The sequence below is a fragment of the Micromonospora radicis genome (genome assembly GCF_003583405.1).
Taxonomy (GTDB): domain Bacteria; phylum Actinomycetota; class Actinomycetes; order Mycobacteriales; family Micromonosporaceae; genus Micromonospora; species Micromonospora radicis.
Genome location: NZ_QXEC01000018.1, coordinates 57,253 through 113,710 on the forward strand (window position 1 = coordinate 57,253; position 56,458 = coordinate 113,710).

Annotated in this window: 54 protein-coding genes (2 of these 54 running past the window's edge); 21 read left to right on the top strand and 33 right to left on the bottom strand. The window is 73.1% G+C overall.

Translation table 11 applies throughout. The annotated features are described in order from the left end of the window. The 7 genes in view from D2L64_RS18655 to D2L64_RS18685 are tightly spaced (at most 56 nt apart) and all read right to left on the bottom strand, a layout consistent with a single transcriptional unit that may run on beyond the window. On the bottom strand, positions 1-250 hold the beginning of the coding sequence (locus tag D2L64_RS18655; protein ID WP_119578271.1) for a flippase. It extends 1,256 nt beyond the left edge of the window; only the first 250 of its 1,506 coding nucleotides appear in the window; it begins with the start codon at positions 248-250; its stop codon lies off the left edge, out of view. After that, complete coding sequence (locus tag D2L64_RS18660) at positions 247-1,332, bottom strand: glycosyltransferase family 4 protein (RefSeq protein WP_119578273.1); 1,086 nt, start codon at positions 1,330-1,332, stop codon at positions 247-249. The genes D2L64_RS18655 and D2L64_RS18660 overlap by 4 nt, the downstream gene beginning before the upstream one ends. After that, positions 1,329-2,402, bottom strand: a complete 1,074-nt coding sequence (locus D2L64_RS18665) for a glycosyltransferase (RefSeq protein ID WP_147376262.1) — start codon at positions 2,400-2,402, stop codon at positions 1,329-1,331. Before D2L64_RS18665 ends, D2L64_RS18660 begins: the two co-directional genes overlap by 4 nt. After that, positions 2,399-3,553 carry a glycosyltransferase gene (locus D2L64_RS18670; RefSeq protein ID WP_119578278.1) on the bottom strand — a complete coding sequence of 385 codons (1,155 nt, stop codon included), beginning with the start codon at positions 3,551-3,553 and terminating at the stop codon, positions 2,399-2,401. Before D2L64_RS18670 ends, D2L64_RS18665 begins: the two co-directional genes overlap by 4 nt. 56 nt (positions 3,554-3,609) lie before the next feature. Next, positions 3,610-4,809, bottom strand: coding sequence for a glycosyltransferase family protein (locus D2L64_RS18675; RefSeq protein ID WP_233559029.1), 1,200 nt, complete (start codon positions 4,807-4,809; stop codon positions 3,610-3,612). A gap of 3 nt (positions 4,810-4,812) precedes the next feature. After that, on the bottom strand, positions 4,813-5,934 hold the full coding sequence (locus D2L64_RS18680) for a glycosyltransferase (RefSeq protein ID WP_119578280.1): 1,122 nt from the start codon (positions 5,932-5,934) through the stop codon (positions 4,813-4,815). After that, complete coding sequence (locus tag D2L64_RS18685) at positions 5,934-7,217, bottom strand: hypothetical protein (RefSeq protein ID WP_119578282.1); 1,284 nt, start codon at positions 7,215-7,217, stop codon at positions 5,934-5,936. Before D2L64_RS18685 ends, D2L64_RS18680 begins: the two co-directional genes overlap by 1 nt. A 162-nt stretch (positions 7,218-7,379) precedes the next feature. Between D2L64_RS18685 and D2L64_RS18690 the strand changes: the two genes are divergently transcribed. The 6 genes from D2L64_RS18690 (at position 7,380) to hutH (ending at position 15,326) form a co-directional block, all read left to right on the top strand. Next, positions 7,380-8,228: a MurR/RpiR family transcriptional regulator gene (locus D2L64_RS18690; RefSeq protein ID WP_119578284.1), complete on the top strand. Its 849-nt coding sequence runs from the start codon at positions 7,380-7,382 to the stop codon at positions 8,226-8,228. A gap of 12 nt (positions 8,229-8,240) precedes the next feature. Beyond that, positions 8,241-9,923: a urocanate hydratase gene (hutU, locus tag D2L64_RS18695; protein WP_119578286.1), complete on the top strand. Its 1,683-nt coding sequence runs from the start codon at positions 8,241-8,243 to the stop codon at positions 9,921-9,923. Then, positions 9,917-11,137 carry an allantoate amidohydrolase gene (locus D2L64_RS18700; RefSeq protein ID WP_119578288.1) on the top strand — a complete coding sequence of 407 codons (1,221 nt, stop codon included), beginning with the start codon at positions 9,917-9,919 and terminating at the stop codon, positions 11,135-11,137. Before hutU ends, D2L64_RS18700 begins: the two co-directional genes overlap by 7 nt. A 97-nt stretch (positions 11,138-11,234) precedes the next feature. Further along, a complete protein-coding gene (locus D2L64_RS18705) occupies positions 11,235-12,602 on the top strand; it encodes a formimidoylglutamate deiminase (RefSeq protein ID WP_119578290.1) in 1,368 nt (455 codons plus the stop codon). Further along, entirely contained in the window at positions 12,595-13,794 is a 1,200-nt protein-coding gene (gene hutI, locus D2L64_RS18710; protein ID WP_119578292.1) for an imidazolonepropionase, read from the top strand. The genes D2L64_RS18705 and hutI overlap by 8 nt, the downstream gene beginning before the upstream one ends. Further along, complete coding sequence (gene hutH / locus D2L64_RS18715) at positions 13,791-15,326, top strand: histidine ammonia-lyase (RefSeq protein ID WP_119578294.1); 1,536 nt, start codon at positions 13,791-13,793, stop codon at positions 15,324-15,326. Before hutI ends, hutH begins: the two co-directional genes overlap by 4 nt. Positions 15,327-15,375: 49 nt before the next feature. Here hutH and rdgB read toward each other — a convergent pair whose 3' ends face one another. The 9 genes from rdgB to D2L64_RS18760 all read right to left on the bottom strand — a co-directional run bounded on the left by rdgB (position 15,376) and on the right by D2L64_RS18760 (position 22,363). Then, entirely contained in the window at positions 15,376-15,981 is a 606-nt protein-coding gene (rdgB, locus tag D2L64_RS18720) for an RdgB/HAM1 family non-canonical purine NTP pyrophosphatase (protein WP_119578296.1), read from the bottom strand. A gap of 51 nt (positions 15,982-16,032) precedes the next feature. Then, the gene (gene rph, locus D2L64_RS18725; RefSeq protein WP_119578298.1) at positions 16,033-16,761 is read right to left on the bottom strand and encodes a ribonuclease PH; all 729 of its coding nucleotides are present in this window, start codon (positions 16,759-16,761) and stop codon (positions 16,033-16,035) included. A gap of 185 nt (positions 16,762-16,946) precedes the next feature. After that, a complete protein-coding gene (locus D2L64_RS18730; RefSeq protein WP_119578300.1) occupies positions 16,947-17,693 on the bottom strand; it encodes an MBL fold metallo-hydrolase in 747 nt (248 codons plus the stop codon). 267 nt (positions 17,694-17,960) lie between these two features. Continuing rightward, positions 17,961-18,926 carry a PLP-dependent cysteine synthase family protein gene (locus D2L64_RS18735; RefSeq protein WP_119578302.1) on the bottom strand — a complete coding sequence of 322 codons (966 nt, stop codon included), beginning with the start codon at positions 18,924-18,926 and terminating at the stop codon, positions 17,961-17,963. A gap of 10 nt (positions 18,927-18,936) precedes the next feature. Then, on the bottom strand, positions 18,937-19,287 hold the full coding sequence (locus D2L64_RS18740; RefSeq protein WP_119578406.1) for a MoaD family protein: 351 nt from the start codon (positions 19,285-19,287) through the stop codon (positions 18,937-18,939). A 62-nt stretch (positions 19,288-19,349) separates the two neighbouring features. Beyond that, positions 19,350-19,838, bottom strand: coding sequence for a Mov34/MPN/PAD-1 family protein (locus D2L64_RS18745; protein ID WP_119578304.1), 489 nt, complete (start codon positions 19,836-19,838; stop codon positions 19,350-19,352). A 54-nt stretch (positions 19,839-19,892) separates the two neighbouring features. Further along, a complete protein-coding gene (locus D2L64_RS18750; protein WP_199714614.1) occupies positions 19,893-20,387 on the bottom strand; it encodes a DUF2017 domain-containing protein in 495 nt (164 codons plus the stop codon). Positions 20,388-20,448: 61 nt separating this feature from the next. Next, positions 20,449-20,739, bottom strand: coding sequence for an ATP-dependent Clp protease adapter ClpS (gene clpS, locus D2L64_RS18755; protein WP_119578308.1), 291 nt, complete (start codon positions 20,737-20,739; stop codon positions 20,449-20,451). Between the two features lie 103 nt (positions 20,740-20,842). After that, positions 20,843-22,363, bottom strand: a complete 1,521-nt coding sequence (locus tag D2L64_RS18760; RefSeq protein ID WP_119578310.1) for a P-loop NTPase family protein — start codon at positions 22,361-22,363, stop codon at positions 20,843-20,845. A gap of 201 nt (positions 22,364-22,564) precedes the next feature. On the opposite strand from D2L64_RS18760, the gene D2L64_RS18765 reads away from it, so the two are divergent. From D2L64_RS18765 to D2L64_RS18780, 4 genes are all read left to right on the top strand, one after another. Beyond that, on the top strand, positions 22,565-25,243 hold the full coding sequence (locus D2L64_RS18765; protein ID WP_119578312.1) for a LuxR C-terminal-related transcriptional regulator: 2,679 nt from the start codon (positions 22,565-22,567) through the stop codon (positions 25,241-25,243). A 16-nt stretch (positions 25,244-25,259) separates the two neighbouring features. Then, on the top strand, positions 25,260-26,546 hold the full coding sequence (locus tag D2L64_RS18770; protein WP_119578314.1) for a nicotinate phosphoribosyltransferase: 1,287 nt from the start codon (positions 25,260-25,262) through the stop codon (positions 26,544-26,546). Positions 26,547-26,559: 13 nt separating this feature from the next. Then, positions 26,560-27,141, top strand: a complete 582-nt coding sequence (locus D2L64_RS18775) for an isochorismatase family protein (protein ID WP_119578316.1) — start codon at positions 26,560-26,562, stop codon at positions 27,139-27,141. A 71-nt stretch (positions 27,142-27,212) separates the two neighbouring features. Further along, a complete protein-coding gene (locus D2L64_RS18780) occupies positions 27,213-28,430 on the top strand; it encodes an MFS transporter (RefSeq protein WP_119578318.1) in 1,218 nt (405 codons plus the stop codon). 269 nt (positions 28,431-28,699) lie between these two features. Here the strand turns inward: D2L64_RS18780 and ctaD are convergent, their stop codons facing one another. The 3 genes from ctaD to D2L64_RS18795 all read right to left on the bottom strand — a co-directional run bounded on the left by ctaD (position 28,700) and on the right by D2L64_RS18795 (position 33,086). Beyond that, positions 28,700-30,457: an aa3-type cytochrome oxidase subunit I gene (gene ctaD / locus D2L64_RS18785; RefSeq protein ID WP_119578321.1), complete on the bottom strand. Its 1,758-nt coding sequence runs from the start codon at positions 30,455-30,457 to the stop codon at positions 28,700-28,702. Between the two features lie 116 nt (positions 30,458-30,573). Next, a complete protein-coding gene (locus D2L64_RS18790; protein ID WP_119578323.1) occupies positions 30,574-31,680 on the bottom strand; it encodes an FAD-dependent monooxygenase in 1,107 nt (368 codons plus the stop codon). Between the two features lie 617 nt (positions 31,681-32,297). After that, entirely contained in the window at positions 32,298-33,086 is a 789-nt protein-coding gene (locus D2L64_RS18795; RefSeq protein ID WP_119578325.1) for an aldo/keto reductase, read from the bottom strand. 164 nt (positions 33,087-33,250) lie between these two features. Here D2L64_RS18795 and D2L64_RS18800 point away from each other — a divergent pair, with 164 nt between their 5' ends. Beyond that, positions 33,251-34,444: a threonine synthase gene (locus D2L64_RS18800; RefSeq protein ID WP_119578408.1), complete on the top strand. Its 1,194-nt coding sequence runs from the start codon at positions 33,251-33,253 to the stop codon at positions 34,442-34,444. Positions 34,445-34,468: 24 nt separating this feature from the next. On the opposite strand, the gene D2L64_RS18805 is transcribed toward D2L64_RS18800, so the two are convergent. From D2L64_RS18805 to D2L64_RS18820, 4 genes are all read right to left on the bottom strand, one after another. Beyond that, positions 34,469-36,265, bottom strand: coding sequence for a glycoside hydrolase family 15 protein (locus D2L64_RS18805; protein WP_119578327.1), 1,797 nt, complete (start codon positions 36,263-36,265; stop codon positions 34,469-34,471). An 81-nt stretch (positions 36,266-36,346) separates the two neighbouring features. Continuing rightward, the gene (locus tag D2L64_RS18810) at positions 36,347-36,739 is read right to left on the bottom strand and encodes a cupin domain-containing protein (RefSeq protein ID WP_119578329.1); all 393 of its coding nucleotides are present in this window, start codon (positions 36,737-36,739) and stop codon (positions 36,347-36,349) included. Between the two features lie 324 nt (positions 36,740-37,063). Next, positions 37,064-37,429, bottom strand: coding sequence for a hypothetical protein (locus D2L64_RS18815; protein ID WP_233559030.1), 366 nt, complete (start codon positions 37,427-37,429; stop codon positions 37,064-37,066). A 315-nt stretch (positions 37,430-37,744) separates the two neighbouring features. Further along, positions 37,745-38,206: a septum formation initiator gene (locus D2L64_RS18820; RefSeq protein ID WP_119578333.1), complete on the bottom strand. Its 462-nt coding sequence runs from the start codon at positions 38,204-38,206 to the stop codon at positions 37,745-37,747. A 103-nt stretch (positions 38,207-38,309) separates the two neighbouring features. Between D2L64_RS18820 and D2L64_RS18825 the strand changes: the two genes are divergently transcribed. The 3 genes from D2L64_RS18825 (at position 38,310) to D2L64_RS18835 (ending at position 40,907) form a co-directional block, all read left to right on the top strand. Further along, positions 38,310-39,005: a response regulator transcription factor gene (locus D2L64_RS18825; RefSeq protein ID WP_119578335.1), complete on the top strand. Its 696-nt coding sequence runs from the start codon at positions 38,310-38,312 to the stop codon at positions 39,003-39,005. Continuing rightward, complete coding sequence (locus D2L64_RS18830) at positions 39,002-40,276, top strand: sensor histidine kinase (protein WP_119578337.1); 1,275 nt, start codon at positions 39,002-39,004, stop codon at positions 40,274-40,276. Before D2L64_RS18825 ends, D2L64_RS18830 begins: the two co-directional genes overlap by 4 nt. A gap of 103 nt (positions 40,277-40,379) precedes the next feature. Further along, positions 40,380-40,907 (top strand): PepSY domain-containing protein, encoded by a 528-nt coding sequence (locus D2L64_RS18835; protein ID WP_119578410.1) that lies wholly within the window; start codon positions 40,380-40,382, stop codon positions 40,905-40,907. A gap of 572 nt (positions 40,908-41,479) precedes the next feature. On the opposite strand, the gene D2L64_RS18840 is transcribed toward D2L64_RS18835, so the two are convergent. Next, positions 41,480-42,364 (bottom strand): sulfotransferase domain-containing protein, encoded by an 885-nt coding sequence (locus D2L64_RS18840; protein ID WP_119578339.1) that lies wholly within the window; start codon positions 42,362-42,364, stop codon positions 41,480-41,482. A 59-nt stretch (positions 42,365-42,423) separates the two neighbouring features. Between D2L64_RS18840 and D2L64_RS18845 the strand changes: the two genes are divergently transcribed. Next, positions 42,424-43,563, top strand: a complete 1,140-nt coding sequence (locus D2L64_RS18845; protein ID WP_407663135.1) for a beta family protein — start codon at positions 42,424-42,426, stop codon at positions 43,561-43,563. A gap of 7 nt (positions 43,564-43,570) precedes the next feature. Here D2L64_RS18845 and D2L64_RS18850 read toward each other — a convergent pair whose 3' ends face one another. From D2L64_RS18850 to D2L64_RS18865, 4 genes are all read right to left on the bottom strand, one after another. Continuing rightward, positions 43,571-43,852, bottom strand: a complete 282-nt coding sequence (locus D2L64_RS18850) for an adhesin (protein WP_119578341.1) — start codon at positions 43,850-43,852, stop codon at positions 43,571-43,573. Positions 43,853-44,122: 270 nt separating this feature from the next. Beyond that, complete coding sequence (locus D2L64_RS18855) at positions 44,123-44,437, bottom strand: hypothetical protein (protein WP_119578343.1); 315 nt, start codon at positions 44,435-44,437, stop codon at positions 44,123-44,125. Between the two features lie 103 nt (positions 44,438-44,540). Further along, the gene (locus tag D2L64_RS18860; protein ID WP_119578345.1) at positions 44,541-44,978 is read right to left on the bottom strand and encodes a nitroreductase family deazaflavin-dependent oxidoreductase; all 438 of its coding nucleotides are present in this window, start codon (positions 44,976-44,978) and stop codon (positions 44,541-44,543) included. Positions 44,979-45,053: 75 nt separating this feature from the next. Then, positions 45,054-46,025 (bottom strand): hypothetical protein, encoded by a 972-nt coding sequence (locus tag D2L64_RS18865; protein ID WP_233559031.1) that lies wholly within the window; start codon positions 46,023-46,025, stop codon positions 45,054-45,056. 109 nt (positions 46,026-46,134) lie between these two features. Here D2L64_RS18865 and D2L64_RS18870 point away from each other — a divergent pair, with 109 nt between their 5' ends. The 3 genes from D2L64_RS18870 to D2L64_RS18880 all read left to right on the top strand — a co-directional run bounded on the left by D2L64_RS18870 (position 46,135) and on the right by D2L64_RS18880 (position 49,630). Beyond that, on the top strand, positions 46,135-47,361 hold the full coding sequence (locus tag D2L64_RS18870) for a serine hydrolase domain-containing protein (protein ID WP_407663138.1): 1,227 nt from the start codon (positions 46,135-46,137) through the stop codon (positions 47,359-47,361). A gap of 73 nt (positions 47,362-47,434) precedes the next feature. After that, a complete protein-coding gene (locus D2L64_RS18875) occupies positions 47,435-48,076 on the top strand; it encodes an NAD(P)-dependent oxidoreductase (protein WP_119578350.1) in 642 nt (213 codons plus the stop codon). A 189-nt stretch (positions 48,077-48,265) separates the two neighbouring features. Further along, positions 48,266-49,630 carry a M28 family peptidase gene (locus tag D2L64_RS18880; RefSeq protein WP_119578352.1) on the top strand — a complete coding sequence of 455 codons (1,365 nt, stop codon included), beginning with the start codon at positions 48,266-48,268 and terminating at the stop codon, positions 49,628-49,630. A gap of 46 nt (positions 49,631-49,676) precedes the next feature. Here the strand turns inward: D2L64_RS18880 and D2L64_RS18885 are convergent, their stop codons facing one another. Then, entirely contained in the window at positions 49,677-50,141 is a 465-nt protein-coding gene (locus tag D2L64_RS18885; RefSeq protein ID WP_119578354.1) for a PPOX class F420-dependent oxidoreductase, read from the bottom strand. 25 nt (positions 50,142-50,166) lie between these two features. Further along, positions 50,167-50,796, bottom strand: a complete 630-nt coding sequence (locus D2L64_RS18890; RefSeq protein ID WP_119578416.1) for a DUF6642 family protein — start codon at positions 50,794-50,796, stop codon at positions 50,167-50,169. A 302-nt stretch (positions 50,797-51,098) separates the two neighbouring features. Between D2L64_RS18890 and D2L64_RS18895 the strand changes: the two genes are divergently transcribed. Further along, entirely contained in the window at positions 51,099-51,887 is a 789-nt protein-coding gene (locus D2L64_RS18895; RefSeq protein ID WP_119578356.1) for a D-Ala-D-Ala carboxypeptidase family metallohydrolase, read from the top strand. Positions 51,888-51,975: 88 nt separating this feature from the next. On the opposite strand, the gene D2L64_RS18900 is transcribed toward D2L64_RS18895, so the two are convergent. The 3 genes from D2L64_RS18900 to D2L64_RS18910 form a co-directional block, all read right to left on the bottom strand. Then, positions 51,976-52,539 carry a hypothetical protein gene (locus tag D2L64_RS18900; RefSeq protein ID WP_119578358.1) on the bottom strand — a complete coding sequence of 188 codons (564 nt, stop codon included), beginning with the start codon at positions 52,537-52,539 and terminating at the stop codon, positions 51,976-51,978. 118 nt (positions 52,540-52,657) lie between these two features. After that, positions 52,658-53,470, bottom strand: a complete 813-nt coding sequence (locus tag D2L64_RS18905) for a response regulator (RefSeq protein WP_407663136.1) — start codon at positions 53,468-53,470, stop codon at positions 52,658-52,660. Next, on the bottom strand, positions 53,467-54,708 hold the full coding sequence (locus D2L64_RS18910) for a sensor histidine kinase (protein ID WP_119578362.1): 1,242 nt from the start codon (positions 54,706-54,708) through the stop codon (positions 53,467-53,469). Before D2L64_RS18910 ends, D2L64_RS18905 begins: the two co-directional genes overlap by 4 nt. 134 nt (positions 54,709-54,842) lie before the next feature. Between D2L64_RS18910 and D2L64_RS18915 the strand changes: the two genes are divergently transcribed. Together D2L64_RS18915 and D2L64_RS18920 are read left to right on the top strand one after the other, a co-directional pair. Next, positions 54,843-55,790 (top strand): ABC transporter ATP-binding protein, encoded by a 948-nt coding sequence (locus D2L64_RS18915; protein WP_119578364.1) that lies wholly within the window; start codon positions 54,843-54,845, stop codon positions 55,788-55,790. Continuing rightward, positions 55,787-56,458: the 5' portion of an ABC transporter permease gene (locus D2L64_RS18920; protein ID WP_119578366.1), read on the top strand. Its footprint extends 105 nt past the window's final position; the window shows 672 of its 777 coding nt (coding positions 1-672); it begins with the start codon at positions 55,787-55,789; the stop codon falls past the right edge of the window. The genes D2L64_RS18915 and D2L64_RS18920 overlap by 4 nt, the downstream gene beginning before the upstream one ends.

Below are 56,458 nucleotides of genomic sequence, written 5' to 3' on the forward strand. Positions count from 1 at the left end.
TACCGAGGGTGAGCGCGAGGGCGAAGAGACCGTACCCGTCCGGGTTCAGGTAGCGGGCCAGCATGGACGTGGTCGCCATGCCCACCACCAGGCCCACCAGCCGCAGCCCGAAGGAGACCAGGGTGGCCAGGCTCAGGCCGCGCGCGGACCGCGAACCGCCCGAGGCGGCCCGGTCGGCCGCCGGGGCGCTGCCGACCGACGCGGTGTCCCGCTCGTCGGGCTCGGTCGTGGCCGAGCCCGGGGAGGTCATCGGGAGCCCTTCCGGAAGATCTGTTCGTACGCGTCCAGCCAGCTCTTCCGGCCGTGCCGCCGCTCGACGTACGCCACCCCGCTGCCCCGCTGGTCGCCGAGCGCCGCCGCCCGCCCACGGGTCAGCTCCGCCGGTTCGGTGATCAGCAGACCGCCGCAGTGCGGCACCAGCTCGGTGCCGGGGTCACCGTGGAACGCCACGATCGGCAGCCCGGCTGCGGCGGCCTCGAGCACGCTGGTCGGTGTGCCGTCGGTCTCGGCTCCGCAGTAGAGGTAGAGGTCGGCGGCGGCGAGCAGGTCCGGGACGTCGTCACGCCGGCCGGTGAAGTGCACGTCGGCGTTGCCCGCGCAGAGCCGTTCCAGCCGCGTACGGTCCGGTCCGTCACCGACCACGACCAGGACGCTCCCGCTGGCCAGCGCGGCGGCGATCGCCCGATCGTGGCGTTTGGCCGGGTGCAACCGGGCGGCGAGGATCGCGACCCGACGCTCGTGGAACCGGCTCGGGAGCAGCCGCTCGCGCAACGCGGCCCGGGCCGCCGCCGGTGGGGCGGCGTACCGCGCGATGTCGATCGCGTTCGGCACCACGACCAGCTTGTCCCGGCCGATCACCGGTGCCAGGTCGTCGGCTACCGCGGCGCTGACGCAGACCACCCGGGAGACGTTCCCGGCGGCGCGCGCGTAGCCGGCGAGCAACAGCCGGCCGGCCGGGCCCCCCAGCCACCGCCCGTGCTCGGTCCACACCACCGGTGCCCGCCGGGACAGCGGCCCGGTCAGGGCGACCTGCTCCCGCTTGAACTGGAGGTGGTACACGGACGCGTCTGCGATCCGCCGGGTCCGGTGCCGTTCCACCGGCACCCGCAGGACCCCGGCGGCCATCGTGCGACGCGACCACTTCGGCCCGAGCGCGATCTCCCGCTGGTCGAGGCCGTGTTCCGTCCAGCCGGGGCACCGGCCGTACAGCAGCACGTGATGGCCCCGCTGTCGCAGCCCCTGCCCCAGCGCCACGGTGTGCGCCTCGGCGCCGCCGGCGGTGTCGGACACCGAAACCATCGCCACGGTCAGCGTGGACACCTCGCCGCTCACCTCCGATCCTCGGCTCGACGTTGCCGGGCGACGGTGTACTCGTGCCGGAATCGACCGGCGGCGCCCGCGCTGTCCAGCGGCCGCGCGCCGGCCTCGTACGCCGCCGTGACGGCGTCACGTAGCGCCGGCACGCTGGTGTCCCGGGCGACGACGGTGGCCAGCTCGGCGAGCCCACCGCACGGCACCACCGCCGTCGGCACACCCAACCGGGCCGCCACCGCCAGGACGCCGGACTGGCTGGCGATCTCGTACGGCGCCACGACGACGTCGGCCGCCGCGACCAACGCGGTGAACTCCTCGACGGACAGGTAGCGGTACGTGGTGGTGACCGCCGCTCCGGTCCGGGTGACCAGCGCGTCCACCTGCCGGCCCGGCCCGAGGTCCTCGCCGACCACCGCGCCCCGCCAGCCGGGCAGTTCCGCCAGCGCGCGCACGAACAGCTCCGGGTTCTTGTCGGCCCGCACCTGGCCCGGCAGCAGCGCGAGCCGGGCGCCGTCCGCGGCCAGTTCGGCGCGCCAGCGGGTGACGAGTTCCGGGTCCACGGGTGGGGTCCACTGCATGAGCGGCACCTGCGCCACCTCCGTCACCCCACGCTCGATCAGGCTCCGCCGGTCGGCCGCCGAGTGGACGAGAACCCGATCGGCGTCCGCCAGGGCGCTGCGCAGCGCCCGGCCACCACCCGGGGCGTTCGACCGGACGAAGGTGTTGTGCGGGCTGGTGACCACGGTGGCGCGGCGACGTCGGGCCACCGAGATCAGCTCCGGGGTCAGCGCGAACAGGCCCTGCAGGTGCACCACGTCCCTCGGATCGATCGCCCGGTAGAGGTGGGGCAGCGTCCGGGCGAGGTATCGGGCCGACGTCCGCGCCTGCCGGACCAGCCGGTGGGGTGAGGCGCGCTGCCATGCGACGCACCGGCACAGCCGCACCGGCTCGGGCGCCGGGTCGCAGTCGTCGGCGGTGTGTACGACCACGTCCATGCCGAGTTCCGTCAGGCCGGCGGCGACCTCGACGGTGTGGTTGAAGACGCCGCCCCGGCCGCCGGACTCGACGAGGTGGACCCGCCGGATCACGACGCCACTCCGCGGCCGGCGAGGTCGGCCACCGCGTCGACCGCCGGGCCGACCGTCCGGGACCAGTCGAGCGCCGCGCAGCACTGCCAGCCGGTGCGCTCCCGCGCGTGCCGCACCGGCAGGTTCCGCACGGCGTCGACGACCGCCATGGCGAACGAGCGCGGGTCGCCGGCCACCCAGTAGGCGTCGGCACCCCGTACGGCGTCCGGTAGGCCCCGCGCGGCGAACGGGCTCATCACGACCGAGCGCCCCCGCGACATCGACTCGGTCAGCTTGAGCTGGGCACCACCGCCCGTGGTGGCCGGCGCGACGGTCACCACGGCGTCCGCGTACACCTGCGCCACGTCGTCCAGCGTGCCGATGACGGTGACCCCGGCGACGGCGGCGAACTCCTCGGTCAGCGCCTCGCTACGCCGCCCGGCGATCACCAGCCGAGCCGTCGGCGACTCGGCGCGCACCAGGGGCCAGGCGTCCCGCACCAGCGTCCGCAGTGCCGCCACGTTCGGTTCGTAGTCGTACGAGGCCAGCGCGAGGACGTAACCGTCCGGGGGTGAGGGGTGGTACGGCCCGATCTCCACCCCGTTGGGAGCGAACACGACGTCGCTGGTCCACTCGTGCAGCAGTGCCAGGTCGGGTCGGGAGAGAGCGACGCAGCAGGCGGCCCGGGCCGCCACCCGAGGCTCCCAGTGGTCGGCCTTCGCCGCCTCCACCCGGCGGGCCAGCCGTTGCCAGCCCCGGCCGGACGTGACCAGGCTCCGCAGCCGTCGGCTCTCGATGTTGGCGAACTCCACGACGTTCGGCAGCCGGTGGAACCCGGCCGGTGCCCACGCCGCCAGGTACGAGTGGGACCAGTAGATCGCGTCGGGCCGGAACTCGTCGCACAGCGCGTCGAGCCGGTCGGCGACCGGCGCCAGGTAGTGCCCGCCGAGGTGGGGTCGGCCGGACCCCCGAGTCCGCCGGGCCGACGGCGCCGACCAGGGCAACGGGCGGGTCGCGACCGGCGGAGCCGATTGCCGGACACCATGGTCGGGGAAGGTCACCAGCACGTCGAGTTGCCGGCTCATCGCCTCGGCCACCCGGGCGGTACGGATCCGCCCACCGTGCTCCGCCGGCCAGGGCGGCTCCACCGTGACCAGCAGTACCCGGCTCATTGCCAGCCCTCCCGCGGACGACCGCGACGCGGTCGGCGACCGTCGCTCATGGTCCGCTACCGTCTCCCGGCCAACTCGTTCGCCAGCAGGGTGCGCAGCACCGCCCCGCGTGTCTGCCAGCCGTGCTCAGCCGCGGTCGTCATCCGGTCGGTCAGGACGGTGTCGTCGGCCGGGCCGATCAGCTCCAGCAGGCGGGCCGCGAAGTCGTCGGCACCGCTGACCGTCACGTGCGGGTTGCCGCGGGCCAACTCGGCCATCGCCGGCAGCCCGGTGCTCAGCACGGCCAGTCCGGAGGAGAGGTACTCGAAGCACTTCAGCGGACTCACCCCCCGCGTGTAGTCGTTGATCGCGTACGGGACGAGGCCCACCGCGCAGGTGCCGGCGACCTCGGCGAGTTCGGCGGGCGTGAGCACGCCGAGGTGCCGGGCGCCCAACTCCTCAAGCCGCCGTAGTGGCCCGTCGAAGCTGCCCCCACCGGCCGCGAGCGGACCGGCCAACAGCAGCTCACCCCGACCCCGCAGGGCGGTCGCGACGGACTCGAGCAGGCGAAGGTCGAGCTTGTGGACGGTGAGGTTACCGGAGAAGAGGACTGCGGGCCGGCGATCGGACGCCGGCCGACTGGCCGCCGTGAAGACCGAGACGTCCGCGACGTTCGGCAGCAGCTCGATCCGGGGGAAGCCGCCGACGGCGAGATGCTCCTGGACAGCCGTGCTGGTGGCGATGGCCACGGTGGTACGCGACGCCAGGGCGCGTTCGCCGCGGCGCACCGCGACGCCGTCCACACCGGGGAAGGTCGCCAGCAGGTCCACGCAGTGGTAGACGACGACGTCGGCGGATTCTTCCAGGCCATAGGTGACCGGAGTGAACGTCCAGAGCACGCGCGGACGCGGACCGGCGAGCCATTCGCCGGTGGCGCGCCGGAGCAGGGCCCGGTTGATCCGTCGCGTCGGTGTCCGGTGCACCGGCAGCACGAGCGGCGACACGATCCGGGTGCCGGCCGGCCGGGGCCGGTACGCGGGGCTCTCCTGCCGGCCGCCGAACGCCCGGCGCGCCCGCGCGGCCATCCGTCGGACGTCGTCGCGCCGCAGCTTGGGTCGGCGCAGGCCCAGCGACTCGACGAAGGTCACCTTCGCGCCATGGGACAACTCCCGGGTGACGTAGTGCTGGTTGGTCGCGATCGGGGAATCCCACTCGGCCGTACCCAGCATCAGGACGTTCGCCACCGCGACGTCGTCGGCTCGGGACTGCTGCGGCACCGGCTACGCCTCATCGGTCAGCCAGGCGGCGAGGTTCGCCTGGAAGGTCTGCGGGGTGAACCGCCGGGCGTTGGCCAGCGCCGCCGCGCCGGGCAGCCGCGCCGCCCGCCGGAGGGGGTCCACATAGGCGGCGGGATCGGTGGTGTCGAGCAGGAAGCCCGTCTCGCCCGGCACCACCGTCTCCAACAGTCCACCACGGGCCAGGCCGACCACCGGCGTGCCACAGGCCTGCGCCTCGACCGGGATCATGCCGAAGTCCTCGACCGCCGGATAGAGCAGCGCGATGGCGCCCCAGTACAGCTCGCGCAGCCGCTCCCGGGCGGGCCGGACCTCGAACTCCACCGGCACGTCGACGCGGGCGGCCAGGCCGCGCAGGCGTTCCTCTTCCGGCCCGCCACCGGCGAGCACCAACGGCAGTCGGGCCGCCGCGGCGATCTCGATCATCAGATCGAAGTTCTTGTACGGGATCCAGCGTCCGACACCCAGCAGATAGCGACGGCCCTGGTCGCGTACCTGCTCGGGGGCGGCTCGGAAGTAGTCCACCTCGACCGGCGGGTTGATCACCCGGGCGTCGCGCCCCCAGCAGCGGCGGATCCGGGCCTGCACCTCCCGGGAGTTCGCCGCGTAGCTGTGCACGTGCCGGCTCAACCGCCTGTCCCCGGCCCGGAGCACGGCGCGCATCGGCGCGAGCATCGGATTGCCGCCCCGCTGGTCCAGCTCGGGGCTCCACACGTAACGGGCCGGTGAGTGCACGTAGCTCAGGTGGCGGGTCCGGCCGGGGTCACCGATCTTGACCGTGTGCGCGAAGGCGTGACTCGACGAGATGACGACGTCGTAGGTCGCGCGGGTGAGCGTCCGCCAGGCCAACGGCATCAGCGGCAGCGCGAGTGCCTTGCTCCGCCGCAGCGGGGTGCCGGCCAGCCAGGACTGCCGGAGCTGGCCGTCCACCGTCGCGTCGTCGTCCTTCCAGAGCACGAAGCGGTCCGCGTGCGGCACGGCGTCGGCCATGCTCAGGAAGACCTGCTCGGAGCCACCGGTGGCGCCGAACCACTCGTGGACCAGCGCGACGGAGCGGCCGGCGAGCGGCCGGAGCGCCTGACCGGGCGTGGACGACGTGAGGCTCATCAGAAGACGACCACGTCCCGGATGTAGCCGGCGAAGCGCCGCAACTGGTACGCCTCGGGCACGGGCGCGGTCATCCGGATCACGACCTGACGGTTGACCACGGATGCCTCGCCGCTGCGGAAGTAGGCGACCACGACCAGCCCGTGCCGCTGCTCGCCGTCGACCTCAATGATCTGCTCGGCGTAGCTGGCGTACTCACCGCTGCGGATCCACTGCGCGCCCCATGCCTCCTCGACCGCCCGCATCGCGTTCTGCCACTGGGCGTTGCACGGCTCGGGACAGTCCCTCACGATCAACTCGCCGCCGGTCAGCTGCTGGCCGGTGGCCGAGTTGCCGCAGGTGTACCTGACGTACCCGTCGGCGCGGGCGGCGGGGGTGCACTGCCAGCCGACCGGCACCTTGACCGGGAAGCCGAGCCCCTCCAGGTCGGAGAGGGTCCGCACCTCGTCCAACTCGGTGAACTTGGGCCACTGGGTCGGCCATGCGCCGGGCGTGGGCGGCTCGACGCCGGGTGACTGCGGCGGCGCCGTCGGCAGCGCCGGCGGCGCGACGGTGGCCACTCCGTTCGGTGCGGCCGACGGCTCGTCGTCGCCGCCCGACAACGCCCAGACCGCGACCCCGCCGACGATCGCGACCGCCACGACCGCCGCCCCGGCACCGATCCACAGTGGTGGGCGACGACGACGCGGCGTGGACGGGACGATCCGCGGGGTCTGGGAGGAGAAGGGATCCTCCGGTGCGGCGTACGGGCGCGGCGACTGCGGTGCGGCGGAGACCGGCGACGGCTGCCAGCCCGTGCCGGGCGAGGCGGGCGCACCCGAGATCGGGCTCGGCGCGGCCGACGTCGGCGTCGCGGGGACGGCGTCAGGCGAGCCGGTGGACGGTGGCCCCGAGGCGGTGCCGGGCGGGCCGGAGACCGGCAGGCCGGAAGCCGGCGAAACGGGCATCCCGGAGGCAGGTGGGCTGGAGGTGGGTGCCGGGGCGTACTCCACCCCGAGCGCCTGGAAGAGCTTCTCCGCGGCCGGTCCGGCCTCCGCCGAGTACGCGACCCAGGGTGCGGCGGCCGCGAAGTCCGCGTACGTGAAGGGGGTGCCGCCGGGTGCCTGGGCGAGATTGTTGGCGGTGCCGGCGAAGGCCTCCCGCCAGCCGGGGGCGGCGGCCACAGTGGCGTCCAGAACGGCCACTGTCACCAGTCGGCCCTGCTGGTCGAGGGCCGCCCACGCCTTGCCCACCGGCGAGCCGCCCAGCAGGTGCGTGTACCGGTAGGGGCCATCCGGCTGCATGGGCACTCCTCTGCTCGACCGCCGTGCGGATCCTACCGAGCCGCCGCTCGCCGCCCTGCCCACCGGTGGCCTCACTCCGCGTCGTCACGGCGTAACCGCAGCTCACGTCGGAGGACGGCGACGCGCTTGCCTGGTGAAAGTTTTCATGCATACAGTCTCAGAATGAATGAAGGGGCTGCGATGGTGCCGACCGAGCGGGTCGTCGGCCTGTTCGACGGGGTCCGGCTCACCCCGACCCAGCGGCGCATCGCGCACTGCCTGGTGCAGCATGCGCCGGCCGTCGGCTACCTCTCCGCCGCCGAGGTCGCCGAGCTGGCCGGGGTCAGCCAGCCGTCGGTCACCCGGTTCGCGGTCGCGCTGGGCCACGACGGCTATCCCGCGCTGCGCCGCCGGCTGCGCGAACTGACCGCCGCCGCGCCCGGCCCGGCCACCGCCGGCAACGAGCTACAGCAGGCGGTACGCGCCGAGATCGGCAACCTGGACCGGCTGGCCGACCAGCTCGCCGACCGGGAGCGGCTGGCCGACACCGGTCGTACGCTGGCCGCCAGCCGTCCGTTGCCGGTGCTCGGGCTGCGGGCCGCCGCGCCGTTGGCCGCGTACTTCGCGTACTTCGCCGCGAAGGTGCACCCGGACGTGCGGGTGCTCGACGTCGGCGGCAGCCTGCTCACCGACCGGCTCGAACAGGCCGCCGCCGCCGGGGCGAGCGCGCTGCTGGCCTTCGTGCTGCCCCGCTACCCCCGGGAGACCCTGGACGCGTTGCGCGAGGCCCGCGCGGCCGGGCTGACCGTCGTGGCGATCACCGACTCGCCGGTGAGCCCGGCGACCGAGTACGCCGACGTGGTGTTGCCCGCCGCGGTCGGCGCCCAACTGGTGTTCGACCTGCACACCGCCCCGATGACCCTGGCCATGGTGCTGCTGCAGGCGATCTGCGACGCCGCCCCGGCCGAGACCCAGCGGCGGCTGGAGGCGTTCGAAGCCTCCGCCGCCCGTCGACAGTTGTTCCTCGGTTAGGAGGCCCACACCATGACCCACGCCGACCAGAGCGCCCCCGGCCCCGTCCGGGCCGCCCGCGGCCCGGAACGCACCGCCCGCGGTTGGCCGCAGGAGGCCGCCCTGCGGATGCTGATGAACAACCTCGACCCGGAGGTCGCCGAACGCCCCGACGACCTGGTCGTCTACGGCGGCACCGGCAAGGCGGCCCGGGACTGGCCGTCGTACCACGCGCTGGTGCGGACGCTGACCGACCTGCGTGCCGACGAGACCATGCTGGTGCAGTCCGGCCGACCGGTCGGGGTGCTGCGGACCCACGAGTGGGCGCCCCGGGTGCTGCTGGCCAACTCGAACCTGGTGGGCGACTGGGCCACCTGGCCGGAGTTCCGCCGCCTGGAACAGCTCGGCCTGACCATGTACGGGCAGATGACCGCCGGTTCGTGGATCTACATCGGCACCCAGGGCATCCTGCAGGGCACCTACGAGACGTTCGCCGCGGTGGCCGCGAAGCGGTTCGGTGGCACCCTGGCCGGCACGCTGACGCTGACCGGGGGCTGCGGCGGGATGGGTGGCGCGCAGCCGCTCGCGGTCACCATGAACGGCGGCGTCTGCCTGATCGTGGACGTCGACCGCAGCCGGCTGGCCCGCCGGGCGCACGACCGCTACCTCGACGAGATCGCCGACGACCTGGACGACGCGGTCGAACGGGTCCTCGCGGCGAAGCGGGACCACCGGGCGCTCAGCGTCGGGGTGGTCGGCAACGCCGCCGTCGTCTTCCCCGAGCTGCTGCGCCGGGGCGTACCGGTCGACGTCGTCACCGACCAGACCAGCGCCCACGACCCGCTGTCGTACCTGCCCGACGGGGTGGAGTTGGCCGACGCCCGGGACTACGCGGCGGCCAAGCCGGCCGAGTTCACCGACCGGGCCCGGGAGTCGATGGCCCGGCACGTCGAGGCGATGGTGGGTTTCCTCGACGCCGGTGCCGAGGTCTTCGACTACGGCAACTCGATCCGGGGCGAGGCGCAGCTCGGCGGGTACCAGCGGGCGTTCGACTTCCCCGGCTTCGTGCCGGCGTACATCCGGCCGTTGTTCTGCGAGGGCAAGGGCCCGTTCCGGTGGGCGGCGCTCTCCGGCGACCCGGCCGACATCGCCGCCACCGACCGGGCGATCCTCGACCTGTTCCCGGAGAACGAGTCCCTCGCGCGGTGGATGCGGATGGCCGGCGAGCGGGTCGCCTTCCAGGGCCTGCCGGCGCGGATCTGCTGGCTCGGCTACGGCGAGCGGGACCGGGCCGGGGTGCGGTTCAACGAGATGGTCGCCTCGGGTGAGCTGAGCGCACCGCTGGTGATCGGCCGGGACCACCTGGACTGCGGCAGCGTCGCCAGCCCGTACCGGGAGACCGAGGCGATGGCCGACGGCTCCGACGCGATCGCCGACTGGCCGCTGCTCAACGCGCTGGTCAACACCGCCAGCGGCGCCTCCTGGGTGTCCCTGCACCACGGCGGCGGGGTCGGCATCGGCCGTTCCATCCACGCCGGTCAGGTCTGCGTCGCCGACGGCACCGCGCTGGCCGGGCAGAAGATCGAGCGGGTACTCACCAACGACCCGGCGATGGGTGTGATCCGGCACGTCGACGCCGGCTACGACGCCGCCCGCGAGGTCGCCGCGCAGACCGGCGTCCGTGTTCCGATGACCGAGGGAACGGCCCCGTGCTGACGCGTCCGGTGGCGGAGGGCCCCCTTCCGGAGAGGTTCCGCGAGCTGTGGGACGAGATCGCGCCGATCGGGCGCGACCCGGACAGCGGCGGCTACCTGCGCTACGCGCTCACCGAGCCGGAACTGCGCCTGCGGGAGTGGTTCCGGGGGCAGGCCGACGACCGCGGCATGCCGGTCACCGAGGACGGCAACGGCAACCTGTTCGCCTGGTGGGGTGACCCGGACGCCGGCGACGCGGTGCTGACCGGCAGCCACTTCGACTCGGTGCCGCACGGCGGGGCATACGACGGGCCGCTGGGCATCGTCAGCGCCTGGCTGGCCGTGGACGAGCTGCGGGCGGCCGGTGTCACGCCGTCCCGGCCGCTTGTCGTCGGCGCGTTCGTGGAGGAGGAGGGGGCCCGGTTCGGCGTACCGTGCCTGGGTTCTCGGCTGCTCACCGGGCAGATCGCGGTGGACCGGGCGGCCGGGCTGCGCGACGCGGCCGGGGTGAGCTTCGCCGAGGCGCTGGGCGGGCGGCCGGCGGGCGCCGATCCGGGGTTGCTCGGCCGGTTCGGCGCCTTCGTGGAGCTGCACGTCGAGCAGGGCCGCGCGCTGGTCGACCAGGCCGCGCCGGTCGCGGTGGCCAGCGCCATCTGGCCGCACGGCCGTTGGCGCTTCGACTTCACCGGCGAGGGGAACCACGCCGGTACGACCCGGATGGCCGACCGCCGCGACCCGATGCTCACGTACGCGTTCGCGGTGCTCGCCGCGAACAAGGAGGCGCGGCTGCGCGACGCCCACGCCACCGTGGGTCGGGTGTCCGTGGAACCGAACGCCACCAACGCGATCCCGTCCCGGGTGACCGGTTGGCTGGACGCCCGCGCCGCCGCGCCGGAGACGTTGGGTGGACTGGTCGAGGCGGTCCGCGCCAAGGTCGTGGAGCGGGCCCGGCGAGACGGCACCGAGGTGACGTTGACCGAGGAGTCGACGACTGCGCTGGTGGCCTTCGACGGTGGGTTGGCCGACCGGCTGGCCCGGTTGCTGGCGGCCCCGGTGCTGCCCACCGGTGCGGGGCACGACGCGGGGGTGCTGGCGGCGCACGTACCGACGGCGATGCTCTTCGTCCGCAACCCGACCGGGGTGTCGCACTCCCCCGCCGAGTCGGCCGACGACGTCGACTGCGCCGCCGGGGTGGCCGCCCTGGCCCGGGTGTTGGAGGAGTTGGCATGTCGCTGAGTACGGGGCCGGTGGGCGAACCGGCGCGGGCAGCCGCCCGGCCGGGTCATGATCGGCTGATGGCGCGGATGGTTCAGCTCGACAGGGTCCGGGTGCGATGACGTCGACCCGCTGGCTCGCCGAGTACGCGTGGCTGCCCGAGCAGGCCGAACCGACGCCCGACGTGCTGATCGAGACGGTCAACGGCCGGATCACCGGCGTCACGCCACTGGCCCCCGGTGGGCGGCCGGACGCCGGGGTCGACGTACTCGCCGACGCGGTACGGCTGCCCGGGCTGACCCTGCCCGGCCTGGCCAACGCCCACTCGCACGCCTTCCACCGGGCACTGCGCGGCCGTACCCACGGCGGGCGGGGTGACTTCTGGAGCTGGCGCGACCAGATGTACGCCGTCACCGGCCGGCTGGACCCGGACTCCTACCTGGCGCTGGCGCGGGCGGTCTACGCCGAGATGGCGTTGGCCGGGATCACCTGCGTCGGTGAGTTCCACTACCTGCACCACGGGCCGGGCGGCACGCCGTACGACGACCCGAACGCGATGAGCGCGGCGCTCGTCGAGGCGGCGGCGCACGCCGGGATCCGGCTCACCCTGCTGGACGCCTGCTACCTGACCGCCGCGGTGGACGGCCAGCCCCTGGCCGGCACGCAGCAGCGCTTCGGCGACGGTGACGCGCTGCGCTGGGCCGAGCGGGTCGAGGCGTTCACCCCCGACGGCGTGCACGCCCGGGTCGGCGCGGCGATCCACTCGGTGCGCGCGGTCCCCGCCGAGCAGCTCGCCACCGTGGCCGGCTGGGCGGACCGGCGGGACGCACCGCTGCACGTGCACCTGTCGGAGCAACCGGCCGAGAACGACGCCTGCCGGGCGGTGCACGGCCGCACCCCGACCCGGCTGCTGGCCGACCACGGCGCCCTCGGCCGGGCCACCACGGCGGTCCACGCCACCCACCCGACCAGCGGCGACGTGGCCCTGCTCGGGGAGAGCCGGACCGGGGTGTGTCTCTGCCCGACCACCGAACGGGATCTCGCCGACGGCATCGGGCCGGCCCGCCGGATGGCCGACGCCGGCATCCCGCTCAGCCTGGGCAGCGACAGCCACGCCGTGATCGACCCGTTCGAGGAGGCCCGAGCGGTCGAGCTGGACGAGCGGCTGCGCACCCGCGAGCGGGGCCACTTCGCCCCGGTGGCGCTGCTCACCGCGGCGAGCAGCGCCGGACACGCCGCGCTGGGCTGGACCGACGCCGGTCGGATCGCGGTCGGTGACCGCGCCGACCTGGTCACGGTGCGGTTGGACAGCGTACGCACGGCCGGGGTGACCCCGGCGGGTGTCTGGTTCGCGGCCAGCGCCGCCGACGTCGCGCAGGTGGTGGTGGACGGTCGGGTGCTGGTCCGCGACGGCCACCACCTGACCGTGGACGTACCGCAGGAACTGGCCACGGCGATCGCGGAGGTGACCACCCGCCATGAGTAGCCTGCTGCTCGACAACATCGGTGAGCTGGTCACGAACGTGGCCGACTCGGGTGCGGACGGGCCGCTGGGCATCCGGCGGCGGGCCGCGGTGCTCGTCGAGGACGGCGAGGTGGCCTGGGTCGGCCCGGCGACCGACGCGCCGGCCGCGGACCGGCGGGTCGACGCCGACGGGGCGGCGGTGCTGCCCGGGTTCGTGGACAGCCACGCTCATCTGGTCTTCGCCGGGGACCGGGCAGCCGAGTTCGCCGCCCGGATGGCCGGGCAGCCGTACACCGGTGGCGGCATCCGCACCACGGTCCGCGCCACCCGCGCCGCCTCCGACGAGGAGCTGCGCACCACCGTGCGCCGGCTGCGCGCCGAGGCGTTGCGGCAGGGCACCACCACGATCGAGATCAAGAGTGGGTACGGCCTCACCGTCGCCGACGAGGCCCGCTCGCTGCGGATCGCCGCCGAGGTGACCGGGGAGACCACCTTCCTCGGCGCGCACGTGGTGCCGGCCGAGTACGCCGACCGCCCCGACGACTACGTCTCGCTGGTCTGCGGACCGATGCTGACCGCCGCCGTGCCCCATGCCCGCTGGATCGACGTGTTCTGCGAACGGGGCGCCTTCGGCGCCGACCACGCCCGGGCGATCCTCGCCTGTGGACAGGCCCTGGGGCTCGGGGTACGGCTACACGCCAACCAGCTCGGCCCCGGCCCGGGCGTGCAGCTCGGGGTGGAGCTGGGGGCGGCCAGTGTGGACCACTGCACCCACCTGACCGACGTCGACGTCGACGCGCTGGCCTCGACCGCCGTCGACACGCCGTCGGGGCCGGAGACGACCACCGTGGCCACCCTGCTGCCCGGTGCCGAGTTCTCCACCCGGTCGCCCTATCCGGACGCGCGCCGGCTGCTCGACGCCGGTGTCACCGTGGCGCTGGCCACCGACTGCAATCCCGGCTCGTCGTACACCTCCTCGATGCCGTTCTGCATCGCGCTCGCCGTACGCGAGATGCGGATGACCCCGGCGGAGGCGGTGTGGGCGGCGACCGCCGGTGGCGCGCGGGCGCTGCGCCGCGACGACATCGGGGTGCTGCGCCCCGGCGCCCGCGCCGACCTGATCGTCCTCGACGCCCCGTCCCACCTGCACCTGGCCTACCGGCCCGGGGTACCCCTGATCCGCCGGGTCCTGCACAACGGAGTACCGCAATGACCGTGACCATCCAGCCCACCGGGATCTCCCCCGCCGACGTGCTCGCCGTGGCCCGTGGCGACGCCAAGGTGGTCCTCGCCCCGGCCACCCTCGCCGCCATGGCGACCAGCCGGTCCATCGTGGACGACATCGAGGCCGACGGCCGCCCGGTGTACGGCGTCTCCACCGGGTTCGGGGCGCTGGCCAACACCTTCGTCGCCCCCGAACGCCGGGCCGAGTTGCAGCATGCGCTGATCCGCTCACACGCCGCCGGCATCGGTGCGCCGATGCCCCGGGAAGTGGTGCGGGCGATGATGCTGCTGCGGGTCCGCTCGCTCGCGCTCGGCCACTCCGGGGTACGCCCGCTGGTCGCCGAGGCGCTGGTGGACCTGCTCAACCACGAGGTCACCCCGTGGGTGCCGGAACACGGCTCACTGGGTGCCTCCGGTGACCTGGCCCCGCTGGCGCACTGCGCGCTGGTGCTACTCGGCGACGGCTGGGTGCTCGGCCCGGACGGTCAGCGACAACCCGCCGCCGACGCGCTGCGCCGGGCCGGGTTGGCCCCGGTCGAGCTGGCCGCCAAGGAGGGGCTGGCGCTGATCAACGGCACCGACGGCATGCTCGGCATGCTGCTGCTGGCCATCCACGACGCGGCACACCTGTTCACCATGGCCGACGTGACCGCCGCGCTGGCCATCGAGGCGATGCTCGGCTCGGACCGGCCGTTCCTGCCGGAGTTGCACGCCATCCGGCCGCACCCGGGGCAGGGCGTCTCGGCCACCAACATCCACCGCCTGTTGCAGCACTCGGCGGTGATGGACTCGCACCGCGACGACGTGGCGCACGCGGTGCAGGACGCGTACTCGATGCGGTGCGCCCCGCAGGTGGCCGGCGCGGCCCGGGACACCCTGGACTTCGTGCGTACGGTCGCCGGACGGGAACTGCTGTCGGTGGTGGACAACCCGGTGGTGCTGCCGGACGGCCGGGTCGAGTCGACCGGTAACTTCCACGGCGCCCCGCTGGGCTTCGCCGCGGACTTCCTGGCCATCGCCGCCGCCGAGGTGGGCGCGATCGCCGAGCGCCGGGTCGACCGGCTGCTCGACGTGACCCGCTCCCGGGACCTGCCGGCGTTCCTCTCCCCCGACGCCGGGGTCAACTCCGGGCTGATGATCGCCCAGTACACGGCGGCCGGGATCGTCGCGGAGAACCGTCGGCTGGCCGCGCCCGCCTCGGTGGACTCGCTGCCCACCAGCGGCATGCAGGAGGACCACGTCTCGATGGGCTGGGCGGCCACCAAGAAGCTGCGTACGGTGCTGGACAACCTGACCAGCCTGCTCGCGGTGGAGCTGCTGTCGGCCGTACGCGGACTTCAGCTGCGGGCCCCGCTCACCCCGTCGCCGGCCGGACGGGCAGCCATCGCCGCCCTCGGCGGGGCCATCGGCGAGCCCGGCCCCGACGTCTTTCTCGCCCCCCTGATCGAGACCGCCCGCGAGGTGGTCGCCACTGCCACCCTCCGCGCCACCGTCGAACAGGAGATCGGTGAACTGAACTAGCCGGCTGCCGGCGCGCTGCACGCGTCGGTGGAACAGCTCAGCTGGCCGGTCAGAGGACCTTGGCGACCAGGGCGGCCAACTCGCGTAGGGCCTTGCCGCGGTGGCTGATGACGTCCTTCTCCTGCGGGGTCAGCTCGGCGTTGGTGCGGTCCTGGCCATCGCCCAGGAAGATCGGGTCGTAGCCGAAGCCACCCTCGCCGCGCGGCGCCCGTAGCACCCGGCCCGCCTGCCGGCCATCCACCAGGTGCTCCTTGCCACCGGGCAGCACCAGCGCCACCGTGCACACGAACGAGGCGCCCCGGTGCTCATCCGGCACGTCGGCCACCTGGTCCAGCACCAGCTGGAGGTTGGCCTGGTCGTCGCCGTGCCGGCCGGCCCAGCGGGCGCTGAACACCCCCGGCATCCCGTTGAGCGCGTCCACCGCCAGCCCCGAGTCGTCGGCGATCGTCGGCAGACCGGTACGCCGGCACCCCTCCCGCGCCTTGATCAGCGCGTTCTCGCCGAAGGTCAGCCCGGTCTCCGGCAACTCCGGGTACGCCTCGACGTCGTCCAGCCCGAGCAGGGCGATCCGGTGCGCGCCGAGGGCGCCGTCCAGGATGCGCTGCAACTCGGTGAGCTTCTTACGGTTACGCGTGGCGAGCAGCACCTTGTTCACTGAATCACCTTCCGTTCGCGGCTGCGGGGCTCGCAAGCTCGCTCCTCGCGCTCACCGGGCCAGCGCCTTGCGCTGGGCGTCGGCCAGGTCCAGACAACCGACGACGGCCAGGTCGAGCAAGGCGTCCAACTGCGCGCGGTCGAAGACGCCGGCCTCACCGGTGCCCTGCACCTCGACGAAGTCGCCGGTGCCGGTGCAGATCACGTTCATGTCGACCTCGGCGGCCACGTCCTCCTCGTAGCAGAGGTCCAGGCGCGGCTCGCCGGCGATCACGCCGACGCTGACCGCGGCCACCGACCGGTGCATCACCTTCTCCGGCGTGCCGGACAGGGCCCGGCGCGCGGCGAGCCAGCTGACCGCGTCGTGCAGCGCCACGTACGCCCCGGTGATCGCCGCGGTCCGGGTGCCGCCGTCGGCCTGCAACACGTCGCAGTCGAGGACGATCGAGTTCTCGCCGAGCGCCTTGAGGTCGATCGCCGCCCGCAGGCTCCGGCCGACCAGCCGGGAGATCTCGTGGGTACGCCCGCCGACCCGCCCCTTGACGCTCTCCCGGTCCGAGCGGGTGTTGGTGGCCCGGGGCAGCATGGCGTACTCGGCGGTGACCCAGCCCAGCCCGGAGCCACGGCGCCAGCGAGGCACCCCCTCGGTGACGCTCGCGGTGCAGAGCACCCGGGTCGCACCGAACTCCACCAGCACCGAGCCTTCGGGATGGGTGCTCCAGCCACGGGTCAGGGTCACCGGTCGGAGTTGGTCGGGCTGCCGCCCGTCAGGTCGCGCCATCCCTGCACCCTATGCGGTGCCCTGATCCGACCGCCTCCGGGTGCCGGTCGTCCCCGCCGGACGGCCGTCCGGTCGATGTCGGGTACGCGGAGGAAGCCGGCGACCGCCGCCGGCCAGCCGAACTCCTCGGCCCGGCGGCGGGCCGCCGCTCGCCGGGGCGTGCGCCGGCACGCCGCCCGGGTGGGTCAGATGTCGTAGCTGGCGCCGGGCCGGACGACCTCCAGCGGGCCGGTGTACGCGCCCGCAGCGGAGGCCACCGTGTGCGCCTCACTGCCCCAGGCGGCCACCAGGTGCGTCAACAGCAACCGACCCACGTTGGCCTTGGCCGCCGCCTCGCCCGCCTCCCGGCCGGTCAGGTGCAGGTCCGGCGGGTTGTCGACGCCGTCGAGGTAGCTGGCCTCGCAGAGGAAGGCGTCGGCGTTCTGGGCCAGCCGCACCAGCGCCTCGCAGGGGGCGGTGTCGGAGGAGTAGCAGAGCACCCGTCCGGCGTGCTCCAGCCGGACGCCGTAGGTCTCCACCGGGTGCAGCACCCGGTCGACGGTGACGGTGAACGGACCGATCGGGAAGGTGCCGGGTTGCAGCGCGTAGAACTGGTAGACGTCCTCGACCGTGCTCTCCTCCTGCCCGTAGGCGGTGGCGAGCCGTTCCGGGGCACCGGCGGGGGCGTAGACCGGCAACGGCGGGTACGGCCCGTCCGGGGCGTACCGCCGCACCACGACGTACGACGTGGCGTCGAGGATGTGGTCGCAGTGCAGGTGGGTCAGCAGGATGGCGTCGGGGGCGTGCAGCCCGGCGTAGCGCTGGAGGGTGGACAGCGAGCCCGGGCCGAAGTCGACCAGGAGCCGGAAGTCCTCGGCCTCGACCAGATAGGCCGAGCAGGGGGATTCGGGTCCGGGGAAGCTGCCCGCACAGCCCAGGACGGTCAGTCGCATCGAGTCGTCTCGCTGTCACGGTAGGTAGTGATCTCGCAGGCCACCGCTCCGGCGATGATCATTACCGACGCGTACGCCACGCTGCGCAGCCTACGCCCGCCGATGCAGGGGCAAGAATGATCTGCTGGAACTTGTCACCAACGTGACACCCGCCCCGGCCGTCCGATCGAGCCCGCGTTGGCTGAGTGGCCAGTCAGCGTAGGCCGACGCGACGAGGGCCACCGGCAATACGCCGGTGGCCCTCGGATTCGTCGAACAGAACGCCGGTCACGCCCAGAGCTGCCCCTCCAGGGCCTCCTCGGCGTCGGCCAGCGTGCCGCCGTACGCCCCGGTGCTGAGGTACTTCCAGCCGCCGTCGCTGACCACGAACGCCACGTCGGCGCGACGGCCGTCGCGCACCGCCTGATGGGCCACGGCCAGGGCGGCGTGCAGCACCGCCCCGGTGGAGAAGCCGACGAACAACCCCTCCACCTCCACCAGCTGCCGGGTCCGCAACACCGCGTCCCGGGTGCCGACGGAGAAGCGGCGGGTCAGCACGGTGGCGTCGTAGAGCTCCGGGACGTACCCCTCGTCGATGTTGCGCAGGCCGTAGACCAGCTCGCCGTACCGCGGCTCGGCCGCGATGATCTGGATGCCCTCGACCTTCTCCCGCAGGTAACGCCCGGTGCCCATCAGGGTGCCGGTGGTGCCCAGCCCCGCCACGAAGTGCGTGATCGACGGCAGGTCGTGCAGCAACTCCGGGCCGGTCGTCTCGTAGTGCGCCCGCGCGTTGGCCTCGTTGCCGTACTGGAAGAGCATCACCCAGTCCGGATGCTCGGCCGCGATCTGCTTCGCGGTGGCGACCGCCTGGTTGGAGCCGCCGGCCGCCGGCGAGAAGATGATCTCCGCGCCGTACATCCGGAGCAGCTGCACCCGCTCGGCGGAGACGTTCTCCGGCATCACACAGACCAGCCGGTAGCCGCGCAGCTTCGCCACCATGGCCAGAGAGATGCCGGTGTTGCCGCTCGTCGGCTCCAGGATCGTGTCACCCGGGCGGAGCCGGCCGGCCTCCTCGGCGGCCCGGACCATGAACATCGCGGCCCGGTCCTTGACGCTGCCGGTCGGGTTGCGGTCCTCGAGCTTCGCCCACAGCCGCACCGGCGGTGCCCCCTCGGGCACCGTCGGCGACAGTCGGGGCAACCCCACCAGGGGCGTGCCGCCACAGGCGTCCAGCAGGCTGTCGTACCGCGTCATCGCGGCCGCCTCAGCCGACGGTGACGGGCGCACGGCGCCCGGTCGCGGCGTGCTGGGCGATCGCCGCGGCGGCGGCGAAACCGAACGCGCCCCCGGCCACCGCCGGCAGGATGGTGACGCTGTCGCCGTCGGAGAGCTTGGCGTCCAACGCGCCCAGGAACCGGACGTCCTCGTCGTTGACGTAGACGTTGACGAAGCGGTGCAGCGCACCGGCCTCGGTGACCAGCCGCCCGCGCAGCCCGGAGTGCCGGGAGTCAAGGTCGGTGAGCAGGTCGTCCAGGGTGTCGCCGCTGCCCTCGACGACCTTCGCGCCGCCGGTGTAGCTGCGCAGGATGGTGGGGATGCGAACCTCGATGGCCATGATGTCGTACTCCTCGATCGGGTGTGCTCGGTGACGGGAAAGGGTGCGCGAGAGCTGAGAAGTCAGCGGCCCGAACACTCGTAGTCGACCGTCGCCGGGCTCTGCCCGAACATGTAGGACTGCACGGCGTGCGGATCCACCCCGGCGTCGAGGATCCGCACCGGCTCCTCGGTGACCACCCCGTCCACGATCCGGAAGGAGCGGATCTCCTCCGTGTCGGGTTCCCGGGTGGAGACGAGCAGGTAGTGTGCGCCCGGTTCACCGGCGAAGGAGATGTCCGTCCGCGACGGGTACGCCTCCGTGGCGGTGTGCGAGTGGTAGATGACGACGGGCTCCTCGTCCCGATCGTCCATCTCCCGCCACACCCGCAACTGCTCCATCGAGTCGAACTCGTAGAACGTCATCGAGCGGGCGGCGTTCTCCATCGGGATGTGGCGGGTCGGCTCGTCGCTGCCGACCGGCCCGGCGACCACACCACAGGCCTCGTCGGGGTGGTCCCGACGGGCGTGGGCCACGATCGCGTCAACGATCGACCGGTCGATGCTCAGCACGCCGCCCAGCCTAGCGCCCGGCGACGGCCAGCCGCGAGGCGGCGCCGGTCACAGTCACTCGATCAAGGCGTTGAGCAGGGACTCCTGCAGATAACCCAGATAGGCGTAGACCGAAAGCTGGAACACTCGGCTGGACGACGGGTCGTCGGCCACCGCGTCGTCCAGCTCGGCGCCCAGATCCGTACCGTCCTTGATCTCCAGCCGTACGCCCATCGCCAGCCGGGCGTCGTTGAGCGCCCGCAGCCACGCCTCGGCCGCCTCGGCGTCCAGGCGTACCTCCCCACCGCCGTCGCCGGGCAGTGCGGCCAGGATCGCCCCGGCCTGGTCGATCTTCGCGGTCTTCAGGTCGCCCTCGGTGTAGCGGCGGAACTCCGCGGTCCCCGCCGCGTCCTCCGGGTAGACCTCGGGAAAGAGCCGGCAGACCACCGGATCGGAGTGGTCGAAGCCGTCGGTGAGCAGCCCGACCACCTCGGAGGCGACCTTGCGCAGCACGCGCACCTCGTCGACGGCGAAGCTGGCGACGTACCGGTCACCGCGGCGGCGGAACATGCTCACGGCGCCATCCCTGGTCGCGACTGCGGGGCTCGCAGACCCGGCTCACTCCTCGCGCTCACGAGCGGTCCACCGTCGCCCAGAGTCCGTACGCGTGCAACTGCGAGGCGTCGTGCTCCATCCGCTCCCGGGCACCGCTGGACACCACGGCCTTACCCTTGTGGTGCACGTCCAGCATCAACTGCTCGGCCCTCTCCCGGCTGTAGCCGAAGAGCTTCTGGAACACCCAGGTCACGTAGGTCATCAGATTGACCGGGTCGTCCCACACGATCGTCACCCACGGCCGGTCGGAAGCCGGGGCCTCATCGGTGTCCGGAGTCTCGACCGGTGCAACCTGCGGAGCCGCCATACCCCCCATCGTGCCACCGGATCGGCGGAACCGAGGAACCGGAACGCCGGACCCACCCGTCCCACCGTCGACGGCGCTGCCGGCGGGGTGCGCCGGGCACCGGTCAGGCGAGCAGGATGCCGTGTTCGGCAGCATCGGACAGCACCGTGCCGAGCGAGACGCGGATCACCTCGAACCGGCGGGCGACCTCGCGGGACAGGTCCAGTTCAATCTCCCGCACCGCCCGCTGGGCCCACGCCCGAGCCGCGTTCTGGTCGTTGTTGCCCGGCGAACGCCAGTGTTGCCAGCACCCGCCGGACAGCGCCACCGCCACCGGCGGCAGCACCTCGGTACGCGTCGGCACCGGGTACGTGGACAGCGCGTCGATGGCTGCGGCACCGCTCAGCCCCGCGACCCCCGCGGTACTGGTGATCAGCAACACCCGCTCCAGGTCCGGACCGGTGGTCTGGTCCGCCATGCCCCAACGGACCGCCTGGTAGATGCGCCGCCGGACGCCCGCCGCCAGGGGTGCGCCGAAGAGCCGGCCGGCGGCGTCCTCGACGAGCACCCGGGTGGCGTGGTCGCACTGGGCGGTGGCCAGCAGCGACAACGCCTCCATCTCCCGGTCGAGCAACTGCGGCATCCCGGCACAGCCGGCACCGAAGACGATCTCCTGCACCAGTCGCAGATGCATGTTGGCCAGTTCCAGCGCCAGGTGCTGCCGGATCCGTCGGGCCGCGGACCGGGCCTGGCGGTCGAGCTGTTCCGACCAGTCGCCCGCCTCCGCCAGTACCGGCACCCGACCGTGCGCGCCGGGCAACTCCGGCGGCTCGTCGCTGGCCCGGCGCAGCCCCTCGTCGGAGGCCCAGGCGACCAACGCCCGCTTCAGGTCGGCCTCGCCGCCGTCGAGGATCGGGAACCACCGCGCGTCGGCCAGTCCCGGCACGGCGGCGAGCAGCGCGGCCCGGCCCGCCTCGACGGTGACCGCGACCGGATCGACCGTCGGGCCGCCAGGCTCCCCCGAACGCTGCCCGGCCGCCGTGGCCTCCGGGACCGCCGCCCATCCGCCGCTGCCCGGCGTGACCGCGAAGAACACCCGAACCGAAGCGCCCGCGACCTCGGCGAGCAGGTCCAGTTCCGCGGCGCTGAAGCTCTGGTCCGCCGCGATCACGAAGAGCAGTGCGCCGGACCGGCCGACCGCGTCCAGCAGGATCCTGGTGCCGGCCAGCCCGAGCGACCCGGTGTCCGGCGTGTCCACCAGGGCGACGTGCTTGAGCAACGGATCCGGCAGGCTCAGCTCGACCCGGCGCGGCGGTCGGGCCAGCGCCGGCCCGACCGCCGGCAGGTTCGGTCGGTACGAGTGCGGTCGTCGGTAGCCGGGCACGAAGGCGTTGCGGGCGGGCTCCGCACCGTGGCGCAGTACCAACCAGCTACCGCTCGGCACGGCGAGCATCCCGGCGTCGAGATCCAGCAGCGTGGCGAGCGTGCGGGCACGCCCGGCGCCCGCCGGACCCGCGGCGATGACCGCGAGCGGTTCGCGGGCGCTGGTGGCGGTGACGCCGAGGCGCTCCGGGAAGGGGCCGGGACCTGGCGGTTCGGCGGCGCCATCGGGCGTACCAAGGTCGTGAAGAGGGCCCGGCTTCATCAGGCGGCGGCCTCCGAGGCAGGGCGGCCGGCGGTGACCGGCCGCGGTGAACTTCCGGTGACGACACCCGGATTCCGGAAGAGTACGGGCGCCCGAGTCGGGAACGGGACAATTCAAGTACTCAGCGGTAACTGTGGGACTACTTAACTTCACCCGCTCGGGCTACCGGCCGGTGCGCAGTTCCATCGATATGCTGCGCAAATGACTCGGTGGAGCTTCGTGGGCCGCACGGCAGAACTGGATCGTCTGCAGGTGGCGGTGACCGGCGCCCAGGGCCGGGGCATCTTCTTCGCCGGCAGCGCGGGCATCGGCAAGAGCCGCCTGCTGCGGGAGGGAGTGGACGCCCTGCCCGCCGAGAAGTACGCGGTGTGGTGGATCGCGGCCAGCGCCACCACCGCGGCGATGCCCTTCGGCGGCCTGGTCCAGGTGCTCCCCGTCGAACAGCCGCAGGGCCTGTCACCCGCCGGGATCCTGCGCTGGGCCGTCGACGTGTTGCAGCAGCAGGCCGCCGGACGGCGGATCGTGCTCGCCGTCGACGACGCGCACCTGCTGGACCCGCCGTCGGCCGCCCTGGTGCACCTGGTGGCGCGCTCCGAGAACGCCTGCGTGGTGGGCACCCTGCGCGACGGCGAGCAGATCCCGCTGCCGATCCGGGCACTGTGGACGGACGGGCTGGTCGAACACGCCGAGCTGAGCCCGCTGGCGCCGACCGAGACCGCCGGACTGCTCGCCTCGATCCTGGGTGGACCGGTCGACGGCGGCTCGTCGGACCGGCTCGGCCGGCTCAGCGCCGGCAACCCGCTGCTCCTGCGCGAGCTGGTGCACTCCGTCCAGGGCAGCGAGGAGCTGACCAAGCGGTACGGCATCTGGACCTGGACCGGACGGCTTGAGCTGGCACCCAGCCTGACCGACCTGATCGACATCCGGATCAACCAGCTCAGCCCCGGCGTACGGGCCGTCGTCGAGCTGGTCGCCTTCGGCGAGCCGCTGGGTCTGCGGCTGCTCTACAAGGCGGTGGAGCAGACCGACGTGGAGACCGCCGAGGAGCGTGGGCTGATCACGATGGTCGAGTCCGACCGCCGGCTCGACGTCCGGTTGGCGCATCCGCTCTACGGCGAGGTGGTCCGCCGGCAGTGCCCGGTCAGCCGGACCCGCCGGTTGCAGGCCCACCTGGCCGAGCTGATCGAGGGCGTGGGCAAGCGGCGCCGGGAGGATCTGCTCCGGGTGGCGGTGTGGCGCCTGGACTCCGGCACCGCGCAGGATCCGGCGATGCTGGTCGCCGCGGCCGGTCAGGCGTTCGCCCGCTACGACGTACCGCTGGCGACCCGGCTGGCCCGCGCGGCGCTCGACGCCGGCGGCGGGTTCGACGCGGCCGAGCTGCTGGCCACCATCCTGATGTTCGCCGACCGCCCGGCCGAGGCGCTCGGCGTGCTCGACGCGGTCGCCACCGACACCGCCGACCAGGAACGGCTCAGCCGGTGGCTGACCGTCCGGGGCATGGTCAGTTACTGGGGCCTGAGCCAGGAGTCCACGGTGGAGGAGATCGCCGCCCGGGGCCGGGAGTTGACCGATCTGGCCGCTCAGGCCCGGATCCGCGCCTTCGAGGCGATCATGCGCCTGCACCGGCTGGACGCCCCGGCGGCACTGCGGCTCGCGCAGGGCGTGCTGGACCGCCCGGCGGCCAGCGTCGCCGCCCGCGAGCTGGCCCGCTGCACCGTCGCCCACCTGCAGGCCGTGCAGGGGCAGCTGTGCCGCAGCGCCACCGCGGTGGACCTGGTACAGGCGAAGGCGGCCAGCTGGCGGGCGGACATGCCGTACCTGCAACTGGCGGTGGAACTGGCCCGGGGCACCCGGCTGGCGCTCTCCGGCGACCTGAGCGGCATCGACACGCTGGTCGCCGACGAGTTCGCCGACCTGGCCGACGCGGGCGACTTCCGGCTCGGCAGCGGCTACCTGGCCATCCTGCGGTCGTACGCGGCGCGGTTGCGTGGGCGCAGCGACACCGCCCTGCAGGCGGCCCTCGGTGCCTGCGCGATCCTGGCGACCAGTCGGGTCTACGCCGGGCTGGCCCAGTCCGAACGGGCCCAGGCTGCCGCGCTGCGCGGCGACGCCCGGCAGGCGGCCGAGGCGATCGCCGAGGCCGACCGTATCCACGCGCCGAGCATGGCGGTGCTGTACCCGTGGCTGGAGCAGGCTCGGGCGGCGGCGCTCGCGGCCGACGGTGACCTGCCCGGTGCGGTGGCCCAGCTGCACCAGCTGGTCAGCCGGCTACGCGCCGACGGCTTCGCCGGACATGAGACCCTGGCCCTGCACGACCTGGTACGCCTCGGCGAAGCGACCGCGGCCACCGGGCCGACCTGCTCCGACGGCAGCCGCCGGACTGTCGCCCAGCGGTTGGCGGAGCTCTCCGAACAGGTCGACGGCGAGTTGCCGCCGCTGCTGGCGCGGCACGCCCGGGCGGCGGCCGACGGCTCACCCGAGCAGCTGCTCACGGTCGCCGACGGGTTCATGGGCCTGGGGCTGGCGCTGCCGGCCGCGGAGGCCGCGGCCGGCGCCGTGCACCTGCTCCGGCAGCGCCGCTCGCCGGAGGTGACCACCGCCACCGAGCGGCTCGGCGTACTGCTCGGGGTCTGTGACATGGTGCACACCCCGGCGCTGCGGGCGGCCACCCCGACGCTGAGCGACCGGGAGTGGCAGGTGGCCCGCCTCGCGGCGGACGGTGAGACCAGCCGGGCCATCGCCGAGCAGCTCTTCCTCTCCGCCCGCACGGTGGAGAACCACCTGCAACGGGTGTACAGCAAGCTCGGCGTGACCGGCCGGGCGGAGTTGAAGACGGCGCTGCGCACGATCCCGGGCCACGACGGCACGGCGGCGAGCTGAACTTTAGGCTGAAGCGGTGCAGACCCTTCGTCCCGCGCTGCTGACCGACCACTACGAGCTGACGATGGTCAGTGCCGCGCTACGCGACGGCACGGCGGACCGCCGCTGCGTGTTCGAGGTGTTCAGTCGGCGGCTACCGGCCGGACGCCGCTACGGCGTCGTCGCCGGCACCAGCCGAATGATCGACATGATCCGGGAGTTCCGCTTCGACCCGGCCGACATCGAGTTCCTGCGCCACACCGGCGTGGTCGACGAGGCCGCGGCCGCCTGGCTGGCCGGCTACCGGTTCACCGGGGACGTCGACGGGTACGCCGAGGGCGAGCTGTTCTTCCCCGGATCACCGATCCTCACCGTCTCCGGCACCTTCGCCGAGTGCGTGGTGCTGGAGACGCTGGTGCTGTCGGTACTCAACCACGACTGTGCGGTGGCCGCCGCCGCCGCGCGGATGGTGACCGCGGCCCGGGGCCGCGCGTTGATCGAGATGGGCTCCCGGCGGGCACACGAGGAGGCAGCGGTGGCCGCGGCCCGCTCGGCGTACCTGGCCGGGTTCCGGTTCACCTCCAACCTGGCCGCCGGCCGGCGGTACGGCATCCCCACCGCGGGTACCGCGGCGCACGCGTTCACCCTGCTGCACGACGACGAGCGCGCCGCGTTCGCCTCGCAGGTCGCCACGCTGGGCAAGGAGACCACGCTGTTGGTCGACACGTACGACATCAGCCAGGGCATCCGCAACGCGATCGAGGTGGCCGGGCCCGAACTGCGGGCGGTCCGGATCGACTCCGGCGACCTGGCGGTGATCGCGCAGCAGTCCCGGCAGCTCCTGGACTCCCTCGGCGCCACCGAAACCAAGATCATCGTCTCGGGTGACCTCGACGAGTACGCGATCGCCGCGCTCGCCGCCGAGCCGGTGGACATGTACGGCGCCGGCACCGCCGTGGTGACCGGCTCCGGCGCACCGACCGCCGGGCTGGTCTACAAGCTGGTGGAGGTCGAGGGGCGGCCGGTGGTCAAGCGCTCCGAGCACAAGGCCACCATCGGCGGACGCAAGGTCGCGGTCCGCCGGCACAAGCCGACCGGCACGGCCACCGAGGAGATCATCGTGCCGCAGGGCGTACCGGACCGGCGGCCCAACGACCGGCTGCTGCAACGGTCGTACGTGGCCGCCGGTGAGCCGGCGACGCTGCCGACGTTGGCGGAGTCACGCGAGCATCTGCGGCAGTGCCTGATCTCGATCCCCTGGGAGGGGCTGAAGCTCTCCGCCGGTGACCCGGCCATCCCGGTCACCGTGGTACCCGCCGAGTGAGAGGAGCGAGTCGGTGCCCAACGCGCTGATCATCGTGGACGTGCAGAAGGACTTCTGCGAGGGCGGATCGCTGGCCGTGGCCGGCGGTGCGGGCGTGGCCGGGGGGATCTCCCGGCTGCTGGCCACCGAACCGGAGCGCTGGGACCACGTGGTGGCGACGAAGGACTACCACGTCGATCCCGGTGCCCACTTCGGTGACCCGCCGGACTACGTCGACAGCTGGCCCCGGCACTGCGTGGTCGGCACCCCGGGCTCGGAGTTCCACCCCGAACTGGCCACCGATCGGATCGAAGCGATCTTCCACAAGGGCGAGCACGCCGCAGCGTACTCCGGCTTCGAGGGGCACGCCGAGGACGGCGAACGGCTGGCCGACTGGCTGCGCCGGCACGGGGTGGACCGGGTGGACGTGGTCGGCATCGCCACCGACCACTGCGTACGCGCCACCGCGCTGGACGCGGCCCGGGAGGGCTTCGCCACCACCGTACTGCTCGACCTGACCGCGGCGGTCGCACCGGAAACCACCGACGTCGCGTTGCGGGCGTTCGAGGGGGCGGGGATCACCACGCACGGCTCGCCTGTGATCAGCACCGCATGACCTGGTAATTGGTTGGCGGTTGTCGTACCTCCGGTCGAGGATGTCCGGCGGAGGTACGGACCGACGTGAACATGAAGCCTTACCGGGAGGCGCTCGCCCTGCCCGGTTTACGGTCGTTGCTGCTGGTGGCGGTCCTGGCGCGGGTTCCGTTGACCGCGACCGGCGTGACGCTGACGTTCTACGTCGTGCAGGACCTCGGGCGTGGTTACGGTGCCGCCGGGCTGGTCGGCGCGGCGATCACCGTCGGCGCGGCGGTCGGCGGGCCGGTGCTCGGTCGACTGGTGGACCGCCGTGGGTTGCGTCCCGTCCTGGTCCTCACCACCGTGGCCGAGGCGATCTTCTGGGCCACCGCGCCGATGCTCTCGTACGCCCTGCTGCTGCCGGCGGCGTTCCTGGCCGGCCTGCTGGCGCTGCCGATCTTCTCGGTGATCCGGCAGTCCATCGCCGCGCTGGTGCCGCCGGAGAAACGCCGGCCAGCGTACGCCCTGGACTCGATGTCGGTAGAGCTGTCCTTCATGATCGGCCCGGCGTTGGCCACGGTCGGCGTCACCACCATCTCGGCCCGGCTGACGCTCTACCTGGTCGGTGCCGGCATCGTCGTCGCCGGGGTGGTGCTCTGGCTGCTCAACCCGCCGGTACGCAGCGCCAGCGAGGCGACCGGGCCGCAGCCGAGGATCGCCCGTCGGCAGTGGCTCAGCTCCCGGATGGTCGCCGTGTTCGCGGTGAGTGCCGCGGCGACCCTGGTGCTCGGCGGCACCGACGTGGCGGTCATCGCCGTGCTGCGGGAGAGCGGCGACGCGGCCTTCACCGGGGCGGTGCTCTCGGTGTGGGCGGTGGCGTCGCTGGTCGGCGGCTTCGCGTACGGCGCGGTCCGGCGTTCGTTCACCCCGGTGGCCCTGATGGGCGCATTGAGCCTGTGCACCATCCCGGTCGGGCTGGGCGGTGCCCACTGGTGGCTGCTCTGCCTGGCGCTCATCCCCGCCGGTGCGCTCTGCGCACCGACCATCGCGGCCACCTCCGACACGGTCAGCCGCCTCGCCCCGGCCAGCGTGCGCGGCGAGGCGATGGGCCTGCACGGCTCCGCGGTCACCGTCGGCATCGCCGTCGGTGCCCCGCTGGCCGGCGCGGTGATCGACGCCTCGGCGCCGTTGTGGGGCTTCGCGGTCACCGGCGCGGTCGGCGCCCTGGTGGCCCTCGTGGTACTCCCGATCGAACTGCGCCACCGCCGCGCCGACGCCGCGACCCCAGCCGACGCGCCCTCTGCCGACGCGGTTGTCGGCTCCGCCTGAAGCCGACCGACCCCGTGGTTCCGGTCAGCGCACCCTCGCCCGGCGCCGATGCCACCTTCGGCCCGACCGGCTCCTGACCGCTGGGCGTCTCGCCTGCGGCGTACCGGCCAGGACCGTCACGGCCCGCCACCTCCCGCCGGCCGCCCGATCCCACCTGTCGGCCCTTGGTTCTGCTTCAACCGACGCATCGCTCACCCTCTGTGTCGGGAGCATGAAGACGGGCGCCGGCCCCCGGTGGGGGGCGGCGCCCGTCTTGTGGTTCGGGTGGGTCAGCGGCGGTCGATGTCGCTGGCGGTGTCCTCCTGGTAGCTGGCGCCACCGTCGGACTCGCTGGTCAGCGGCTTGGAACCACCCTCGGGCGGGCCGGCGATGGTCTGCCCGGCCGCCAGCTCCGGGAACTTGGCGTCGAAGGCGGGCCGCTCGGAGCGGATCCGCGGCATCCGGTCGAAGTTGCGCAGCGGCGGCGGCGAGCTGGTCGCCCACTCCAGCGAGTTGCCGTGACCCCACGGGTCGTCGACCTCGACCACCGGGCCGGCCTTGTACGACTTCCAGCAGTTGTAGATGAACGGCAGCGTGGAGATACCGGTGATGAACGCGCCGATCGTGGAGATCATGTTCAGCGTGGTGAAGCCGTCGCCGGGCAGGTAGTCGGCGTAGCGACGGGGGAAGCCCTCGCTGCCCAGCCAGTGCTGCACCAGGAAGGTGGTGTGGAAGCCGATCATGGTCAGCCAGAAGTGAATCTTGCCGAGCCGCTCGTCGAGCATCCGGCCGAACATCTTCGGGAACCAGAAGTAGATGCCGGCGAACACCGCGAACACGATCGTGCCGAAGAGCACGTAGTGGAAGTGCGCCACCACGAAGTACGAGTCGTGCAGGTGGAAGTCCAGCGGCGGGGCGGCCAGCAGCACTCCGGTGAGGCCACCGAAGAGGAAGGTGACCAGGAAGCCGACGGACCACAGCATCGGCGTCTCGAAGCTGATCTGCCCCCGCCACATGGTGCCGATCCAGTTGAAGAACTTCATCCCGGTCGGCACGGCGATCAGGTAGCTGAGGAAGCTGAAGAACGGCAGCAGCACCTGGCCGGTGGCGAACATGTGGTGCGCCCAGACGCTCATCGACAGACCGGCGATGGCGATGGTGGCGGCGACCAGGCCCTTGTAGCCGAAGATCGGCTTACGGGAGAAGACCGGGATGATCTCGCTGATGATGCCGAAGAACGGCAACGCGATGATGTACACCTCGGGGTGACCGAAGAACCAGAACAGGTGCTGCCACAGCATCGGGCCGCCGGTCTCCGGGCTGAACACGTGCGCGCCGAGCAGCCGGTCCGCGGCGAGGGCGAACAGCGCGGCGGCCAGCAGCGGGAAGACCAGGATCACCAGGAGGCTGGTGACCAGCATGTTCCAGGTGAAGATCGGCATCCGGAACATCGTCATGCCGGGGGCGCGCAGGGTCAGGATCGTGGTGATCAGGTTGACCGCGCCGAGGATGGTGCCCAGACCGGAGATGGCCAGGCCGACCACCCACATGTTCGCGCCGACACCCGGGGAGTGCTCGGTGGTGCTCAGCGGGGTGTACGCGGTCCAGCCGAAGTCGGCCGCCCCGCCCGGGGTGAGGAAACCGGCGGTGGCCATGGTGCCGCCGAACAGGTACAGCCAGTACGCGAAGCTGTTCAGGCGCGGGAACGAGACGTCGGGGGCGCCGATCTGGATCGGCACGACGTAGTTACCGAAGGCGAACACGATCGGCGTCGCGAAGAACAGCAGCATCACCGTGCCGTGCATGGTGAACAGCTGGTTGTACTGCTCGGGCGACAGGAACTGCAGCCCGGGACGGGCCAGCTCGGCCCGCATGATCAGAGCCATCAGGCCACCGATCATGAAGAACACGAACGCGGTGACCATGTACATGATCCCGATTTGCTTCGCGTCCGTGGACCGCAGCAGCCGCGCGATGGCCGACCCCTTGACCGGCTCCCGGACCGGCCAGGGCCGGGTCACGACCGGCTTGGGTGCGACGGTGGTCACGAGTGGCCTCCGGTTCTGGGTTGTCCCGCTCGGCACGCGAGTCTCTGCGGGCCGTCATCCGCAAGGAGGATAGTCCCCGGCAGGTGACAGCGCCGCGTGGGGTCACCGGGCGTGGATCACAGCGGGCCGAGAAGCAGCCGGTAGTGCTCGCCGAAGATGCGGTCGCCACGCCCGCGCAACAACGGATCGCGCAGCGCGGGCGGCACGTCGCGGGTGCGGTTGCGGTCCCGGGTCCGGTCCCGCACCCATCGGGTACGCGGCCGGCGGCGGCTCTCGTACGCGGTCAACGCCGCCTCGACGCTGTTCGCGGCGCGCAGCGACTCGGCGAGCACCACCGCGTCCTCCAGGGCCATCGCCGCGCCCTGGGACAGCGTCGGCGCGGTGGCGTGGGCGGCGTCGCCGACCAGCAGGACCCGACCCCGGTACCAACGGCCGAGTTCGACCTCGTCGGTGATCGACGCGTGCACCCCGTCGAGGGCGTCGAGCACCTCCGGCACCGGCCCGCCGTACTCACCGAACAGCTCGCGTAACCGGGCTCGCGGGTCGGCCGGCACCTCGGTGCCCGCCTCGTCGGCGTAACAGTGCAGCCGGCCGCCACCGATCGGCACCACGAGGAGTCCGCAGCGCTGGCCGAGCAGTGCGGTCCACTCGTCGACCACCGGGCCGTCGCGCACCACGCTGCGGTACACCACCTGCCCGACGGGGCGGGGCGGGCCGCCGAGCGCGGCGAGGGCACGGACCGAGGAGCGCGGCCCGTCCGCGCCGATCACCAGGTCGTACTCGGTCTGGGTGCCGTCGACGAAGGTGACCCCGACGCCGGCCGGCAGCAGGTCGATGGTGCGCACCTCGGCGCCGTGTCGGACCGCGCCACCGGCGCCGCTGAGCAGTACCCGGTGCAGGTCGGAGCGGGGCAGCGCGCGGCACTCCCCGACCCCGGCCCAGAGGGCGTCGAGGTCCACCTCACACAACGGCGAGCCGGCCGCGTCGAGAAAGCGTTGCCGGTGGATGACCTGCCCGAAGGGACGGACGGGTCCGTCGAGGTCGAGCTGACGCAGCGCGCGGGCGGCGTTGCCCGGCAGGTAGAGGCCGGCATCGCCGAGTTCGCCGGGCGGCGCCTTGTCGGTGACGTCGGGCCGGAAGCCCGCGAGCCGCAGCGCCCGGGCCACGGCGAGACCGGCGATGCCCGCGCCGACCACGAGGATGCGCAGGGGGGAGCCACGCATGGGGGTGTACGCCTCCGGAGGGGGTTCGGAACGCGTTGGAGGCAAGACACTACTCGGCGCAATCGGTGCACGCCAGGGTCGATCGGTTCGCCCGCACCCCGCCCGACGCCCGGTGCGCCGACCGTTCGCCCCTGCCCACCTCGGCCATCGGGCGGCAGCGGACCGCCGACCGCGCCACCCCGTGACACATGTCACTTATCCGCGCATATCACCGGACCGGTTGCCCGACTGTTCCACGAATGCAGATGTGACGATGACGATGGGAGCGCTTTCGGGAGCCACCCCGGCGCGGATACTGAGGGTCTTCGGCCACCGGAGGAACTGGTGCGAACAGCGGGGATCCGACTTGCCGAGATGGCCTACCGCGCTGCCGGTTACCGGCCGACCGACATCGAGCCGGTCCACGTCGAAGACAAGGGCCGGCGGTACGCCCTACACCGCTGGACCCACACCGCACCCCCTCGCCTGCCTCCCGGCGTGTACCGCGCCGTCGGTTCAGTTCCGCCGGAACCCGCTCACTGCGCGGGTGGTCCGTGAGTTGGACCGGCGTACGTACCGAGGTTGGACGTGGATTGGGCGGTTTCCTACCAAGATCTCGGTGCCGGCCCGGCGAACGGTCAGGGCTTGCCGAGGGCGTCGATGTCGCGGATCTCCTCGGCGGTCAACGAGAAGCCGAAGACGTCGGCGTTGGCCCGGATCCGTTCCGGGGTCACCGACTTCGGGATCGCCACGATCTCGTGGTCGATGTGCCAGCGCAGCACCACCTGGGCGGGCGACACGTTGTGCGCCCCGGCGATGCGGGTCAGCACCGGGTCGGAGAGGTCGCTGGTCTTGAAGGGGCTGTAGCCCTCCAGCACCACTCCCCGGTCCCGGTGTTCGGCGTGCCGCTGCCGGTCGTACAGGAACGGGCTCCACTTGATCTGGTTGACCGCCGGATTCTCCTCGGTCGCCTGGATCAGTTCGTCGATCTGCCCGGTGCTGAAGTTGCTCACGCCCACCGCGCGGGCCAGCCCGGCGTCGCGGGCGGCCAGCATCTCCCGCCAGACCGGGATCAGGTCGCCCGGCGCGCTCGGCGGCCAGTGCACCAGCCACAGGTCGACGTGGTCGACGTCGAGGGCGCGCAGGCTGGCCTCGATCGTCTCGCGTTCCCGGCCGACCCGCTCGGGCGGCAGCTTGGTGGTGAGGAAGACATCCTCGCGGCGCAGCCCGCTCTCCCGTACCGCCCGGCCGACCTCCTCCTCGTTGCCGTACATGGTGGCGGTGTCGATGTGCCGGTAGCCGGCGTCGAGCGCGTCGAGTACGGCCCGGTAGCCGGCCTCACCGGTGGCCTGCCAGGTACCGAAGCCGAGCAGGGGGATCCGGACGTCGCCGGGGAGAACGGCGGTGGGGTGGTCAGCGTGGTCCATACCGACCGTTTTACCCCCGATGACCGCCGCCATGCCCGCGAACGCCCCGTCGCCGGACCACGGACCGCACGGCGGCGAGCGGACCACACGGCGGGCGGACCACCCGGCGGGCGGACCACACGGTGGGCGGGCGCCACCGGCGGGACTGCCGGAGAATGGGCGTCGTGTACCTGACCCACCTGGAGTGCCCGCGCTGCGGCCGGGAACACGACGCCGGGGTGCCGCAGAACCTCTGCGACTGCGGCTCGCCACTGCTGGCCCGCTACGACCTGGCCAGGGTGGCCGGGTTGGTCGAGCCGGAGCGGTTCGGGCTGCGCCCGGCCGACCTGTGGCGCTACCGGGAGCTGCTGCCGGTGGCCGAGCCCCGGCACGTCACCACCCTCGGTGAGGGGTGGACGCCGATGCTGCGCGCGCCGACGTACGGCGCCCGGATCGGTGTCGACGAGCTGCTGGTCAAGGACGAGGGGCTGACCCCGACCGGGTCGTTCAAGGCCCGTGGGGCGGCGGTGGGCGTGAGCCGGGCCCGTGAGCTGGGCATCCGGCGGATCGCCATGCCGACCAACGGCAACGCGGGCGCGGCCTGGGCGACGTACGCCGCCCGCGCGGGGATGGGCGCGACCATCGCGATGCCGGTGGACGCGCCGAGCATCTGCCGCCGCGAGTGCGTGGCGGCCGGCGCGGACCTGCGCCTGGTCGACGGTTTGATCAGCGACGCCGGGCGGCAGGTCGCCGCGCTCGTCGCGGCCTCCGCGGGCACCATCTTCGACGCCGGTACGCTGCGCGAACCGTACCGACTCGAAGGCAAGAAGACGATGGGGTACGAGATCGTCGAACAGCTCGGCTGGCGGGTGCCCGACGTGATCGTCTACCCGACCGGGGGCGGGGTGGGGCTGATCGGCATCCACAAGGCGCTCGGTGAACTGCGCGAGCTGGGCTGGATCGAGGATCGGCTGCCCCGGCTGGTGGCGGTGCAGTCGAGCGGCTGCGCGCCGATCGTCCGGGCCTTCGCCGCCGGTGAGGACCGCGCCCGGCCGTGGGCCGACGCGCACACCGTGGCGTTCGGCATCACCGTGCCCGCGCCGCTGGGCGACGAGCTGATCCTGGCGGCGTTGCGGGCCACCGCCGGCACGGCGATCGCGGTCGACGACGCGGAGATCCTCGCCGACCTGCGGGACTTCGCCGCGCGGGAAGGTTTGCTGTTGTGCCCGGAGGGGGCGGCCTGCCTGACCGCCGCCCGGAAGTTGCGCGCCGGTGGGTGGATCCGGGCCGGGGAGCGGGTGGTGGTGCTCAACACCGGTGCCGGGGTGAAGTACCCGGAGACGGTGGATGTCTCCGGGGTGCCGGTGCTGCCCCGCTGAGCAGCCGCCAGCGGGCGGCCCGGTTCAGTCGGCGGTCGGGTCGGTCAGCCGCCAGGCGGCATGGATCAGACCGATGTGCGACAGCGCCTGCGGCGTGTTGCCCAGGTGTGCCCGGGTCTTCAGGTCGATCTGCTCGCTGAACAGCCCGAGGTCGTTGGCGTGCCCGGCCACCTCCTCGAACAGCCGCGCGGCCCGGTCCCGCTCACCGGCCAGCGCCAGGCACTCCACCAGCCAGAACGAGCAGAGCACGAAGCCGGCCGGTTCCTCCTTCCAGCGGCGGACCAGTCCGCCGTCACCGCCCAGTTCCCGCTCGACGGCCGCGATGGTGGCCCGCATCCGGGGGTCGTCGGCCGGCAGGAAGCCGACGACCGGCAGGTAGAGCGCGGCGGCGTCCAGCTCCGGTGAACCGAAGACGCCGGTGTAGGCTCCCCGGCCGTCGTGGAAGCCCTCGCGGAGCACGGTGGCCCGGATCTCGTCCCGGACGGCCACCCAGCGGCGGACGTCGGCCCGCTCGCCGAGGCGGGGGGCGAGCCGTACCGCCTTGTCCATCGCCACCCAGCAGAGCACCTTCGACGACAGGTAATGCCGCTCGTCGTCCCGGGGCTCCCAGATGCCCCGGTCCGGCAGGTGCCAGGCGGCCGCGACCTGCTCGGTCAGGCCGACGACCAGCTCGCGCAGCTCGGCGTCGAACTTGTCGCCGAGTTGGTCGCGCAGCCGCCAGACCGCCGACAGCACCTCACCGGGTACGTCCAGCTGGCGCTGCCGCCAGGCGTCGTTGCCGACGTGGACCGGCCGGCTGCCAGCGTAGCCGGCGAAGTTCGGGCAGACGTGCTCGGAGACGTCGCGTTCGCCTTCGAGACCGAAGAGCACGGGTACCGGGTCGGTGCCGATCTGACCGACCGCGCGGGCCGCCCAGGCGAACAGCCGGGACGACTCGTCCGGACAGGCTGCCACCCAGAGCGCGCGCAGGGTCATCGCGAAGTCCCGCAACCAGGCGAAGCGGTAGTCGTAGTTGCGGTCGCCGCCGATCACCTCGGGCAGTGAGGTGGTCGCCGCGGCGGTCACCGCGCCGCTGCGGGCGTAGGTCAGTCCGGTCAACACCGTCGCGCTGCGCCGGACCACCTCCGGGTAGCGGCCGTCGTAGTGGTGGACCGCCCGGAACGACTGCCAGGCTCGCACCGTGTCGGCGAGGGTGCCGACCGGCTCCAGCTGCGCCGGTGGGTCACCGTAGGCGGCCGCGTACGCGAGGTCGAAGCCGACCCGCTGCCCCTCGGTGATCTCGAATGTCTGCCGAACCTGGCCGTGCTCGGCGAGCAGCCGCGGCCCGGCACAGCGCAGCACCAGCTGGACCGGACCGGCGTTGACCACCAGCGCCCCGTCGTCCCGCTCCCGCAGGTACGGCTTGATCAGGCCGTACTCGGGGCGGGGCCGGAAGTCCACCGCCATGCGTACCCGACCGGAGAGCCCCTCCACGACGCGCAGCAGCACGGCCGGTGATCGCATGCCGAACTGGTGGGTGCGGGCGCCCGGCTCGGCGGCGAGCGCGTCGGTGACCGCGACGCTGCCCTCCGGGGTGTGGTGCACGGTGCGCAACACCAGCGTGTCCGGCTGGTACGACCGCTGCACCCGGTGCCCGGCGGTGCCGGCGCCGACCGGGGCGATCCGCCAGTGGCCGCCTTCGGGGTCGAGCAGCCGGCCGAAGACCGACGGGGAGTCGAACCGGTCCGGGCACCACCAGTCGACCGAACCGTCCCGGCCGACCAGCGCGCCGGAGCGGCAGTCGGAGAGGAACCCGTAGTCGGAGATCGGCACCGGCTGCATCCGGTGCGGGTACCCGACCCGGACGTCCTCACGCCAGCGGCGGCCGGGCCGACCGACCGGCCGACCCGGTCGCCCGGGCGGTCAGGACGTCGGAGGTTCGTCCGCGCCGGCGGCCTCGGCCGCGTCGGCCTCCTCCTTGGTGCGGTGTACCGCCTGGTCGGCGTGCTCCGGCGGACCGTAGACGGTGTAGAGCACCAGCGGGTTCGGTCCGGTGTTGACGAAGTTGTGCCGGGTGCCCGCGGGCACGACGACCAGGTCGCCCTGGACTACCTCGCGCTTCTCGCCGGCGACGCGTGCCTCGCCGGTGCCGGAGACGAAGGTGAGGATCTGGTCGATGTCCTCGTGGACCTCCTCGCCGATCTCTCCACCGGCCGGGATGGTCATGATCACCAGTTGGGTGTGCTTCCCGGTCCACAGCACGCGCCGGAAGTCCGGGCTCTTCTCGGCGACGGTCGCGATAGTGAAGTGCTCCATGCCAGGGCACATACCCCGTGCGGGGCCACGCCACGCCGGGACTTGCAAATGGTGGAATCGGCCACGATCCGAGGGTTTGCCGGCGCCGAGAACGGGGATCGACACCACCGGCCGGCAGCGCCGGCCACGCCAGGTCCCCACTGACGTACCGCCGTACGGCTGCGGTGGTGGGAGACGGTCGAGCGCGGCGACGTCTCGGTCCTCGGACCGAACGGCGCCGCGCGCTCGTGCGCCGGGCTCAACCGCGCGTCGGGCTCAACCGTGCGTCGGGCTCAACCGTGCGTCGGGCTCAACCGTGCGTCGGGCTCACTCGTGCGCCGGGGCTCAGGAGAGCACGGCCAGGTGGAACGGCCGGTCGGCGTACAGTCCGGCGCTGTCGTAGGTGGTCACGAAGACCGCGTTCGGGATGCCGGTGCGGCCGGCGACGGTGAGCTGCCCGGCCGGCGCGAGCCCGTTACTACCGGCCAGTCCGATGGTGCCGACACAACCGGCCCCGGTCACGTCCTGGTCGAAGACGACCTGGTACATCCCGGTGCCGAGCCGATTGGCCGTGGCCGCGCCCAGGCCACGGATCAGCGCGCCGTTGGCGCTGACGACCGCGTACAGCACCCGCGCGGTCAGCGGCATCCCGGGGCCGGCGCAGGTGGTCTGTTCGGCGTCGGCGCGGGCGCTGGCCTCCTCCTCCGGCACAGGCTGTATCGACCATCTGCCTCTAGCTCTCGCGCTGGACATCAGACTCCTCTCCGGCCGGCCGCCGCCGTGGCGGGTTGGGGTTTTGTGCGGTAAGCGGGTTTTGCTCCCGATAGCGCAGCCACCGGGAGGTTCGATGCCGGATGACCGTTCACAACTAGTTCGGCGCATGATGCACCTACCGTGCGATCAGTGCTGATCGGCACCCTTTGTGCCTCGAACGTATGTCGTGTTAGTCGCCAGCAGCTACGCAAGCAGCTGTCCGATCAAGGACAGCCGAGCAATCGATCATGCCCCTGACCTGCGGCGGAGCACTCAGTCGTCATCCGGGTCGAGGACCGGCACGCCGTTCGCGCAGCGTACGGACAGCTCGTACTCGCCGCTCGGGCCGACGAACTTCACCTCGGCGTCGTCGTCCGGTCCCCGGTCGTAGTCGTCCACCCGGTAGCCCTGCTGGGGCGTCCAGGAGACCAGCCACACCCCGCCCGGTACGCACGCGGCCACCGCACTGCCGCCGGGAGTGACGAAGCTGCGCCGGTTGCCGGGTTCGGCGCTCGGGCCGGCCGTCGGGCTCGACGGCGTCGCCGGGGTCGTACCGCTCGGCCGGGGCGGGGTCGGCTCGGCCAACGCCCGGGCCACCTCCTCCTGGCTGCGCACGCCCCCCGGAGTACCGGTGAGGCTCTCCCCGACCAGTTGGATGGCGGCGACCCCGATCACGGTGGCGACGAGCGCGGTGGCAAGCCACCCGGCGACGGCGAGGAAGGTACGACGGCCCATCACCCGACTATCCCCGATCGCGGGTTGGGACGACCTTCGGGCAACGCTAAGGGAGGGTTAACGGCTACCGCCGGCACGCCCCACCGGGGATACCCTGCCTGCTGTGGCCCGCCTGCTGCTCATCGAGGACGACCTGACCATCCGGATGCCGCTGGTGCGGGCACTGCGCGAGCGGGGCCACGCGGTGGCAGCCGCGTCGACCGCGATGGCCGGGCTGCGCGACGCCCTCGACGACCGACCGGACCTCGTCGTACTCGACCTCGGCCTGCCCGACCTGGACGGCCGGGAGTTGCTGCGGATGCTGCGGGCGGTCAGCGCGGTGCCGGTCATCGTGGCGACCGCCCGCGACGACGAGCGGGAGATCGTCCGGGTGCTCGACGCCGGGGCCGACGACTACGTGGTCAAGCCGTTCACCGCCGCCCAGCTCGACGCCCGGGTCCGGGCGGTGCTGCGACGCGGGCCGGCCGGACCGGCCGACGAGGATCCCACCCTGGTGGTCGGCGGGCTGCGGATCGACCCCCGGTCCCGGCAGGTCAGCCTGGACGGGACGCCGGTCGAGCTGACCCCTCGCGAGTTCGACCTGCTGCGGCACCTGGCCACCCGCGTCGGTGAGGTGGTGACCAAACGGGAACTGCTCACCGAGGTGTGGCAGGTCCCGTACGGCGGAGCGGACAAGACCGTCGACGTGCACCTGTCCTGGCTGCGCCGCAAGCTCGGCGAGAACGCGCAGCAGCCGCGCTACCTGCACACCGTACGCGGGGTGGGGGTACGGCTGGTCGCCCCCGAGGTGACCGGGTGAGGGCCCGGCTGGCGCTGCTGGTCGCGGCGGTCAGCGTCCTCATCGTGATCTCTTTCCTGGTGCCGCTGGCGCTGCTGCTGCGGACCGCCGCCGAGGACCGGGCCACGGTCCGGGCCACCTCGGACGCGCAGAGCCTCGCCACGGTCGTCGGCACCGCCGACGCGGACACCATCCGGCTGACCGTCGACCAACTCGTCGCCGAGTCCGGCCGACCGGTCAGCGTGTTCCTACCCGACGGCACCGTGCTCGGCTCACCCGCCACCCCCACCCCGGCGGTGCAACTCGCCACCCGGGGCCAGAGCCTCACCGCGCAGACCGCCGACGGCCGGGAGGTGGTGATCGCCGTACAGGGGCGGACCGACGGCACCGCGGTCATCCGTACCGTCGTGCCGTACGCCGAGATGACCGCCGGGGTGGGCCGGGCCTGGCTGGTCCTGGCGCTGCTCGGGGTCGTGCTGGTGCTGATCGGCCTGGCCGTGGCCGACCGGCTGGCCCGCACCCTGGTCCGCCCGATCGGGGAGCTGTCCGCGGTGTCGCACCGGCTGGCCAACGCCGAACTGGACGCGCGGGTGCGACCGGCCGGCCCGGCCGAGCTGCGTGAAGTGGGCGGCGCGCTCAACCACCTGGCCGGCCGGATCCAGGAGTTGCTGGTGCAGGAGCGGGAGCAGGTGGCCGACCTGTCGCACCGGCTGCGGACCCCGCTGACCGCCCTGCGGCTGGAGGCGGAGTCGCTGCGCGACCCGCAGGACGCCGCCCGGGTCACCGAGGCGGTCGACGGGCTGGAGCGAGCCGTCACCGGACTGATCCGGCAGGCCCGCTGGCGTACGCCGGCCGAGGGCGTGGTGGTCACCGACGCCGTGGCCACGGTCGCCGACCGGGTGGCGTTCTGGTCCGTGCTCGCCGAGGACACCGGGCGCGCCGTCGAACTCGACCTGGCGCCCGGGCCGCTGCCGGTCGGCGTGCCCGCCGACGAACTCGCCGCGGCCGTGGACGCGCTGCTCGGCAACGTCTTCGCACACACCCCCGACGGCACCGCCTTCGCGGTCCGGCTCGCACCCGCCGACGGTCAGGTGCTGCTCACGGTGGCCGACGAGGGCCCCGGCATCACCACCGACTCGGTGCGCCGGGGCGCCAGCCAGGCCGGGTCGACCGGGCTCGGGCTGGACATCGCCCGCCGGGCGGCCCAGGCCAGCGGCGGCCGACTCGAACTGGGCGAGCGCCCCGGCGGCGGGGCCGAGGTGGTGCTCCGACTCGGCCCGCCGAATCAGTGACGCCAGCCGCCCGGGACCTTAACCCGGCCTTAGCGTTCGCACAGCGCGAAGCTATCCCGCCGGCACCGATCCTCGATGCAACAACCGAGGGAAGGTGGAGACGATGAAGCGCAACCCCCTGATCCTGGCGTCGGTCGGCGGCGCGGCGGCGGTGCTCGCGGCGGCCGGGGTGTTCCTGGGCGTCACGGCGGCCGACAACGGCCAGGCCCGGTCGACCACGCTGACCGCCGCGACCGGTGCCCCGACGACCGCGGGCACCCCGGACGACGACGTCACGCCGGACGACAGCGGCACGGTCGGCACCCCCACCGACCCGACCGCCAGCGGGACGCCGGCCGGCCCGACCAGCTCGGCCGCGCCGACCGACAGCGGCACCCCGGCGGCCGGTGCGGACGCGGTCAGCGCCGAGCGGGCCGGCGAACTGGCCCTGGCGCACGTCGGCGGTGGCGGCCGGATCACCGAGATCGACCGGGACCGGGAGAACGGCCGGCCGGTCTGGGAGGTCGAGATCGTCAAGGGCGACACCGAGCACGAGATCGACATCGACCGGGAGACCGGTGCCGTGGTCAAGGCCGAGCAGGAGCCGGTCGACCACGACGACGATGACGACGACGACCGGTACGACGACTGAGCTGACACCGACCGCCCGGTCACGACACCGGGAACCGCTGTACCCCAGCCCGGGCCTCGTCGGCCCGGGCTGGTGCCGTACCGGGGGTGCTCGCCAACCCGCGACGACGCCGCCTCCAGACCACAGGTGAGGCCCGCGGGCCGCCCGCCTCCAGACCACCCGGGCCGCCCGCGCCCAGACCACAGGTGAGGCCCGCGGGCCGCCCGCCTCCAGACCACCCGGGCCGCCCGCGCCCAGACCACAGGTGAGGCCACTCGATCCGGGATCGAGTGGCCTCACCCGGCCAGGAAGCCACTCGATCCCGGATCGAGCGCGATCATGACCACCAGCCCCCGGCCAGGAAGCCACCCCATCCCGGATCGAACGCGATCATGACTTACAGCCCCCGGCCAGGAAGCCACTCGATCCCGGATCGAACGCGATCATGACTTACAGCCCCGGGCCAGGAGGCGACCCGATCCCGGATCAGCGGCTTGGGCCCCGGTCGGCGGCGTCGGGGGCGAACCGCCCAGCCGCTCACCGGCCGCGCGCAGGAGGTGTCGTGCGAACGCCGACCGTGGCAGGCGGGTGGGTCAGCGGTCGCGGTGCAGCCAGGCCAGCAGGTCCGGTGGCGCCAACGTGGCGGCCCGCGCCCGGTAGCGGTTTCGGTTCGCCTCGTCGAGCAGGGCGCTGCCCTGCCCGGACCGACCGGCGCGGAAGAACGCACGCCGGTCCTTCAGCACCCCACCCGCGTCGGGAGCGAGCTGGTCGGCGCGGCTGCGCATCTGCTCGAACGTGGCGGCCTCGACCAGATCCGGCCGGGGCGGTTCGAGTTCCAGCAGCGCGGCGATGCGGCGCATCTGCCCCGCCAGGTCGGCGCGTAGGTCGTCGTAGTGGACCAGGTGCACGTTGGGCCGGTCCCGTCGGGCCCACGCGTCGCGCAGGTGCCACATGACGCCGGGCAGCGAATCCAGCTCCTCGCGCGGGTCGGGATCCGCCTCGATCCAGCGTACGAGCGACTGCTCGACCGACGGGCGATGCCGACTGCCGGTCGGGGTGACGGGCTGGCCGGTGAGTTCGGCGAGGCGGGCCCGATCCAGGTTGGCGCTCTGGTGGTGCAGGGAGAGCGCCATGTCCAGCGGGTGCCGGGCCACCACGAGGTAGTGCACCCGAGGGTCGTCCGGCACCCCGTCCAACGGCGTGTGGGTCTTGATGAACCGGCGGTGCGACTGGGCGGCCAGCCGGGCGTACACCTGCTCGACGGGTTCGGCCAGCCAGTCCAGCCACGGTGACAGCCCGGTCAGCGGCGCCGGCAACTCCGGCGTACGCAGCACCAGCACCGCGCAGATCATCTGCATCCAGGTCGTACCGCTCTTGGACCGGGTGCTGATCACGATGTCGCCGGGCCGGCGGGGAAAGTCCTGCCAGCGGGCGCTGTCCTCGTCGGCGGAGCGGTAGCGGTGCGCGGCGTCGGGCATCCGGTGACGATAGTCCGGGAGCTGACACCCGCCCGCCGGAATTACCGACCGATCGCCCTGTGCGCTGGGTAGTCAACTGGCTACATTTAATTATGATGCCCGCCCGGGCGGCGGAGCCGGTCTACCGCCCCATCCTCGCCGGTCAGCGCGGCGAGTTGGATGCGCTCGGCCACCTCGACGGCGCCCACGCTCCGATGATCGCCCCGATCCTGCAACTGTCCGTGATGGACCGTTCCATCGTGGAGGCGCTCGGACGGCTTCCGCCGGGGCTGGTGCCGGCCCTCGACGTGAGCGCCGTACCCGACGCGGCCGCGGCCGAACCGGCCCGCTGGGGCGTACCGCTGATGCCGGTGATCTGCCTCGCGGACGGCGAGCGGCGGCTGGCCGCGCACGGTGCCACGGCGCGGGCACACACCGGCCGGGCCGTGGTACGGCTGCGGGTCGGCCAGGACCGGGCCGGCCCCGACGCCACCACCGCGGCCACCGAACGGATCTGGCGGTACGCGCGGCTGGCCCCCGAGCAGTGCGACCTGCTGGTCGACTGCGGCGACGTGGGCTGTCCGGCGGACGTACGGGTGGTCGAACCGCGGGTCCGGCGGATGCTGGACTGGGCGCGCCGGCACGCCTGGCGCTCGGTCAGCGTGGCGGCCGGCGGCATGCCGGCGGCGCTGTCCCGGCTGCCCACCGACGAGCCGGTGCGCCTGGGCCGCTGGGACTGGCTGCTCTGGCAGGAGCTGGCCGACCTCGGTGTCGGGTTCGGCGACTACGGGGTGGCGTCGGCGACGGCGGTGCCGGCGGTCGCCGGTGACCGGCTGCCGACGGTGCGGTACACCACCGACGACGCCTGGTGGATCTACCGCTGGTCCCGCCGGGGCGGCCGGGGTGACGGCCGGGTGGCCGACCTGTGTCGCACCGTGGTGTCGACATCGCACTGGCCGTCGGCCGGCGCGGCCTTCTCCTGGGGCGATCACGAGATCCTGCGGCGGGCCCGGCGGGGCGCCGGTGCCGGGTCGACGACCAACTGGTTGGCGTGGAGCACCTCGCACCACCTGGCCCACGTACTGGCCGCGCTGGGGCAGCCGGCGCACGACGGGGCCTGGCACCCGGTCGTCGCCGGCCAGCGCGGTCACTACGACGACGCGACGCCCCCGCCGCGTGGCCGGACACCACGCGGCGGATCCGCCCGCCGCGCCGGCTGACCGACGGTCACTGCTTCTCGGTGAAGCCGAACTGCACGATCCCCTCGTCGTCGACGCTGGCGTCGACGGAGGCGTCGCCGAGCAGGTCGGCGGCGTCGGAGTCGAGGAAGATCCGGGCACCCTGGCTGTCGATCACCTGGTCTCCCTCGACCGGCGCGGGCACCAGTTCGACGGTGAGCGAGCCGGCCTGGGTGTCCGCGGCGATACGTACGCCGCCGCCCTCGGTCACGTCCTGCTGGGCGGCGAGGTCACGGATCACCAGAACGGCGTTGTCGGTCATCGTGAGCATGGCGGACTCCTCGTGGGTCTACATCGGGCTCCGGGTGCGGATCGCGCGGCTCGCGGTCCTGCCGCGGGCCGGAACTCACCCCGCACACCGCAGTATCGGGGCAGCTCAGAGCCCCTTCACTGCCCACGGTGCCCGCTACCAGGGCATCCGTCAAATAGACCACTACCAGTGGTCCGGCCGGCATGAAGGCCCGCCGGACGGGTACTGGAACAGGTTGCCGCACCGGGCCCCATCCCGTCTTCGAACGCCGGGAGGGGCCCTGCCCGACCGTCAGGCGGTGGGCCGGGGCGGCAGCGGTGCCGCGGGGTCACCGCGTTCGATCAGGGCGGCGATGTCGGCGGCGTGCAGGCCGCGCAGGGCGAGCACCCGGGTGCCCCACCGGTGCAACCGGCACGGGTGCGGGCTGGCGTCGTTGCGGCAGATCGTCCCTCCCGACCACCTGCGAGGTGCGTGCACCACGACGGCCCGGACGGCGAACTGGGCATCCTCGGCGGTCACGTACGGTGGCAGCGGGATCTCCCGCAACGCCGCTCCGGTCCGCTCGCCGGTCGGCGCGGACGGACGGAGGGTACTGCTGCTGTTCATCGGCCTGGCCTCCACAGAGGACGGTGGGACATGGACAGCAGGACGGTACGAGCCACCGGAGCCGATGCGACGGACAAACTGTCCCGCCAACGCGAGGACCGCGTCAGATCCGGTCCAGCAGCACCACCGGAATGTCCCGCTCCGTCTTGGCCTGATAGTCGTCGTACGCGGGCCAGATGCCGGTCATCACGGCCCACAGTCGAGGCTTCTCCTCGGCCGTGGCGGTGCGCGCCCGTACGGTGAACCGCTCGGCGCCGACCTGCACCTGCGCCTGCGGATCGTCCCGCAGGTTGAGGTACCAGGCAGGGTGCCGCGGGTCACCGCCCTGCGAGGCGACCACCACGTACGCGTCGCCGTCCCGCCCGTAGATCAACGCGGTCCGCCGCAACGCACCGCTACGCCGGCCACGGGTGGTCAACAGCAGCGTGTAGACGCCCGGCCGCCACTCGTGGCCCTCGGCGCCGTCGGTCTCCAGATAGCGGTGGATGTGCTCGGCCACCCAGCCCGTCGGGCTGTCCAGCACCTGATCACCTGCGCCCATCGATCCTCCCAGCTGGTGAACTCGTTACCCGCTCCACGCTACTGCCGGACCCGGCCCCGCACCCGGCATCAGCGCTCAGCGGAGCGCCACCGCCTGTAGACCGACGTTGCCGCAGTGCGGGGTGAAGGTCTCCTCCACCGTCCAGGAGAGCAACAGCCTCGACCCCGCCGGTGCCTGGAACCGGACGGACACCCGAGTGGACTGGCTGGTGTGCCGCTCCTCCAGGCGCACGGTGCGGCCCGGTCCACCGCCGGCCAGCCGCACGTCCAGCCGGCCGCGGGCCATCCAGACACCGAGGTAGACGGTGGCGGTACGCGGCCGTCCGTCGGCGACGACCGCCAGGCTGAAGCCGTTGCCCGTACCGCAGGTGTAGACCCCGTCGGGCGTGTCGTCGGCGGACTCCGCCGGCACGCCGTCACGCCACCGGAACAGCTCCTGGTTGCCGTCCCAGCCGCCCCGCTCGCCCTTGCCGCCCAGGTCACGGATCTCGGCGGAGCCGTCGCGCTTGCGCACGGTGGTACCGGCGTCGCCGAGCCCCCAGTGCACCCAGTCGCGCCGGCCCAGTTCGGTCAGATCCACGATGTCGGGGATGTCCGAACGGCTCACCGTGAGCGTCGTCGGCACTCCCGGGGCGGCCGGCGACCCCGTGCGGGGGCTGGGACTGGGACTGGGACTTGGGGACCGCTCACGGGGCTGCAACCCGGGCACCGCCGGGGCGGTGGGCAGTGGGCTCGGCAGACTCGGTCGCCCCACCACCGCCGGCAGTCCGTCGGTGTCCGCCGGCTCTTCGGGGACCGGCTCGGACCACAGGTTCACATAGCCGACCAGCACCAGCAGGCCCGCGAAGGCGGCGACGGCCTCCATCGCGTACCGGCGCCGTCGGCGGGTGCGCGCCAGCCGGCGGGAGGCGGTCCGCGTACCGTCCTGCACCGGGTGCGACTGCCGGTCGTGCCCCATCGGGCGGTGCCGGGCGGATCGCCCGTGCCGCGACGCCCGGAGGCGGCGGGACGCCGAGGTGCCGGCGGGTGCGGGGGGTTCCTCGGCCACCGACCCTCCACTTTCTGCCGGACCGGCTCACCGGCAACCACTCGACTTGCAGTTGCGCCGCCGCGCCTTCCCGACGCGGGTACCGCCCGGTAGTTTCGGTCGGGTGAGTATGGCACGCACAATCGACCCGGCACAGGTCGGCTTCGACCCGATCCGGTTGGCCCGGATAGACGAACACTTCGCCCGCTACGTCGACGACGGCCGGTTGCCCGGCTGGCAGGTGGTGGTCACCCGCCGCGGCGAGGTCGCGCACTGCTCGACGTACGGGCTGCGGGACCGGGAGGCCGGTGCGGCGGTGCAGGCCGACACCCTCTGGCGGATCTACTCGATGACCAAGCCGATCACGTCGGTGGCCGCGATGATCCTCTGGGAGGAGGGTCGATTCGAGCTGACCGACGACATCGGCCGCTGGCTGCCCGAGTTCGCCGACATGCGGGTCTACTCGAAGGGGTCGACGCTCAAGCCGTACACCGTGCCGGCGATCGAGCCGATCCGGATCTGGCACCTGCTCACCCACACCGCCGGGCTGACGTACGGCTTCATCCAGACCTCGGTGGTCGACGGGCTGTACCGGGCCGCCGGCTACGACCTGCACCCGCCGGTCGGCGTCGACCTGGCCGAGGCCTGTCGGGTCTTCGGCGAGCTGCCGTTGTTGTTCCAGCCCGGCACCGCGTGGGGATACTCGGTCGCCACCGACGTCCTCGGCCGGCTGATCGAGGTGGTCTCCGGGCAGAGCCTGGACTCCTTCCTCACCGAGCGGATCCTACGACCGCTGGGCATGGAGGACACCCGCTGGTACGTCGACGGCGTCGACAGCGCCCGCCTCGCCGCGCTGTACGCGGCCGACCCGGCGAGCGGCCGGGCGGTCCGGCACGACGGGCTCGGCGCGCTGGCGTACGAGAAGCCGACGTTGCTCTCCGGCGGCGGCGGGCTGATCTCGTCGGCCGTCGACTACCACCGGTTCACCCAGCTGCTGCTGCGCGGCGGCGAGCTGGACGGGGTACGCCTGCTCGGCCCCCGCACGGTGCGTTTCATGACCCGCAACCACCTGCCCGGCGGGCAGGATCTGGGCACCCTGTCCACCGGCGGGTTCACCGAGACGACCCAGGACGGAGTCGGTTTCGGCCTCGGCTTCGCGGTGGTGGACAACCCGATTCCCAGCCGGCTGCCGAGCAGTGTCGGCGAGTACTACTGGGGTGGGGTGGCCAGCACCGCCTTCTGGGTCGACCCGGTGGAGCAGATCACCGCGATGTTCTTCACCCAGCTGATGCCGTCGAGCACCTGGCCGATCCGGCCGCAGCTGCGGCAGCTGGTCTACTCCGCGCTGGTCGACTGACGGCGCGGTGCCGCCGGGCACCGGGATCGGCGTTCCGCCGACGACGGCCCGCGTCGGTCCATAGCCTGGGACCGTGAGCGACATCGTCGTGTTCGGGGCGGGTGGCACCGCCGGCTCGCGGATCGCCGTCGAGGCGTTCGACCGGGGACACCGGGTCGTCGCCGCGGTCCGCCGGCCGGAGGCCATCTCGTACCTGCCGGCCGGGATCCGGGTGGTCACCGGGGACGCCACCAGCGAGCGCAGTGTCCGGGAGTTGGCGCCGCAGGCGGACGCGCTGGTGGTCGCGATCGGCGGCGGCGACCACACGCTCTGGCCGGACGCGGCACGCTGCCTGCTCGACGCCCTGCGCGGGATGCCGGCCGCGCCCCGGGTCATCCACGTGGGCGGCGGAGCCACCCTGTTGACCCCGGCCGGGAGCCGGTTGCTGGACGAGCCCGACTTTCCCGAGGAGTACCGGGACGCCGCGTTGGGTCAGGCGGCGGCGTTGGAGCTGTACCGCTCCTCGGCCGACGGGGTGAGCTGGACGTACGTTTCCCCACCCCCGCTGGAGTTCCATCCGGGTGAACGTACCGGGCGATATCGCACCGGAACCGATCAGCCGGTGACCGACATCGATGGCCGTTCCGTGCTCAGTTACGAGGATCTGGCCGTCGCCGTCGTCGACGAGATCGAGAATCCACAATTCCGGAATATGCGCTTCACTGTCGCCTACTGATCCTCTGATCTTGAGAAACGGCAGCTCGCGGGATAGATTCGAGCCGCTGTGACCCGGGTCGCACACCCCCTGCACCCCGGGTCTGACCTCAAATCAGGAGGCGCTGTCTTGTCCTCACTCGACGACACCGTGACACCCTCGCACGAATCGTCCCCCGCTATCGGATCCAGCTTCCTCAATCGGCGCCGGATGCTGACCGTCGCCCTCGGTGGCGCCGCCGCGACCGTGGCCCTGCCCGCGCCCGCCTGGGCCACCGACGACGCCCGTCCGGGCGCGCACCGGCCACCGGCGCTCACCCCCGACGACCGGAAGGTCGTCGCCCAGCTGTCGTCCCGGCGCGCGCTGGAGCACCTGAAGGTCCTCTCCGAGGACATCGGGCCGCGCATCGGCGGCACCGACTCGGAGCGCCGGGCGGCGCACTACATCGCCAGCCAGCTCGACCACTTCGGCTACGACACCACCCTGCAGCCGTTCCCGGTGGCCGACAAGTTCCTCGCCCAGCTCAGCTCGCCGGTCGGCCTGCCGACCGACCTGAACTGGCAGGTCGGTGCCAGCGCCCACGCGGCGTTGGACACCAGCGTCACCGCCGACGTGCTCGACGTCGGCCCGGGTGCGGCCGCCAACTTCACCGCCGAGGCCGCCGGCAAGATCGTGCTGGTGGACTATGTCGCGAACCAGCGCGAGGCGGTGGCCGCGCGGGCGGTGGCCGCGGGCGCGGTCGGCGTCGTCTTCCTCCCGGCCGACCTGGTGGAGCCCCGCCGGGCGGCGGCGTTCTCCCCCACCCTGCCCGGCTCGGCCAGCTCGCCGCTGCCGATCCCGGTGGTCGGCGTGGCCCAGGCGCAGAAGCACCGGCTGCGGGATCTGCTGGCGGCCCGTCCGCTCACCCTCACCATCGCCACCACCGCGCACCGCGGGCTGACCTCGCACAACGTGCTGGCCGAGCGGCCCGGGCGGTCCGGGGCGGACGGTCCGGTGGTCATGGTCAGCGCGCACTACGACTCGGTGATCGGCGCACCGGGCGCCAACGACGACGGTTCCGGCACCGTGCTCTGCCTGGAGCTGGCCCGGGTGCTGAAGGCGATCCCGATCAACGCCACCGTCCGGTTCGGCCTCTGGGGCTCCGAGGAGCAGGGCCTGATCGGCTCGCGCTACTACGTACGCGAGCTGCCGCAGGCCGAGCGCGACCGGATCCTCGCCGTCTACCAGAACGACATGGTCGCCACCAGCTGGGATCCGGCTACGCGGTACTGGCTGCTCTCCTTCACGGGCCAGAGCAACCGGGCCACCGACGAGGTGACCGGCGCAGCCCGGCGCCTCGGCTACGAGCCGCAGATCTCCCCGGTGACCCAACGCGGCGCCAGCGACCACCAGTCGTTCCAGGAGGTCGGCATCGCCAGCGCCAACTTCTCCTGGCGGGGTGAGGAGTCTCCGGCGCTGCTGGAGCCGCCCTACCACAGCCCCGAGGACACCATCGCCAAGAACATCAGCCTGGAGCGGCTCCAGGTGTCGATGGAACTGATCGGCTGCGCCACGTACGCGACGGCCCGGTCCTGACCGCTCGGGCGGGGTGCGGCCACCGCCGCACCCCGCCCGACCGCGTTCAGTCGGCCAGCCGGGCCGGGAATCCCCCGGTGGCCACCGGGCCCCACGAGGTGATGGTGACCCGGATCAGCGACTTGCCCTGCCGGACCATCGCCTGCCGGTACTCGTCCCAGTCCGGATGCTCGCCGGAGATGCTGCGGAAGTACTCCACCAGCGGCTCGACCGCGTCGGGCAGGTCCAGCACCTCGGCCGTGCCGTCGATCTGCACCCACGGCCCGTCCCACTCGTAGGAGAGGACGCACGCCGACACCCGGGCGTCCCGGCGGATGTTGGCGACCTTGGCGCGTTCCGGATAGGTGGAGACGACCAGCCGGCCGGCGGCGTCCACCCCGGCGGTGACCGGCGAGGACTGCGGACGGCCGTCGGCGCGGGTGGTCATCAGCACCACCCGGTGTCGGGGCCGGAGAAACTCGACGAGGCCGTCCCGGTCGACCCGGGAGTTGCGTGCGATCGTGCGTGGCATCGTTCGTTTCTACCAGCCGCACCGCTCAGCCGGGGCGGGCTACGGACGGCTGGCTCGGTACCCGGGGACGCACCGGCGGTCGCCAGGCCCGACCGTTGGCGTAGATGATCCGGAAACCGAGGTACGACGCCAGGGGCGCCCAGTGTGCCGAGCCCATCCGCAACTCGGCGGCGTTGTGCCGCTGCCCGTTGGCGAGCACGTCGAGCAGGACGGTCTCGAACGCCGCCGACTCGACCCAGTCCACGTCCCGGGTGAAACCGCAGATCAACGCGGCACCGGTGCGGTCGAGGAAGTCACGCAGCACCGACTCGGAGGCGCGCAGCACCGAGCAGCTGCCGAAGTACAGCCGGCGTCCCTCGCAACGGCCGGCCATCCGCTCGGCCACCTCGGCGAGTTCGACCGAGTGCCAGTCGGTCAGGCACAGCCGGTTCGGCTCGCCGTGCATGGCGAAGAAGCCCAGCCGGTAGTCGGCGTACTGCTTGAGCAGCCAGCGGTCGATGAAGTAGAACAACTCGTCGCGGGTGGCGGCGTCCTTGTGGATGAAGCGGGCCCGGCCCAGCCGTTCGAGCAGTTCGAGGGTGGGCAGCACCGAACCCCGGTCGTTGAGGTCCCGGTGCCACTGGCCCTCGACGCAGAAGATGCCACCGCGCGCCACGCCCGCCTCCCCGTCGTCGACCGCGCTGACGTTACCGAACCACGAGGGCCGGAGAACATGACCCTCGGTGCCACCGGATGCGACGTTCCGCACCGGCACGGCGCGTTCGGATCGCCTCGGGCGCTGCTGCCCGTTTGCGGAACGGCACAGACTCCCAGCAGATCCTCAGCTACGCCGGATCGTGAGGACAATTCTCGTTAATCGCCGCCAACCGTCCGGTCGGGTGCGAGGGTGGATCCACGGGACGCCTCGGTCGAAGTCCCGGATGCCACCCCAATCGCTCTCCTATCGGGAGGACTTCTGTGCGCGTACACACCTTGAAACGGGCTGTCGTCGCCCTCGCCCTGGCCCTGCCGGGCGCAGCGATCGCCTCGGTGGTCGCCGCGCCGGCGGCCCATGCCGACGCCTGTTACACCTGGAACCGCACCCTTTCCCAGGGTCGTTCCGGTAGCGACGTGCGTGAGCTGCAACTACGGGTGGCCGGCTGGGCCGGGAACCGCGACATCGTGGAGCTCGACGGCCAGTACGGCCCGAAGACCGCCGCGGCGGTACGCCGGTTCCAGTCGGCGTACGGCATCAGGGCCGACGGGATCGCCGGCCCGCAGACCTTCGCAAAGCTGTACCAGATCCAGGACGGCGACTGCACGCCCCGGCACTTCAGCTGGAACGAGATGGACGACGGCTGCGGCCGGGGCGGCTGGACGGGCGGCCCGCTGACGACCGCGCAGACCCGGCAGAACGCCCTGCGCACCATGTGGAAGCTGGAGGCGCTGCGCAAGGGCCTCGGCGACCAGCCGCTCATCGTCACCAGCGGCTACCGCAGCCGCACCTGCAACAGCCAGGTCGGGGGCGCCTCGAACAGCCAGCACCTGTACGGCAACGCCGCCGACCTGATCTCCCGGGACAAGTCGCTGTGCGACATCGCCCGGGCGGCCCGCAACCACGGGTTCAGCGGGATCATCGGCCCCGGCGTGTCGGGGCACAACACCCACGTCCACGTCGACTCGCGTCGGGAGAACAACCGGGACGGCAGCCCGAACAACACCTACTGGGCGGCACCGAGTTGCGGGATCCCCGCCGGCTACCGCTGACGGCGCAGGTGCGCGACGCCGGCCCGGGCGCAGGCGGGGAACGACCCGCAGCCCGGGCCGGCGTCGTACCGCCGACGGGCGAGCCCTCTCAACTCGCCCGCGGCCAGCGCGGCGCGGTGGCGGGGGGTGCCACCGGCCGGCCTGGACCGGCGGTCCGGGCACCGGCCCGAACCGTGGGAGCCGCCACCCGGGGAACCGGACCGCGCACCGGATACCCGGCGGCGCGGTCCTGGCGTGGCGGATACCCGGCGGCCCGATCGGTCCGCCCCGGGTGGGCAGCGGCCCGACCCGGCTGCGGAGTGCTCCGCTCGCCGGCCGGCGGACGGACCGCCGGGGGCCGTGCCGGGTTGGGTCCGTTCACCAGGAACGGGAACGGCACGTGCACGAACGGATTGCCGTGCCGGATGAGCGCGTCGAGCTGCCGCTCGTTGAGCCCATGGTTCAACAGCACGTTCCGTCCCCACCGATGCAGACGGCAGGGGAACCGGGCGCCGTCGTTGCGGCAGAGTGCCCCCGAGGGCCACTCCTCCGCCGCATGCACCACCACCGCCCGGACCGCCAGCCGGACGTCCTCGGGGGTCAGCGGCGTCGGCACCGGCAACTCACCCAGAATCTGATCGATGGGATCCGTCGACTGCTCATCAACTCGCACGGCAGGCCTCCCGCAACTCCGGCTGCGGTGCGCTTGAGCACCGCACCTCGCGCATTGGTACGTCCCCCGTGGCGGGAAAGTTCAACGCCCTTTCTCGGCGCATTCCGCGCGGCGGCGCTCAGACCAGTCCGGCGTCATGGACGAGCAGCGCCACCTGCACCCGGTTGTTGAGGTCGAGGCGGGTCAGCAGCCGGGAGACGTACGCCTTGACGGTGGCCACGCTCATGAACAGCTCGGCGGCGATCTCGGCGTTGGTGCGTCCCTGGCCGAGGGCCACCGCGACCGCCCGCTCGCGCTCGGTCAGCCCGGCGAGCAGCCGGGCGGCGCGTTCCCGGCGGGGCTCGGCTGCCGCGGCCCCGGCGGTCACGTGCGTGATGAGGGTCCGGGTGACCGTCGGGGACAACGTCGCCTCGCCGGCCGCCACCCGACGCACCGCCCGCACGATCTCGGCCGGCGGGGTGTCCTTGAGCACGAAGCCGCCGGCGCCGGCCCGCAACGCCCGCAGCACGTGTTCGTCCGCGTCGAAGGTGGTCAGCACGAGCACCTCGGGCGGCCGGGGCAGGGCGCGCAGCGCCTCCGTGGCGGCCAGCCCGTCCATCCGGGGCATCCGGATGTCCATCAGCACCACGTCCGGGCGGCACGCGGTCACCGCCGCGACCACCTCGCTGCCGTCGGCCGCCTCGCCGACCACCTCCAGGTCGGGGGTGCCGCCGAGGATCATCGACAGCCCGGCGCGGACCAGCGCGTCGTCGTCCACGATCAGGATCCGCACCGCGCGGTCGGGCGAGTCACCCGTCGGCTCGGGCCCGGCAGCCCCGGCAGCCCCAACCGGCCCGGCAGCCCCCGCCGGCCCGGCAGCCCCAACCGGCCCAGCAGCCCCAACCGGCGCGGCAGCCCCAACCGGCCCGGCAGCCCCAGCGGGGCCGGTCACGTGGCGGGCCAGGGCAGCCACGCGGCCAGCCGGAAGTCGCCCGAGTCGTCGCGGCCGTAGGCCAACCGCCCGCCGGCCAGGTCGACCCGCTCGGCGACCCCGATCAGCCCGGTACCGCTGCCCGGGATGGCCGCGCCGGCCGCCTCCCCCACCGGCCGGCGGTTGCGGATCTCCACGGTCAGCCCGTCCCCCGGACGGCCGGCCAGCTCGACGGAGACCGCGGCACCGGCGGCATGCTTGCGGGCGTTGGTCAGCCCTTCCTGCACGATCCGGTAGACACTGCGGCCCACCACCTCGGGCAGCCGCTCGGCCTCGGTCACCCGGTCACCGAGTTCGACCCGGACTCCCGCGGCGCGGGACTCGGCGACCAGCGCGGGCAGATCGTCGAGGGTGGGTTGCGGTCGCTCCGGGTCCTCGGCCAGCGACGCCTCGGCCCGCAGTACGCCGATCACCTCGCGCAGATCCTGCAACGCGGCGTGCGCGCTGCTCCGGATCACACCGGCCGCCCTTGCCACCTCGTCGGGGGCGGCGTCGGGGCGGAACTCCAGTGCCCCCGCGTGCAGGCTGAGCAGCGAGATCCGGTGGGCCAGCACGTCGTGCATCTCCCGGGCGATGCGGGTGCGTTCCAACTGCCGGGCCTGGGCCATCCGCAGCTGTTGCTCGGCCTCGGCCCGTTCGGCCCGCTCCCGCAACGACACCACCAGCTGCCGGCGGGCCCGCACGAACATCCCCCAGGCGAGCACCAGCAGGCTGAGCAGCATTCCCCACAGCGTGGTGTTCCAGTACGAGTGTCCAGGTTCGGGCCGCAGCAGGGCGAAGAGCATGTTGGGCACCCAGCTGGCCGCGGTGATCGCCAGGGCCACCGCGGTACGCCGGTGCACCACGAGGGTGAAGTAGATGATCACCGTGGCGGCCACCGCGGCCATCGAGAACGCCGACAGCGGCAGCGTCACCAGGGCCAGCCCGAGCGGCCAGCGGCGGCGTACCCACAGCGTCGCGGAGAGGGCCAGACCGACGAGCGCGTCCGCCGGAATCATCCAGGCGTACGGCAGCCGCTCGGCGAGCGTCGGGCTCGGGGAGGCGGCGTCGAGGGTGGCGACCAGCACCCAGCCGATGGAGACCAGGAAGCAGAAGCTGTCGACGAGCCAGTCCCGGGTGGTCCTGCGGGGGTGCCGCCGGGCAGCGCCGAGCGACCCGGGCAGCAACCCCGGGTGTTCGACGACGGCCATGCTGGTCACAGGCGCAATGGTAGGCAGCCGTCCAGCGGCCCAACCAGCTACCAAAGTCGAGGCCTCGGCGCCGACCTTGGTCTACCGGGCCGGAGACCGTCGGCCGCTGCGCGCAGCCGGCCGGCCCCGGCAGCCTGGGCTGCATGATCGAGGTAGCCCAGTTGACCAAACGGTACGGGCGGCACACCGCCGTCGAGGACGTCTCCTTCCGCTGCGAGCCGGGCACGGTCACCGGCTTTCTCGGGCCCAACGGGGCCGGCAAGTCCACCACCATGCGGATGATCTGTGGGCTCACCCCGCCGACCACCGGCACGGCCACCGTCGCCGGCCGCCCCTACCGGCAGCTGCCCAACCCGGGCCGCACCGTCGGGGTGCTGCTGGACGCCTCGGCCCAGCACGCCGGGCGTACCGGTCGGGAGGCCCTCACCGTGGCCGCCGCCACCATGGGGGTGGACCGGCGGACGGTGGGCGCGGTACTGGACCGGGTCGGACTGAACGCGGCCGCGGCGAAGCGCCGGGTCCGGGCGTACTCGTTGGGGATGCGGCAGCGCCTCGGCCTGGCACACGCGCTGCTCGGCGACCCGCAGGTGCTGGTGCTGGACGAGCCGGCCAACGGCCTTGACCCGGAGGGCATCTTCTGGATGCGCGGCCTGCTGCGCGACTTCGCCGACCGGGGCGGCACCGTGCTGCTCTCCTCCCACCTGCTGCGCGAGGTCGAGGCGGTCGCGGACCGGCTGGTGGTGATCGGGGGTGGCCGGATCGTTGCGCAGGGCGACAAGGACGAACTGCTGGCCGGCGACGGCACGCTGGTGCGGGCCCGCGACCGGGCGGCGTTGCGCGGCGCGCTGGAGCGGGCCGGCCTGCCGGTCAGTGAGGGCACCGCCGGGCTGATCGTCGGTGCCGACACCGACGCGGTCGGCGAGGCCGCGCTGGCCGCCGGGGTCGCGCTCACCGAGCTGCGGCCAGCCGGCGGGGGTGGCCTGGAACAACTCTTCCTCACCCTCACCGCCCAGGCGGACAACACCGCCGCGGCCGCCCACCCCACCGTTTCCGGCGCGACCGTCCGACCGACCGAGGAGCCCGTCCGATGACCACCGCCACCGCACCCGAACTCACCCGGTCGGCCCAACACCGGCCGTCGTTGGCCCGACTCACCGGCGTGGAGCTGCGCAAACTCGTCGACACCCGGGCCGGCCGCTGGCTGCTGTTCACCATCGGCCTGGTCACCGCCGGCATCGCCACGCTCCAACTGCTGTACGCCCCCGACGCCGAACAGACCTTCGTCAACTTCTTCCTCCCGTCGCTGCTCCCGGTCGGGCTGCTGCTGCCGGTGCTCGGCATCCTCTCGATCACCAGCGAGTGGTCGCAGCGCACCGCGTTGACCACGTTCGCGCTGGTGCCCCGGCGGGAACGGGTGATCATCGCCAAGCTCGCCACGCTGGTCGTGGCGGCGCTGGCCTCCCTGCTGGCGAGTTTCGCCGTCGCCGCCGTCGCCACGCTGGTCGCGGGCGCCACCGGCGGTGCCGGCAGTTGGCGGATCGAGGGCACGCTGATCCTGCACGCCACCGTGTTCCAGGTGGCCAACGTGCTGCTGGGCGCCGGCTTCGGCCTGCTGCTGCTGAACACCCCGCTGGCCATCGTGACCTACCTGGTGTTGCCGAACGCCTGGGCGATCGTGGGTGAACTGGTCCGCCCGCTGCGCCGGGCGGCCGAGTGGCTCGACGTGGGACGCACGATGGAGCCGTTGTTCACCCCCGAG

Bases quoted from the DNA above. Each gene is read 5' to 3' on its own strand.
- D2L64_RS18670 (WP_119578278.1), bottom strand. From the start codon at position 3,553: ATGAGCCGGGTACTGCTGGTCACGGTGGAGCCGCCCTGGCCGGCGGAG.
- D2L64_RS18680 (WP_119578280.1), bottom strand. From the start codon at position 5,934: ATGAGCCTCACGTCGTCCACGCCCGGTCAGGCGCTCCGGCCGCTCGCC.
- D2L64_RS18685 (WP_119578282.1), bottom strand. From the start codon at position 7,217: ATGCAGCCGGATGGCCCCTACCGGTACACGCACCTGCTGGGCGGCTCG.
- D2L64_RS18690 (WP_119578284.1), top strand. From the start codon at position 7,380: ATGAATGAAGGGGCTGCGATGGTGCCGACCGAGCGGGTCGTCGGCCTG.
- hutU (WP_119578286.1), top strand. From the start codon at position 8,241: ATGACCCACGCCGACCAGAGCGCCCCCGGCCCCGTCCGGGCCGCCCGC.
- D2L64_RS18705 (WP_119578290.1), top strand. From the start codon at position 11,235: ATGACGTCGACCCGCTGGCTCGCCGAGTACGCGTGGCTGCCCGAGCAG.
- hutI (WP_119578292.1), top strand. From the start codon at position 12,595: ATGAGTAGCCTGCTGCTCGACAACATCGGTGAGCTGGTCACGAACGTG.
- hutH (WP_119578294.1), top strand. From the start codon at position 13,791: ATGACCGTGACCATCCAGCCCACCGGGATCTCCCCCGCCGACGTGCTC.
- rph (WP_119578298.1), bottom strand. From the start codon at position 16,761: ATGGCGCGACCTGACGGGCGGCAGCCCGACCAACTCCGACCGGTGACC.
- D2L64_RS18730 (WP_119578300.1), bottom strand. From the start codon at position 17,693: ATGCGACTGACCGTCCTGGGCTGTGCGGGCAGCTTCCCCGGACCCGAA.
- D2L64_RS18735 (WP_119578302.1), bottom strand. From the start codon at position 18,926: ATGACGCGGTACGACAGCCTGCTGGACGCCTGTGGCGGCACGCCCCTG.
- D2L64_RS18740 (WP_119578406.1), bottom strand. From the start codon at position 19,287: ATGGCCATCGAGGTTCGCATCCCCACCATCCTGCGCAGCTACACCGGC.
- D2L64_RS18750 (WP_199714614.1), bottom strand. From the start codon at position 20,387: ATGTTCCGCCGCCGCGGTGACCGGTACGTCGCCAGCTTCGCCGTCGAC.
- clpS (WP_119578308.1), bottom strand. From the start codon at position 20,739: ATGGCGGCTCCGCAGGTTGCACCGGTCGAGACTCCGGACACCGATGAG.
- D2L64_RS18760 (WP_119578310.1), bottom strand. From the start codon at position 22,363: ATGAAGCCGGGCCCTCTTCACGACCTTGGTACGCCCGATGGCGCCGCC.
- D2L64_RS18765 (WP_119578312.1), top strand. From the start codon at position 22,565: ATGACTCGGTGGAGCTTCGTGGGCCGCACGGCAGAACTGGATCGTCTG.
- D2L64_RS18780 (WP_119578318.1), top strand. From the start codon at position 27,213: ATGAAGCCTTACCGGGAGGCGCTCGCCCTGCCCGGTTTACGGTCGTTG.
- D2L64_RS18790 (WP_119578323.1), bottom strand. From the start codon at position 31,680: ATGCGTGGCTCCCCCCTGCGCATCCTCGTGGTCGGCGCGGGCATCGCC.
- D2L64_RS18795 (WP_119578325.1), bottom strand. From the start codon at position 33,086: ATGGACCACGCTGACCACCCCACCGCCGTTCTCCCCGGCGACGTCCGG.
- D2L64_RS18805 (WP_119578327.1), bottom strand. From the start codon at position 36,265: ATGCAGCCGGTGCCGATCTCCGACTACGGGTTCCTCTCCGACTGCCGC.
- D2L64_RS18810 (WP_119578329.1), bottom strand. From the start codon at position 36,739: ATGGAGCACTTCACTATCGCGACCGTCGCCGAGAAGAGCCCGGACTTC.
- D2L64_RS18820 (WP_119578333.1), bottom strand. From the start codon at position 38,206: ATGGGCCGTCGTACCTTCCTCGCCGTCGCCGGGTGGCTTGCCACCGCG.
- D2L64_RS18835 (WP_119578410.1), top strand. From the start codon at position 40,380: ATGAAGCGCAACCCCCTGATCCTGGCGTCGGTCGGCGGCGCGGCGGCG.
- D2L64_RS18840 (WP_119578339.1), bottom strand. From the start codon at position 42,364: ATGCCCGACGCCGCGCACCGCTACCGCTCCGCCGACGAGGACAGCGCC.
- D2L64_RS18850 (WP_119578341.1), bottom strand. From the start codon at position 43,852: ATGCTCACGATGACCGACAACGCCGTTCTGGTGATCCGTGACCTCGCC.
- D2L64_RS18855 (WP_119578343.1), bottom strand. From the start codon at position 44,437: ATGAACAGCAGCAGTACCCTCCGTCCGTCCGCGCCGACCGGCGAGCGG.
- D2L64_RS18860 (WP_119578345.1), bottom strand. From the start codon at position 44,978: ATGGGCGCAGGTGATCAGGTGCTGGACAGCCCGACGGGCTGGGTGGCC.
- D2L64_RS18870 (WP_407663138.1), top strand. From the start codon at position 46,135: ATGGCACGCACAATCGACCCGGCACAGGTCGGCTTCGACCCGATCCGG.
- D2L64_RS18880 (WP_119578352.1), top strand. From the start codon at position 48,266: ATGCTGACCGTCGCCCTCGGTGGCGCCGCCGCGACCGTGGCCCTGCCC.
- D2L64_RS18885 (WP_119578354.1), bottom strand. From the start codon at position 50,141: ATGCCACGCACGATCGCACGCAACTCCCGGGTCGACCGGGACGGCCTC.
- D2L64_RS18915 (WP_119578364.1), top strand. From the start codon at position 54,843: ATGATCGAGGTAGCCCAGTTGACCAAACGGTACGGGCGGCACACCGCC.